Annotated in this window: 50 protein-coding genes and 1 other RNA gene (1 of these 51 cut by a window edge); 24 read left to right on the top strand and 27 right to left on the bottom strand. The window is 56.4% G+C overall.

Annotated elements, in window-relative coordinates; genetic code table 11:
- Positions 1–3,525: the 3' portion of an AsmA-like C-terminal region-containing protein gene (locus RBB44_RS23430; protein ID WP_371932638.1), read on the top strand. It extends 312 nt beyond the left edge of the window; the window shows 3,525 of its 3,837 coding nt (coding positions 313–3,837); its start codon lies beyond the left edge, outside the window; the stop codon is at positions 3,523–3,525.
- 21 nt (positions 3,526–3,546) lie between these two features.
- Here RBB44_RS23430 and RBB44_RS23435 read toward each other — a convergent pair whose 3' ends face one another.
- The 4 genes from RBB44_RS23435 to ssrA all read right to left on the bottom strand — a co-directional run bounded on the left by RBB44_RS23435 (position 3,547) and on the right by ssrA (position 5,105).
- Positions 3,547–3,774: a ribbon-helix-helix domain-containing protein gene (locus RBB44_RS23435; RefSeq protein ID WP_306150111.1), complete on the bottom strand. Its 228-nt coding sequence runs from the start codon at positions 3,772–3,774 to the stop codon at positions 3,547–3,549.
- A 5-nt stretch (positions 3,775–3,779) separates the two neighbouring features.
- The gene (locus RBB44_RS23440; RefSeq protein ID WP_306150110.1) at positions 3,780–3,986 is read right to left on the bottom strand and encodes a DUF4169 family protein; all 207 of its coding nucleotides are present in this window, start codon (positions 3,984–3,986) and stop codon (positions 3,780–3,782) included.
- Positions 3,987–4,002: 16 nt separating this feature from the next.
- Positions 4,003–4,578, bottom strand: coding sequence for an SspB family protein (locus RBB44_RS23445; RefSeq protein ID WP_306150109.1), 576 nt, complete (start codon positions 4,576–4,578; stop codon positions 4,003–4,005).
- A 156-nt stretch (positions 4,579–4,734) separates the two neighbouring features.
- Positions 4,735–5,105: a transfer-messenger RNA gene (gene ssrA, locus RBB44_RS23450) on the bottom strand.
- A 172-nt stretch (positions 5,106–5,277) separates the two neighbouring features.
- Here ssrA and RBB44_RS23455 point away from each other — a divergent pair.
- Together RBB44_RS23455 and RBB44_RS23460 are read left to right on the top strand one after the other, a co-directional pair.
- Positions 5,278–6,072, top strand: a complete 795-nt coding sequence (locus RBB44_RS23455) for a thymidylate synthase (RefSeq protein ID WP_306150108.1) — start codon at positions 5,278–5,280, stop codon at positions 6,070–6,072.
- Positions 6,073–6,221: 149 nt separating this feature from the next.
- Positions 6,222–6,650 carry a GFA family protein gene (locus tag RBB44_RS23460; protein ID WP_306150107.1) on the top strand — a complete coding sequence of 143 codons (429 nt, stop codon included), beginning with the start codon at positions 6,222–6,224 and terminating at the stop codon, positions 6,648–6,650.
- 24 nt (positions 6,651–6,674) lie between these two features.
- On the opposite strand, the gene RBB44_RS23465 is transcribed toward RBB44_RS23460, so the two are convergent.
- The 3 genes from RBB44_RS23465 to RBB44_RS23475 all read right to left on the bottom strand — a co-directional run bounded on the left by RBB44_RS23465 (position 6,675) and on the right by RBB44_RS23475 (position 10,901).
- Positions 6,675–8,246 carry a radical SAM protein gene (locus RBB44_RS23465; RefSeq protein WP_306150106.1) on the bottom strand — a complete coding sequence of 524 codons (1,572 nt, stop codon included), beginning with the start codon at positions 8,244–8,246 and terminating at the stop codon, positions 6,675–6,677.
- Between the two features lie 19 nt (positions 8,247–8,265).
- Positions 8,266–9,360: a type II CAAX prenyl endopeptidase Rce1 family protein gene (locus tag RBB44_RS23470; RefSeq protein ID WP_306150105.1), complete on the bottom strand. Its 1,095-nt coding sequence runs from the start codon at positions 9,358–9,360 to the stop codon at positions 8,266–8,268.
- A 209-nt stretch (positions 9,361–9,569) separates the two neighbouring features.
- On the bottom strand, positions 9,570–10,901 hold the full coding sequence (locus RBB44_RS23475; RefSeq protein ID WP_306150104.1) for a multicopper oxidase family protein: 1,332 nt from the start codon (positions 10,899–10,901) through the stop codon (positions 9,570–9,572).
- A 344-nt stretch (positions 10,902–11,245) separates the two neighbouring features.
- Between RBB44_RS23475 and RBB44_RS23480 the strand changes: the two genes are divergently transcribed.
- From RBB44_RS23480 to RBB44_RS23505, 6 genes are all read left to right on the top strand, one after another.
- Entirely contained in the window at positions 11,246–11,692 is a 447-nt protein-coding gene (locus RBB44_RS23480) for a dihydrofolate reductase (RefSeq protein WP_371932335.1), read from the top strand.
- A gap of 27 nt (positions 11,693–11,719) precedes the next feature.
- Positions 11,720–12,175, top strand: coding sequence for a GNAT family N-acetyltransferase (locus RBB44_RS23485; protein WP_306150102.1), 456 nt, complete (start codon positions 11,720–11,722; stop codon positions 12,173–12,175).
- Between the two features lie 229 nt (positions 12,176–12,404).
- Positions 12,405–13,604, top strand: coding sequence for an FtsH protease activity modulator HflK (hflK, locus tag RBB44_RS23490; RefSeq protein WP_209174029.1), 1,200 nt, complete (start codon positions 12,405–12,407; stop codon positions 13,602–13,604).
- Between the two features lie 2 nt (positions 13,605–13,606).
- Complete coding sequence (gene hflC, locus RBB44_RS23495) at positions 13,607–14,536, top strand: protease modulator HflC (protein ID WP_209174028.1); 930 nt, start codon at positions 13,607–13,609, stop codon at positions 14,534–14,536.
- Positions 14,533–14,718 (top strand): DUF2065 domain-containing protein, encoded by a 186-nt coding sequence (locus RBB44_RS23500; protein ID WP_008190419.1) that lies wholly within the window; start codon positions 14,533–14,535, stop codon positions 14,716–14,718. The genes hflC and RBB44_RS23500 overlap by 4 nt, the downstream gene beginning before the upstream one ends.
- 131 nt (positions 14,719–14,849) lie before the next feature.
- Positions 14,850–16,343 carry a Do family serine endopeptidase gene (locus RBB44_RS23505; RefSeq protein WP_371932331.1) on the top strand — a complete coding sequence of 498 codons (1,494 nt, stop codon included), beginning with the start codon at positions 14,850–14,852 and terminating at the stop codon, positions 16,341–16,343.
- 67 nt (positions 16,344–16,410) lie between these two features.
- Here RBB44_RS23505 and serB read toward each other — a convergent pair whose 3' ends face one another.
- Entirely contained in the window at positions 16,411–17,301 is an 891-nt protein-coding gene (gene serB, locus RBB44_RS23510) for a phosphoserine phosphatase SerB (RefSeq protein WP_306150101.1), read from the bottom strand.
- On the opposite strand from serB, the gene miaA reads away from it, so the two are divergent.
- Both miaA and RBB44_RS23520 read left to right on the top strand, forming a co-directional pair.
- Complete coding sequence (miaA, locus tag RBB44_RS23515) at positions 17,300–18,262, top strand: tRNA (adenosine(37)-N6)-dimethylallyltransferase MiaA (protein ID WP_306150100.1); 963 nt, start codon at positions 17,300–17,302, stop codon at positions 18,260–18,262. The two genes, serB and miaA, sit on opposite strands and share 2 nt — an antisense overlap.
- 198 nt (positions 18,263–18,460) lie before the next feature.
- Positions 18,461–18,997 (top strand): GNAT family N-acetyltransferase, encoded by a 537-nt coding sequence (locus RBB44_RS23520; protein WP_306150099.1) that lies wholly within the window; start codon positions 18,461–18,463, stop codon positions 18,995–18,997.
- 91 nt (positions 18,998–19,088) lie between these two features.
- Here the strand turns inward: RBB44_RS23520 and RBB44_RS23525 are convergent, their stop codons facing one another.
- Positions 19,089–20,645 carry a 2-isopropylmalate synthase gene (locus RBB44_RS23525; RefSeq protein ID WP_008193919.1) on the bottom strand — a complete coding sequence of 519 codons (1,557 nt, stop codon included), beginning with the start codon at positions 20,643–20,645 and terminating at the stop codon, positions 19,089–19,091.
- Between the two features lie 486 nt (positions 20,646–21,131).
- Here RBB44_RS23525 and RBB44_RS23530 point away from each other — a divergent pair, with 486 nt between their 5' ends.
- Entirely contained in the window at positions 21,132–22,148 is a 1,017-nt protein-coding gene (locus RBB44_RS23530) for a DUF3616 domain-containing protein (protein ID WP_306150098.1), read from the top strand.
- 110 nt (positions 22,149–22,258) lie between these two features.
- Here the strand turns inward: RBB44_RS23530 and RBB44_RS23535 are convergent, their stop codons facing one another.
- The 4 genes from RBB44_RS23535 to RBB44_RS23550 all read right to left on the bottom strand — a co-directional run bounded on the left by RBB44_RS23535 (position 22,259) and on the right by RBB44_RS23550 (position 26,551).
- Positions 22,259–23,170, bottom strand: coding sequence for a PhzF family phenazine biosynthesis protein (locus tag RBB44_RS23535; protein ID WP_209178553.1), 912 nt, complete (start codon positions 23,168–23,170; stop codon positions 22,259–22,261).
- A gap of 511 nt (positions 23,171–23,681) precedes the next feature.
- Complete coding sequence (locus RBB44_RS23540) at positions 23,682–24,119, bottom strand: hypothetical protein (RefSeq protein WP_306150097.1); 438 nt, start codon at positions 24,117–24,119, stop codon at positions 23,682–23,684.
- A 308-nt stretch (positions 24,120–24,427) separates the two neighbouring features.
- The gene (locus RBB44_RS23545; protein WP_306150096.1) at positions 24,428–25,579 is read right to left on the bottom strand and encodes a GNAT family N-acetyltransferase; all 1,152 of its coding nucleotides are present in this window, start codon (positions 25,577–25,579) and stop codon (positions 24,428–24,430) included.
- A 69-nt stretch (positions 25,580–25,648) separates the two neighbouring features.
- Positions 25,649–26,551, bottom strand: a complete 903-nt coding sequence (locus tag RBB44_RS23550; RefSeq protein ID WP_133946658.1) for a pirin family protein — start codon at positions 26,549–26,551, stop codon at positions 25,649–25,651.
- A gap of 245 nt (positions 26,552–26,796) precedes the next feature.
- Here RBB44_RS23550 and RBB44_RS23555 point away from each other — a divergent pair, with 245 nt between their 5' ends.
- Genes RBB44_RS23555 through RBB44_RS23565 form a run of 3 tightly spaced genes read left to right on the top strand, consistent with a single transcriptional unit; the run spans position 26,797 to position 29,460 of the window.
- Positions 26,797–27,723 carry an ABC transporter ATP-binding protein gene (locus RBB44_RS23555; RefSeq protein ID WP_306150095.1) on the top strand — a complete coding sequence of 309 codons (927 nt, stop codon included), beginning with the start codon at positions 26,797–26,799 and terminating at the stop codon, positions 27,721–27,723.
- Positions 27,724–27,769: 46 nt separating this feature from the next.
- Positions 27,770–28,531 carry an ABC transporter permease gene (locus RBB44_RS23560; protein ID WP_209178550.1) on the top strand — a complete coding sequence of 254 codons (762 nt, stop codon included), beginning with the start codon at positions 27,770–27,772 and terminating at the stop codon, positions 28,529–28,531.
- Positions 28,532–28,560: 29 nt separating this feature from the next.
- Positions 28,561–29,460 carry a D-alanyl-D-alanine carboxypeptidase family protein gene (locus tag RBB44_RS23565; protein ID WP_306150094.1) on the top strand — a complete coding sequence of 300 codons (900 nt, stop codon included), beginning with the start codon at positions 28,561–28,563 and terminating at the stop codon, positions 29,458–29,460.
- Here RBB44_RS23565 and RBB44_RS23570 read toward each other — a convergent pair.
- From RBB44_RS23570 to RBB44_RS23585, 4 genes are all read right to left on the bottom strand, one after another.
- The gene (locus RBB44_RS23570; protein WP_306150093.1) at positions 29,423–30,649 is read right to left on the bottom strand and encodes a GGDEF domain-containing protein; all 1,227 of its coding nucleotides are present in this window, start codon (positions 30,647–30,649) and stop codon (positions 29,423–29,425) included. The two genes, RBB44_RS23565 and RBB44_RS23570, sit on opposite strands and share 38 nt — an antisense overlap.
- Before the next feature lie 357 nt (positions 30,650–31,006).
- Positions 31,007–32,026 (bottom strand): ketol-acid reductoisomerase, encoded by a 1,020-nt coding sequence (gene ilvC, locus RBB44_RS23575; RefSeq protein ID WP_008194118.1) that lies wholly within the window; start codon positions 32,024–32,026, stop codon positions 31,007–31,009.
- Between the two features lie 85 nt (positions 32,027–32,111).
- Positions 32,112–32,762 carry a TetR/AcrR family transcriptional regulator gene (locus RBB44_RS23580; protein ID WP_133946663.1) on the bottom strand — a complete coding sequence of 217 codons (651 nt, stop codon included), beginning with the start codon at positions 32,760–32,762 and terminating at the stop codon, positions 32,112–32,114.
- Between the two features lie 345 nt (positions 32,763–33,107).
- Positions 33,108–33,335: a hypothetical protein gene (locus tag RBB44_RS23585; protein ID WP_306156173.1), complete on the bottom strand. Its 228-nt coding sequence runs from the start codon at positions 33,333–33,335 to the stop codon at positions 33,108–33,110.
- Between the two features lie 22 nt (positions 33,336–33,357).
- Here RBB44_RS23585 and RBB44_RS23590 point away from each other — a divergent pair, with 22 nt between their 5' ends.
- A complete protein-coding gene (locus RBB44_RS23590; protein ID WP_306156174.1) occupies positions 33,358–35,328 on the top strand; it encodes a bifunctional diguanylate cyclase/phosphodiesterase in 1,971 nt (656 codons plus the stop codon).
- Between the two features lie 30 nt (positions 35,329–35,358).
- On the opposite strand, the gene RBB44_RS23595 is transcribed toward RBB44_RS23590, so the two are convergent.
- From RBB44_RS23595 to RBB44_RS23610, 4 genes are all read right to left on the bottom strand, one after another.
- Positions 35,359–36,069, bottom strand: a complete 711-nt coding sequence (locus RBB44_RS23595; protein WP_306150091.1) for an HAD family hydrolase — start codon at positions 36,067–36,069, stop codon at positions 35,359–35,361.
- Positions 36,070–36,077: 8 nt separating this feature from the next.
- Positions 36,078–36,410, bottom strand: coding sequence for a PAS domain-containing protein (locus tag RBB44_RS23600; RefSeq protein WP_306150090.1), 333 nt, complete (start codon positions 36,408–36,410; stop codon positions 36,078–36,080).
- Between the two features lie 133 nt (positions 36,411–36,543).
- On the bottom strand, positions 36,544–38,769 hold the full coding sequence (locus RBB44_RS23605; protein WP_371932330.1) for an NADP-dependent isocitrate dehydrogenase: 2,226 nt from the start codon (positions 38,767–38,769) through the stop codon (positions 36,544–36,546).
- A gap of 233 nt (positions 38,770–39,002) precedes the next feature.
- A complete protein-coding gene (locus RBB44_RS23610) occupies positions 39,003–39,794 on the bottom strand; it encodes an ABC transporter substrate-binding protein (RefSeq protein WP_306150088.1) in 792 nt (263 codons plus the stop codon).
- A 308-nt stretch (positions 39,795–40,102) separates the two neighbouring features.
- Here RBB44_RS23610 and RBB44_RS23615 point away from each other — a divergent pair, with 308 nt between their 5' ends.
- Together RBB44_RS23615 and murI are read left to right on the top strand one after the other, a co-directional pair.
- The gene (locus RBB44_RS23615) at positions 40,103–40,915 is read left to right on the top strand and encodes an RNA methyltransferase (RefSeq protein WP_306150087.1); all 813 of its coding nucleotides are present in this window, start codon (positions 40,103–40,105) and stop codon (positions 40,913–40,915) included.
- A 10-nt stretch (positions 40,916–40,925) separates the two neighbouring features.
- Complete coding sequence (gene murI / locus RBB44_RS23620; protein WP_306150086.1) at positions 40,926–41,726, top strand: glutamate racemase; 801 nt, start codon at positions 40,926–40,928, stop codon at positions 41,724–41,726.
- 42 nt (positions 41,727–41,768) lie between these two features.
- Here the strand turns inward: murI and RBB44_RS23625 are convergent, their stop codons facing one another.
- Positions 41,769–43,565: an EAL domain-containing protein gene (locus RBB44_RS23625; protein ID WP_306150085.1), complete on the bottom strand. Its 1,797-nt coding sequence runs from the start codon at positions 43,563–43,565 to the stop codon at positions 41,769–41,771.
- Between the two features lie 477 nt (positions 43,566–44,042).
- Between RBB44_RS23625 and rpsD the strand changes: the two genes are divergently transcribed.
- Together rpsD and RBB44_RS23635 are read left to right on the top strand one after the other, a co-directional pair.
- Positions 44,043–44,660, top strand: coding sequence for a 30S ribosomal protein S4 (gene rpsD / locus RBB44_RS23630; RefSeq protein WP_306150084.1), 618 nt, complete (start codon positions 44,043–44,045; stop codon positions 44,658–44,660).
- 262 nt (positions 44,661–44,922) lie between these two features.
- Positions 44,923–45,669, top strand: coding sequence for an ABC transporter substrate-binding protein (locus RBB44_RS23635; RefSeq protein ID WP_306150083.1), 747 nt, complete (start codon positions 44,923–44,925; stop codon positions 45,667–45,669).
- Between the two features lie 85 nt (positions 45,670–45,754).
- Here the strand turns inward: RBB44_RS23635 and RBB44_RS23640 are convergent, their stop codons facing one another.
- Positions 45,755–46,444: a ZinT family metal-binding protein gene (locus RBB44_RS23640; protein WP_371932329.1), complete on the bottom strand. Its 690-nt coding sequence runs from the start codon at positions 46,442–46,444 to the stop codon at positions 45,755–45,757.
- Between the two features lie 211 nt (positions 46,445–46,655).
- Here RBB44_RS23640 and ttcA point away from each other — a divergent pair, with 211 nt between their 5' ends.
- Positions 46,656–47,597, top strand: coding sequence for a tRNA 2-thiocytidine(32) synthetase TtcA (gene ttcA / locus RBB44_RS23645; RefSeq protein ID WP_306150150.1), 942 nt, complete (start codon positions 46,656–46,658; stop codon positions 47,595–47,597).
- Positions 47,598–47,651: 54 nt separating this feature from the next.
- The gene (locus RBB44_RS23650; RefSeq protein WP_306150082.1) at positions 47,652–49,241 is read left to right on the top strand and encodes a DUF427 domain-containing protein; all 1,590 of its coding nucleotides are present in this window, start codon (positions 47,652–47,654) and stop codon (positions 49,239–49,241) included.
- 5 nt (positions 49,242–49,246) lie between these two features.
- Here RBB44_RS23650 and RBB44_RS23655 read toward each other — a convergent pair whose 3' ends face one another.
- The gene (locus RBB44_RS23655; RefSeq protein WP_306150081.1) at positions 49,247–49,528 is read right to left on the bottom strand and encodes an antitermination protein; all 282 of its coding nucleotides are present in this window, start codon (positions 49,526–49,528) and stop codon (positions 49,247–49,249) included.
- A gap of 229 nt (positions 49,529–49,757) precedes the next feature.
- Positions 49,758–52,139 (bottom strand): 1-deoxy-D-xylulose-5-phosphate synthase N-terminal domain-containing protein, encoded by a 2,382-nt coding sequence (locus RBB44_RS23660; protein WP_306150080.1) that lies wholly within the window; start codon positions 52,137–52,139, stop codon positions 49,758–49,760.
- Between the two features lie 127 nt (positions 52,140–52,266).
- Between RBB44_RS23660 and RBB44_RS23665 the strand changes: the two genes are divergently transcribed.
- Complete coding sequence (locus RBB44_RS23665; RefSeq protein WP_306150079.1) at positions 52,267–52,734, top strand: Lrp/AsnC family transcriptional regulator; 468 nt, start codon at positions 52,267–52,269, stop codon at positions 52,732–52,734.
- Positions 52,735–52,737: 3 nt separating this feature from the next.
- Here RBB44_RS23665 and RBB44_RS23670 read toward each other — a convergent pair whose 3' ends face one another.
- Positions 52,738–53,943: a methionine gamma-lyase gene (locus RBB44_RS23670; protein ID WP_306150078.1), complete on the bottom strand. Its 1,206-nt coding sequence runs from the start codon at positions 53,941–53,943 to the stop codon at positions 52,738–52,740.
- A 113-nt stretch (positions 53,944–54,056) separates the two neighbouring features.
- Here RBB44_RS23670 and RBB44_RS23675 point away from each other — a divergent pair, with 113 nt between their 5' ends.
- Complete coding sequence (locus RBB44_RS23675; protein WP_306150077.1) at positions 54,057–54,515, top strand: Lrp/AsnC family transcriptional regulator; 459 nt, start codon at positions 54,057–54,059, stop codon at positions 54,513–54,515.
- 91 nt (positions 54,516–54,606) lie between these two features.
- Here the strand turns inward: RBB44_RS23675 and RBB44_RS23680 are convergent, their stop codons facing one another.
- Positions 54,607–55,827 carry a 6-phosphofructokinase gene (locus RBB44_RS23680; RefSeq protein WP_306150076.1) on the bottom strand — a complete coding sequence of 407 codons (1,221 nt, stop codon included), beginning with the start codon at positions 55,825–55,827 and terminating at the stop codon, positions 54,607–54,609.
- Positions 55,828–55,895: the final 68 nt, after the last annotated feature.

The raw sequence follows: 55,895 nt of genomic DNA on the forward strand, positions 1-55,895 counted from the left end.
GATGAAGCGGGCCGGCTGGATTGGCTGACCGCGGTGACGGCGGACGGCGCCCTTGCAGACCTGCCTCCCGAAGACGTGGCCCTTGAGAAAGTAACGATCCGCGACGGGGCGATCTCAGTAATCGACGCCCGCACGGGCGAGACGCACAGTCTTGATAATGGAAATCTGTCTGTCAGCGCGCGCACACTGGCCGGCCCCTTCCGCGCCGATGGAAGTCTGACGTTGAACGGGAGCGCCTATACGGTCAGCCTTGCTTCAGGCCGCATCCGCGACAATGAAAGCCTGCGCCTCAAAGGAGATGTGATACCCACGGATCGACCGGTTACGTTCAGTTTTGATGGCGCCTTGAGCGAGACGGATGCCGCTCCCCGATTTGACGGAGCGTTCGACATAACCTCCGTGGCGCTGGACGAAGGCGATACGAACACTTGGTCGGTTGATGGCCAGTTCTCTGCTGATATTGCGGAAGTGGCTGTGCCCGAATTCGAATTCAGGTTCGGACCGGAAGACAAACGGCTCAGCATGACGGGCGAGGCGGATCTGGTTTATTCTGGTGACCGGCGTTTTGAAGTTCGTGCCCAGTCGAAACAGGTCGATCTGGATCGCCTCTTGGGTGGCGGTCCACAAGCACCAGTCGACATCAATGCTGCCGGGCAGCAGCTCGTCAGTGCTTTAAGGGCCGTGCCACTGCCGACAATAGACGGTGCCTTGTCGATGGATGTCCCGGCTGTTGTTGCCGGGGGCGGCATCATTCAAAATGTGCGTCTTGATCTTGAAACGATGCTGGGAGGCTGGCGGATTGCCCGGCTTGCTGGCCGTTTGCCAGGCCGCACCATGGTTGCAACACAAGGGGACCTCGGCCTTGAACCGGCGTTGACCTACCGGGGGGCCGTGTCGGTCCGTTCCGATCAGCCTGCGACTTTTTTCAGCTGGTGGCAGAGCCAGGAAAGTGGCGCTGCGGTTCTGGAGCCTGTTACGGTTGAAGGACGTTTGAACCTTATGCCGGCAGGTGCTGCACTTGATAACTTGCGTCTCACAGTTGCCGGCTCGGAAGCGCGCGGCGGGCTTGCGTACCGAGAACCGCGGGGCGGTGGCAATGCCGAGTTTTCCCTGTCTCTTGATGCAGATACATTGGATCTCGATCAGATGGAGACTTTGACGGCTTTGATGCGGCCGTTCCGCGGGGCGACGGCGCAAGCATCATCTGATGAGAGCCGATCTACCAATGTGTCGTTGCGCTTGCAGGCGCGTGAGGTGCGGGGCCGAGGCGTTGCCGGGGAAGGGCTGGCGTTTGAGGCCGAGTATGCGGATGGCAACATGCGTATCGATCGTTTGTTCGCTGCAGATCTTGCCGGTGCCCGGATTGATGTAACAGGCGATGTCCGCAATCTTCTGACAGCTCCGAGCGGAGCCGTTTCCGGGACGCTTGATGCCAGGGATCTGTCTGGCCTGATGGCTCTGGTCAAGGGAGTGATTCCAGACTCGGCGCTCATTGAGCGGCTGGAGAAAGCCGCTGATAGCCTTGTGCCTGCCCAGTTCGATGCGTCCCTGCAAGCTGCGGAACGCGCTAACGGCACTGATCTTTCCGTTGAATTAACTGGCACCGCCGGAGCGACGGAAGTTGCGGTCCGGTCCAATCTAGAGGGTCGGATTGATGCTTGGCACGACGCCGAAGTGGGCGTCTCGCTGTCCATGACCGGGGCGGATGGAAGCGCGGTTTTGCAGCAACTCGGCCTTGATGTTCTCCCGGTTGAGGCGATCGGCGAAGCGCGCATATTGGCGGAAGTCTCGGGCGTGCCCGCCAACGGTCTTGACGTCCGCAGCACTGTTGGGCTCGGCGACACCAAGATAGAGACCAACGGAACGCTGACCCTCAAGGCAGACGAGGAAGCCGCGTACGCCTTGATCGGGACGCTGGAAACGCCTGACCTGACACCTCTCGCGTTGCTTTCCGGCCGTATCCTGCCAGTCATGGCTGGTGACTTGCCTGCGACTATAACGGCGACCGTTGAAGGGGTTGGCACCAGTCTGGCAGTGCCGTCGTTCAGTGGCACCTTCCAGGACACCCGGTTCGATGGCAGGCTGGAAGGCGATCTAACACCGGTTCCAGGCGAGCGGAACCGCCGTTTCAATGGAGAGCTCAACGTCAGCCAGATGGATTTGCGCGCCTTGAGCGAATTGGTGCTGGGTCCGGACCAGTGGTACGCGCTCGGTGATGGATCAAGCGTTTGGCCAACGGCCTTCTTTGGTGCGCCGCTTCTGGATGATCTGGATGTAACGCTGGATCTTCGGGCTGACGATCTTTTTCTCGACGAAGACACGGCCCTTCAGTCGGCACGGGCCGAATTCCGATTAACGCCGCTGCTTCTGCGTCTTGATGGTCTGAATGGCACCTATGCAGGCGGCAAGTTTGACGGCAATCTGTCGCTCCGCCGCTCGGAGGCAGAAGGGGCCGCATCTGGCCGGGTGAAGCTGACCGGCGCGGATCTTCGCCAGCTGTCATGGCGCCCGGATGGACGGGCGGTTGTCTCCGGGACCGGCGACCTTTACCTCGAATTTGAGGGCATTGGCCGTTCGATCGCGGCAATCGTTGCAGGGTTGAATGGTGGGGGATCCTTTACGCTTCAAGACGGTACGGTTCAGCGGTTGAACCCGCAGGCCTTTCTTCAGGTAACTCGAGCGGTCGATGCCGGTCTCGACTTGCAGGACGACAAGATCGAAGAGGTTTTCCTCAGCCATATGTCTGCCGGAAGCTTGCCCTTTGAAAAGGTGGAAGGAACATTGACGCTGGTCGGCGGTCGGCTTTCCGCCCGCAACGTTGTGGTTGATGCGGAAAAGGCCGAAGTCTTTGGATCGGCGCAGCTCGATCTCAACACCTATGATCTCGATGCGGATTTCTCGCTCAAGGTCGATCCGGGCGAAAATGCCGTCACCGGCGCCGAGCCCCAGATCGGCTTGCTGTTCGAAGGGCCGGTCGAGGCACCGGCGCGCAGTGTCGACATCACACCGTTCACGGCATATCTGACGCTGCGCGCGTTTGAGCAGGAAGTGGAGCGGGTGGAACGCCTCCAGGCAGAAATTTTGGAGCGGGACCGCCTGACACGTGAACTCAAGCGCCAGTCCGAAGCAAAGGTTCGGCGTGAGCGGGAAGCGATTGAGGCCGCCGCTGCCGCAGAAGCAGCCGCACAGGCGGCAGAAGAAGAACGTCTTCGTTTGGAACAGGAGCGGCTTGAGCAGGAGAGCCAGGAGCAGGAGCAAACGCAGAACAGCGAGCAGGCCCCGGCTGTGCCTGACACTCAACCTGTAGCAACTGCCGCCAGCCCTGCCAATGGTCCAGCGGATGACCCGATCCCGCTGACCGACCGGATCCGGGCGGTGCTTGATGCGTCGAACGACAATCTGGATCTTACCGGCGCATCCGCGGCACCTGAAACCAAACCCGCTTCGGACCTCCCACCTCTCGATGGCCCGATCACCATCGAAGATCTTTTGAGCGGGCAGTTCGGTATCCCGGCTGGTCAGTGACGCCAGTTTTGCTGTGTTGATTTAAGCTTGTTTATTGGCGCGTGTTTGTGTCCGTTTGAGCACCCAAACGCGGATTGCAGAAGACAGCGGATCGTCCGGATCTCGTGTGTCGTCTATTTCTGCGATCAAGCTGGCAAGGGAGCGATGTTCGGCTCTTACGGCTGCGTCGATGACCGCCCAGAACTCCGCTTCCAGAGCCACACTGGTGCGGTGGCCGTGTAGGGAAACCGATCTTTTCTGGAGCGCCATAAGGTTTAGTCGTCGCCGGGCGGCGTTGGGGCCGGACCGCCAAGCTTATGGCCATCGACCTGCTTTTCAAGCATGTCCCGGCGCCGGCGGTCCGCATCGCGTTCGGCTTTGGTCCGGCCAAACTTCTGGCGGTTGCTTTCGGCGGTTTTTTCCTTGGTTTGCCGCTGCTTCTGCTTGCGCGCCTGGCGCAGATTGACAATCTCGGCGCTCATGGCCTTTTCCTGAAGGTCAGGTTTTTTTCCGGAATGCATCCAGCGAGACAACCTCACCGCCGCCGTCACTGTCTTCCGTGTCTTGATCCGGTTTTTTGGCTTTTTTCTCAGCCTCTACCGCAGGAACATCATCCTGCTTGTTGTCCGCTGTGATCAGCTTTTCGGTGGTTTCCTGTTCCGCCTTCGCAAGCTCTTCGACCGCTTCCAGCAAGTCTTCCGGGAGCTCCTCGGCTGTCTTGCCAGGATCGAATTCTAGCGCGAATTGAACCGAAGGATCAAAAAAGCCCTTGATTGCTGAGAAAGGCACCAGCAGCTTTTCCGGGACGCCGCCAAAGGACAGACCAACCTCGAAGGCATGCTCGCCGATCGCCAGATCCCAGAACTGGTGCTGCAGGACGATGGTCATTTCCTGCGGGTAGCGCTCTTTCAAACGCTGGGAGATTTTCACACCCGGTGCGGTCGTTTCAAACGCGATGTAGAAGTGGTGGTCGCCGGGCAGACCGGTGCGTCCAACCTCCGCAAGGATTTTCTTCACAGCACCACGCAGGGCATCCTGGATCAGGATATCGTATCGCAACAGGTCTTCAGACATCGTGTTCAGTCGAATCTCGCTTTGAATTTCATCTCAGAAAAGCACATTGACGGGCAAGGTTCAAAAAGGAAAGGCCCTTTTCCAAGGATAGCGCTTTATGGAGTGGGCGGCGATAGGCAGTGCCAATGTTTCACTTTGCTGGGGGGAAGAGTGTGAAGTGAAGGCTTCTGTTGCCAGGTGCCTTCGAACCCCGCCTGAAGGGGCTAACCAACAGGACTTAGTGGACTACCGGAACCGCATTACGCAGCTACAGCGTTGTCCATAGCAGTGTTGTCATTTGCAACTACTGAGATAGCCCGATAACGGTGGTACAATGCCGAGCAAAAGCACAGTCTTTACGCCCTCGTCGATCCTGTTTCGCCCCCGCCGAAACCCATATGGGTTCAAAGGTTTAAGCCTTATGGGCTTGGGTGGAGGCGCCGGGTACCGCCCCCGGGTCCGATAGGTTTATTACACTGACCATTTATTGCCATAGCTGGCGAACCAGCACCCCTGATATAGGCACTTTCGGTTTGAATTGAAAGGGCTTTGCCAAAGGGCCGGTGCTTGGTTGGCTTAGGTCATCCACAGATTGGCTCGCGTCCTGAGCTGGATTCCTTGTGGCCGGAGCTGGGGAAAGTCCGGGGCAGGGGGTGCGTTTTCGTCAGAATCTGCGAAGTTAGCGATACGTTTCCGGCAGTATGACGAAGGGCGCCCGCCGTGCAGCAATATCACGATCTCCTTTCTAAGATCCTTGAAGACGGCATCGACCGGGGCGACCGGACGGGAACCGGAACACGTTCGATTTTTGGACACCAGATGCGGTTTGACCTGTCGGAAGGGTTTCCGCTGGTCACGACTAAGAAGCTGCATTTGCGCTCGATCATTCACGAGCTGCTTTGGTTCGTCGCCGGTGATACGAACATTGCCTACCTGAAGGAAAACGGTGTCAAAATCTGGGACGATTGGGCCGATGAAAACGGTGATCTGGGCCCGGTCTATGGCTACCAGTGGCGCTCCTGGCCGGCTCCTGATGGACAGTCGATTGATCAGATCTCGAACGTTCTGGAGATGATCCGTAAAAGCCCGGAAAGCCGTCGGCTCATCGTCTCTGCCTGGAACCCGGCGCTGGTAGACGAGATGGCCCTCCCACCGTGCCACGCACTTTTTCAGTTCTATGTCGCCGATGGCAAGCTCTCCTGCCAGCTGTATCAACGTTCAGCCGATGTGTTTCTCGGGGTACCGTTCAACATCGCATCCTACGCCCTGCTGACGATGATGATCGCACAGGTCACGGGACTTAAGCCTGGCGACTTTGTGCACACACTTGGTGATGCGCACCTTTATTCCAACCATTTCGATCAGGCGCGCGAACAGCTCACGAGAACGCCGCGTGCACTGCCTGAAATGAAGATCAATCCCGCCGTTACAGATCTCTTTGCGTTCAAGTATGAAGACTTTGAACTGACCGGCTACAACCCGCATCCGCACATCGCCGCGCCGATTGCCGTATGAGATCGACGGCGAGATTCTGATCCGAATGCCCCAGATGCCGGATTGGCGAAAGCGCCTGTCTTTTCGTGGGCGCTAATTGCCTTCCATTCTGCGATAGACTTGATGAGCCTTGGCAGACCGAGCCAAGTTCTGAGAATGCGGGAGGGGACATGACGACGCGCGGGCACTGCTTTTGCAAGAAGACCAGTTGGGAATTCACCGGCGAAGTTACCTGGAGCTGCTATTGCCACTGTGATGATTGCCGCCGCAATTGCGCGGCACCGGTGGTTGCGTGGCTCGGCGTGCCATCAAAGAATTTCAGGTGGACCGGCGCGACACCCAGAACCCTGGAAAGTTCAAAAGGTGTCTACAGACACTTTTGCGACACTTGCGGAACGCCTATGGCCTTCGAGGCCGAACACTACAAAGGGGGCATGCATCTCTACGCAGCGACGTTGGAGCACCCTAAGACCTTCAAACCTGAATTTCATGTGAACTACGAAAGCAAGCTACCCTGGCTCCAGATGACGGACGATCTGCCGAAATATGACACCACGCTGCTGCATGCGCCTCAGGATCTGAGCGAGTACGACACCTGACGTTTGCGTCTGCCTATTTGCACTTTAGGCCACATCGCTTTTCAGCAATTCATGGGCTGTCGGTGGTAGCGGCGGGTGGGTCGCGTCGGCAATTGGCTGGGTGAGCTGCCCCTTCGCGTCGGTCAGGAACAGCGGTTGGAAATCCTTAGCGAATTTTGCGTCCATCCGGTGCGCCGGCTGGTAGGCGACACTCAGAGGATCTGTCATCGCATTGAAGGTGCGTTTGGGTTCGCGCAACGTCTGGCGCAATTGCCGGTGATCTCCAATGCGGACACCGCCCGCATACCGGACAATCGGGCCGAGCATGCTGATCAAGGTTTGCAGCGTGTCGAACGACTGCCGCCGTGACCACGCATGGCGCGCCGCATGGCGGGAAAATGCGAGCTTCCTGCCTTTGAATTGCAGAAGGTTTGCAAGATACGGAACAACCTCTTCCAGCGGTTCCTTCGGCCACTCCACCAGTTTTTGACCATCCATATCGGCCAAACGCACATTCGGCATCAAACGCCCTTCAGTGGCGGCAGTATTAAAATGCGGCGTGCCGAGGATCGGAATGGTCAAGGACATCAGCGCCGGCAGCGGTGTTTCCGGACTGGCCAGTAATCCGTCGATCTGCCCGTCGATCTCTGCAATCGTCTGATGGGAAAAGTCCAGCATCATGCCGTAGTCGAACAGGATCCCGTACTCGGCGCAGAGCCGCGCCAGCGATCTCGGGTCGGACGAGAGGCTGTGCTTTTTGTTGTAGGCTTTCAGGACCGCGGGATCGAGAGATTCAACGCCTGAAAACAAGGCTTTACAACCATTTTCAGCGAGGATGACCAGGTTTTCAGGATTTTTGAAAAAATCACCGGTGACCAATGCTCCCCATCCGCGGTATCTGCCACGCCGCCAGTGGTCGCCTAGGAGCTCCGTCCGGCGCACGAAATCCGCGCGGTTGTTGCCGTAAAAATTGTTGTCCAGCACCATCAGCATGGAAGTTTCGCCGCCTGCCTCGAGCTGGCTGGTGACCTCGGCCGATGAATAAGACTGATAAGCGCGTCCTTCGCCGGTGAGGGAGCAAAAGGCGCACTTGAAATTGCAGTTCTTCGTCGTCTCGACAAATCCAAGGCCATACGACCAGCCTGCAAGATCAAAGCGGGGGGCAGGGTTTTCTGCCCGGCAATCCGCCCCGAGTGTCTCGTCAATCAAATCATCGAAGGTCTCGACATCGCCCTGACAGACATAGTCAAAGACGTCGGCACACAAAGCGGGCAGGGCACGGGCAATCGGTCCGCCAATAGCGATCGTGACATCCGGCCGGGCATTTCTGAAATAGGCAGACAATTGCCGGGCCCGGTCGAAGGCAGCTGTCAATCCGGTCAGTATCACCATATCCGGCCAGTCAAACAGGCGGGGATTGAGCAGGGCCCCGTGATAGACCTCGTCGTAAACACGCACGTCCGCCCCGGATTTATCCAGCCGGCCGGCAAGATAATAGGGAGCCATCGCGCGCGGAATGAACAAGCGCATGGGGGCCGCAGACCGCCACGGATCGACATAGGCATTCACGATCAAAACCTTTGGCCGTTTTCCGGCCTTTACTGCGTTCTTGATCATGAAAAATCCCGATTGCGGCTCATACCTGGTCCAGACCAGCGAATATCCCCAAGATGAAGATCGCGTAAACACCGATCATGGCGTGGGAAATGATTGAAGGGACGACACTGCCGGAGCGCATGAACAACCAGCCCCAAAGAAGCGACGGGGCTATCACAGCGAGCGACACGAGCGGGTTTAGGTGGGCATGAAGAACCGCAAACAGAAGTGTCGATACCAGATTGGCCACCCAGGCCGCCGGGCCGATCACGCCGGTAAGAAAACTCTGGAGCGGTGCCTGGATGGCGCAGCGGATCGCAAATTGCTGAAACAGCACCGAAACCAGATAGATTGCCAAAGCGATGAGAAACAGCCCGGGCTCCCGGACCCGGGTTCCATCGTCCAGAACCAGGAAACTGAAGAGCTCAGGTGGCGTGGCACCATCCTCGCGGGCGAGTGAAATGAAGATCAGTTTGCCGAGCGTCATCAGGACACAGAAACTCAGCGACCAGACAATACTCTCAACCACGTAGCGCTTTTCCGGGCGCAGATTGAGCTTCAGGGTCCGGCTTTCCGGAGAGGACCAGCGGTCAAGGAAAAATGCGATGATAACGAGTGTCAGGAGCGCGATCACCGGGCCAAGATCGTAAAAATGGGCTCGTGCGAGTTTCTGGATTGGCTCCAGAAGCAAGGTGAACACACTGAAAATCGTCAGGATCGCAACGATGAAACGGCCCGTTGATGCGCGCTCGCGTTCGCGGTCGGCCGTTCGGGTCAAAAGCTCCACCCGCTCACTTTCATCGGCGAGCATGACCAGAACCCCAATGCGTTCATCGGAGCCTTTCCGGTGAAGCAAAACCGTCCGGACACTGAGATGGAGCACACCCTCCGGCCGTTCCAAGCTGATCGTTGCAACGTGTTCCTTGTCCGGCTGCCGGACGGCCTCAAGCACACAGTCTGTGAAAGCGTCGAGATCTTCGAGCGGCAGGAAGACCTCAGCAACCGTTAGTCCAACCACGTCGTTTGCCATGAGCCCAAAGATTGCTTCAGCACCGGGATTGAACGATGTCAGCACCCCATGGGGATCAATGGTGATGATGCCATCGCGAGACGAAGCGACAATATCGTCTGTCATCGCCGCCGGAAAAATCTGCGTTTGATCCGGGTCAGTCAAAAGGGCACCGAGCTAGAACTGAACCGCTGCGGGTTGCCGGGAATACTGAAATTGATGTGGTCACAGAAGCAGTCAATCTGGATGTGCAAGTATCGATATGCGGCCAACATAGCCGCATTTAGCCCACTCGCGCCACCCGTCTCGCACCGTGGTCCACTGCAGAGGCGGACTTACGCAACCTCGAACCAGTCCATCATGCCGGAGGCCGCATGGCCAAGCATGTGGCAGTGAACCAGCCATCTGCCGGGATTGTCGGCGACCAACGCAATCTTCACGGTTTCGCCGCGCTGGGTCGTAAACGTGTCGCGCCAGTCTGGGTGAGCCAGCTTCTCGCCGTTGCGCTCCAGAACCCGGAAATGATGGCCGTGCAGATGGATCGCGTGGGGAAAGGCGGTGTTGTTGGTGCTTTCCAAAACGATTGTCTCACCGCGTTTTGCTGAGAAAAGCGGTTTGTCGCCCATGCCCGCCTGGCCATTAAACGCCCAGAAGTTTCCAGCCTGTACCAACTCCCGCAGGGACATTTTCTGACCGTTCATTGTGGCCGATTGCATCCGGCCCATGGCCCCGCCCGCCATGACGAGCGGAAAAGACCGGGCGTTTGCAAGATCGGGTTCGGGAAGAGAGTTGGGCGCTGGAACTCTGAGTTCCTCCGGCTCTGCTGTCTGACCGGACACAACGAAATTGGCAAAGGTGAAAGGCTGGCCTGTCATCATTTCAAACGGGATCGGGCCTGCACTGTCTGGCTTCATCACAAGATCTATGCGCTGGGCGGGCGCGAGCTGTATCACGCCGTCAATGTCTCTGGCTGTGTCGAAGCCTTGACCGTCCAGTGCGATGACCTTGGCGCCAAAACGGGACGGGGCCAGATCAAGGACACGAGAGGCTGAAGTGTTGATCAGGCGGATACGATGCCAGCGGCCTTTTGTAACCGGGATGTCGGGCAGCGATGTGCCGTTGATGGTCAACCAGTTGCCAAGCCGTCCAGCATGAGAGAAATCATGCCGGGCACCGAAGCTTGCCGTATCAAGCAGGCCATTATCGTCCAATCGCCAATCGGACAGCGAAAGGATGATGTCGGCATCCGGCGCGAAGGGATTGTCGTCCTCTTCGATAATGAGAGGACCGGCCAACCCGCGTGGCACCTGGTTCCAGCTCATGTGATGGGCATGATACCAGTATGTTCCGGCATCCGGTGCGACAAAATCGTAGTCGAAGGTCTCACCTGGCTGGACAGCTGGCTGCGTGAGCCCGGAAACGCCATCCATGGCATTGTCGATCCGGATACCATGCCAATGGACTGATGTCGGTTCGTCAATGCTGTTCTTGAACCGAACCTTGACCCGCTCCCCGCGCTTTACACGGATTTCCGGTCCGGGGAGTTTCCCGTTGTAGAGCCAGAGATCGGACAGGCCGCCATCTTCGCCGTAAAGTCGGCCTTGCCCTTTGACGGCTTCCAGCTGAATGAAGCCATCATCAGTCGCCGCCATTGTAAATCGGGGCATGCTCAATAAAGCCGCAGCAGAAGATGCCGATTTGAGGAACTGTCTTCTATTCATGCTGTTTTCTCGATCATAGAGGTGCAAGCAAGGAAGCCGCGGGGCCTGTCTTGCGTCGGACGATGGACCGAACCTTTTAGAACAATAGAGAAAGATGATAGGGCTTCCAGTTGCAGGAAGGTCAAGCCCGTGCCGTGCTGAAGCGCCCTAGATTAGAAAGCGCTCGTTTTCTGGCCGTTACCCGTGTTACGAGCCGGTTGACCAAAAGAATCGAGTGGGAGCGCGTCTTGCCTGAAACTGTCGTTATTGCTGCTGTGGCCAAAAACGGGATTATAGGCGCCGACAATGATATGCCTTGGCGGTTATCGTCCGATCTCAAGCGCTTCAAGAGCATGACCTTGGGCAAACCGGTTATCATGGGCCGGAAGACATTTTTGTCTTTTGGCGGGAAACCTTTGCCCGGCCGTCCGCACATCGTGATATCGCGAGATCCTGAGTATAAGCCGGACGGCGCAGAAGCGGCGACCTCTCTTGAAAGCGCGATAGATCGTGCGCGTGAAATCGCCGCAGACACGTCTGTAGATGAGATTGCAATCATCGGCGGTGGTCAGATTTATGCGCAAGCGATGGACCTGGCCAATCGTCTGGAAATCACCGAAGTCGTTGCTGAACCCATCGGAGATACGCGGTTCCCTGAGATTGATACGGCTATCTGGTCGGAAACTGCCCGCGTATCCGGAGAGCAAACGGAAAAAGACAGTGCACCGTTCACATTTGTAACCTATCGGCGCAAATGAGCACTCACGCGATCTGTGGAGACAATTTTGAAGAATAAGCTTAACGGCGCCTGGAATTCATTTGACGCTTTGAGCCCGCGGGACGTGCATGACCTTTTGAAGCTTCGGCAGGATGTGTTCATGCTGGAACAGGACTGCCTTTTTCCGGAGATCGATGGCAAAGACCCGGACACAGAGCATTATTTCCTGCGGGATGCGGAAACCGGCGCTCTCGCGGGCGCAATCCGATTGTCATCGAGCGGCGATGGCGCGATCCGGATTGGCCGTGTCGTTGTGGCGCAGTCCCATCGCGGCCTTGGTCTTGGCCGCGACTTGATGCTGGCGGGCATGGAAAAGGCGCGGCAAATTGCGCCAACTGGAGAAGTGCACCTTTCCGCGCAGGCTCATCTTGAAAAATTCTATGCATCCCTTGGGTTTCGGACGGTTTCCGAAGTCTATTTGGAAGACGATATTCCCCACATCGACATGATCGCGGCGCTTTAGAATCGGCTGATGTCCTTTCAAGTCCGGTTCAATACCTAATGGGGCTTGAAAATCGACGGCAAATAGCCCACCTGCGGTCCGGGAAGATCACGTTGTTCATATGGTGGGAAGCCGGGTGCTGCGTTGAAAGCACAAGGTAACCTCCCTATAACCTACGTTGAGTCAGAACGGGCGAAAGCCCAAATCCAGCCGCGGGTATCGTGGCTGGAGTTCACAGAAGGAAGTCTTGATGCCTTGGAGCAATCAGTCAGGTGGCGGTGGTGGCCCCTGGGGTGGTGGAAACAACGGCGGCCCATGGGGCGGCGGTGGAGGAAACAACAACGGTCCGTGGGGCGGTGGTCCCAATCGGGGCGGTGGCGGCGGCGGTGGCAATCCGCCCGACCTTGAAGAACTCCTGAAACGCACCCAGGACCGCATGAAAAACGTCCTGCCAGGTGGCGGCGGTGGTCTTGGCATCCTGGGCATTCTGATTGTTATTGGCCTTGGTGTCCTTGGCTGGCTCGCAACCGGTGTCTACATCGTTGACGAAGGTCGCGGTGAGGTCGGTGTTGAGCTTGTGCTTGGTAAGGTCACAGACCAGACAGGCACCGGTTTCCACTACAATTGGCCTTATCCGATCGGTGAGGTTTACAAGCCGCAGGTCGAGCAGCAGCGCGAAACCACCGTTGGTGTTGAAGAGCTCTTCACGAACACTGGCGCAGTTCGCTCCCGCGATGTTCCGGAAGAGAGCCTCATGCTAACCGGTGACGAAAACATCGTTGATGTCGGCTTCAAGGTTCAGTGGCGTATCAAAAACACCCGTGATGGCATCACAAACTTCCTGTTCAACATTCAGAACCCGGAAGGCACTGTTAAGGCAGTTGCGGAAAGCGCGATGCGTGAGGTCGTTGGCGAATCCAACATTGACGCAATCCTGACGCAGAACCGCGTGACCATTCAGAACGACGTTGCAACCTTGATGCAAAGCACGCTGGACTCCTACCAGGCCGGTATCGAGATCACCGAAGTGCAGATGCAGAAGGTTGACCCGCCGCAGCAGGTTATTGATGCGTTCCGTGATGTTCAGGCCGCACGTGCTGACCAGGAGCGGATCCAGAACGAAGCGCAAGCCTACGCCAACCGGATGGTTCCGGAAGCGCGCGGTGAAGCTGCCCGTATTCTGGAACGTGCGAATGCCTACAAAGAGCAGGCAATCGCCGAAGCGACCGGTCAATCACAGCGTTTCACCAAAATTTATGAAGAGTACAGAAATGCGCCTGATGTGACGCGCGAACGTCTGTACCTGGAAACCCTGGAGAGAGTCTTGGGTGATAACAACAAGATCATCATCGACAGCAACTCCGCTGGATCTGGCGTCCTGCCATTCCTGCCGCTGAACGACCTCAACGGTCGCGGCGCCGGCCAGTCCACCCGTACGGGAGGTAACTGATCATGCGTAGCGGTATTCTTGGTATTGTTGTCGTTGTTATCGGCTTTCTGCTCTACACCTCGATCTTCGTCGTTAATCCGACGCAGCAGGCACTGGTTCTGCAGCTCGGACGTGTTGACCGGGTGATCCAGGAGCCGGGCCCGCAGTTGAAATACCCGTTCGTGCAGAACGTGGTTTATCTCGACAAGCGGATCCTCGATCTGAACATGAGCCCGCAGGAAGTGATTGCGGCTGACCTGAAGCGTCTCGTCGTGGATGCCTTCGCACGCTACCGGATTTCAAACCCGGTCCTGTTCTATCAGCGCGTGAACAACATCCCGACGGCGAACCAGCGTCTGTCAACGTTCCTTCAGTCTTCGCTCCGTTCCGAGTTGGGTAAAGCATCCTTCGAAGCCATCGTCCGGGATGACCGGTCTGGCCTTATGGAACAGATCCGTCAGGAAGTTTCCCAGGCGGCGTCTGAGCTTGGCATTGAAGTTGTCGACGTGAAGATCCGCCGTGCGGACCTTCCGGATGCGAACTCGCAGGCGATTTTCGCACGGATGCAGACCGAGCGTCAGCGGGAAGCAACAGAGATCCGCGCGCAGGGTGAAGAGCAATCCCGCCGTATCCGGTCTCGTGCCGACCGTGATGCAACCGTTCTTGTTGCAGAAGCCAACCGTGATTCAGAAATCATTCGCGGTGATGGCGATGCGGAGCGGAACCGGATCTTTGCTGAAGCCTTCGGTGCAGATCCTGAGTTTTTCGCGTTTTACCGGTCCATGCAGGCGTATGAAGCAGGACTGCAGTCGGGCGACACGAGCCTGGTCCTATCTCCGGATTCCAGCTTCTTCCGGTTCTTCAAGGATCCGACCGGTGTGAATGCTCCGGCCGGCGGTGGTGGATCTGACGATGTGGAAGATATCCGGTCACCCTCGCTCGCCGCGCAATGAATGAGCTTTTAACGGCGATCGGTTTGGTCCTGGTGTTGGAAGGAGTTCTGTACGCAATTGCGCCAGGTGGCATGAAAAATGTCATGCGCAGTGCTCTGGAAACGCCGGACCAAACGCTTCGCGCCGCGGGACTAGGCGCGGCCGTTATTGGCGTATTTCTTGTGTGGATCATCCGCGGATAGCGAAAAGTTTAAGGGCGGGAGGGGCCAAAACCTCCCGCCCGTTCTATATTGTCTGCTAAATCCTGGGCATCGCCCAGTCTCGTTCGCACTCTCACGACAGTCACGATGGCTGGTATGGAGGATAAAGCCCTATGGCTCTGAAACTATTACGCCAAGGCATGCCGCGCGTTGTCTGTGCAACGGCGGGCATTATGCTCGGCGGTTTGATTGCGGTAACCCCCTTCCAAGGCTCTCATGCGCATGACGGCCATGGACCTGAAAGTGTCGCAGATCTTGCCGAGAACCTTGCAGATGCCGTGGTGAACATTTCTACGGCTCAAACAGTCCAGGGACAGCGCTCTGTTCCGATGCCGCAGGTTCCCGAAGGCTCTCCTTTCCAGGAGTTTTTTGAAGAATTCTTCAACCGCCAGAACCGCGACGATGACCAGCCACGCCGTGTCCAGTCCCTCGGCTCTGGTTTTGTTCTGGACGGTGAAGCCGGGATCATCATCACAAACAACCACGTGATCGAAGGGGCCGACGAAGTTACGGCAAACTTCAACGACGGCAGCAAGCTGCGTGCCGAAGTGATTGGAACAGATGAGAAAACGGATATCGCCGTTCTCAAGGTGGAGCCGGAAACCCCGCTGAAAGAGGTCGGTTTCGGCGATTCTGACGGTATTCGTGTCGGCGACTGGGTGATGGCGATCGGCAACCCGTTCGGCCTTGGTGGTACGGTCACCGTTGGTATCGTGTCTGCCCGGAACCGCGATATCAATGCGGGCCCTTATGACAACTTCATTCAAACGGACGCCTCCATCAACCGCGGCAACTCCGGTGGCCCGCTGTTTGATATGGACGGCAACGTGATCGGCATCAACACGGCTATCATCTCGCCGTCCGGCGGATCCATTGGCATTGGCTTTGCGATTCCGGCGAAGACTGCCATCCGCGTTATCGATCAGCTGCGCGAGTTTGGTGAAACCCGCCGTGGCTGGCTTGGTGTCCGTATCCAGGAAGTGACGGACGAAATCGCTGAGAGCCTTGGTATGGACGATGCGATTGGGGCGCTTGTTGCCGGCGTGACCGATGATGGCCCGGCTGCCAAGGGCAACATCGAGGCGGGAGACGTCATCATTAAGTTTGACGGCAAGACCGTTGAATCCATGCGGGAACTGCCGCGGATGGTTGCTGAAACGGCGATTGGCAAAGAAGTCGATGTCGTTGTGCTTCGGAAAGGCGAGGAAGTCACGATCCGCGTGACCCTGGAGCGTCTTGAAGAAAACCAGGTCACCGAGGCAAGCACGCCTGCAGAGCAGGAGCCGGATCAGCCGGCTGAAACCAGCAAGGTGCTTGGCATGACCTTGGCGGAGCTGGACGACGCTTTGCGCCAGCAGTTCTCCATCGAAGAAGACGTGACCGGGGTTGTTGTGACCGAAGTCGAGGCCGGGTCTTCTGCAGAAGAAAAGCGGGTGATGGCAGGCGATGTCATCAAGGAGGTCGCCCAGGAGGCTGTGTCGACACCCGCCGACGTCGAAGCGGAAATCCAAAAGCTGAAGGATGACGGCCGCCGGTCAGCGCTTCTGCTTCTGTCCAACCCGACCGGCGATGTTCGTTTCGTTCCGGTTCGGATCGAGGACAATTAGGCTTTTCGATTCTGACGTAGAAGCGAAAGGGCGCCGATGGGCGCCCTTTTTTCTTTTGTGAAAGCTCTTAGCTCAGCACAAAGTCCTGATCCGCATATCCTTGGAAATAGAGGAGGGCGGTGAGGTCGCCGTGGTCGATGCGGAAGTCGGCGGCAGCAGCAACGGCCGGTTTTGCCCGATAGGCGACACCGGCTCCTGCGCGCTCAATCATCGCAAGATCATTTGCACCGTCCCCGACCGCAATCGTGTCATCGAACGACAGTCCCTTGTATGCGACCAGCGCTTCCAGACGCTCGCGCTTGGCATCGCGCCCAAGAATCGGCTCTGCGACAAGGCCAGACAGCTTTCCGTCATCCTCCAGAAGGATGTTGGCCTGGTTTTCATCAAAGCCGATCATGGCGGCGATCGTGCCTGTGAAGTGGGTAAAGCCCCCTGACACCAAGGCACAATAGGCCCCATTGGCTTTCATGGTTTGCACAAGCGTTCGGCCACCGGGCATGAGCGTGATGCGATTGCTCAGAACGCTATCGATGGCAGAAAGCGGCAAGCCCTTGAGGAGGGACACCCGTTCACGAAGGGCTGGTTCGAAATCGATCTCACCGCGCATGGCCCGCTCGGTGATCTCGGATATTTTCTCTTTCAAGCCGAGCTCGGCTGCCAGTTCATCGATGCATTCCTGGCGGATCATCGTGGAGTCCATATCCGCAATCAGCAGCTTCTTCTTGCGGCTTTCCACTGGCTGAACAAACACGTCAACTGGAGCGGCAGCTATGATTTCCCGCAGCTTTGTATCCGCAGCCCTTGCGTCGACCCCATCAAAGAAGATATCCGCAGCTACACCGGGATTAAGTGTGGTTGGCGGCGTGTCAGATTTTAACGCCTCCGCCGCCCTTTGAGCCAAATCTACGCCTACGGCAGGGGCAGTCGGCTTTGACACCAGGGTAGCGACGAGAGACATGGACAAATCCTTTGAAACAGGGCCGGGCAGTGCGCACAAGCGGCGCGCCATTCTGATAGCGGGCCCAACGGCCAGCGGCAAGTCAGCCTTGGCTATTGAATTGGCAAAACGGGTCAATGGGGTCGTTGTGAATGCCGATTCCATGCAGCTATACGAGGATCTGCGCCTTGTCAGTGCGCGCCCATCTGAAAACGAGGAGGCAGAGGTCACGCATCGCCTCTATGGGGTCCTGCCATCGTCGGAAGCTTTTTCGACAGGCGCGTGGTTGCGCCGGATGTCAGACGAACTGGAGCTGATCTGGTCTGCCGGGCAGATCCCGGTCCTTGTTGGCGGAACGGGGCTGTACTTCAAGGCATTAACCGAGGGCTTTGCCGAGCTCCCCGAGATCCCGGAAGACGTGCGCACAAAAGCCCGCTCTCTGGCGGACGACGGCGGCGTTCCAGCGCTTAAGGCTGCATTGGCCGAGGCGGGCGACCACAACGGCGCTGAAGGGCTCAATGATCCGCAGCGCTTGGCGCGGGCGCTCGAAGTGCTTTTGACCACCGGCCGGCCGCTTGCGGAGCTCCAGACCGAACAGCAGTCACCACCGCTTTTGGACATCAAACAGTGCCTGCGCCTTGTACTTGCGCCGCCGCGTCCATGGCTTCACGACAGGATTGAAAAACGGGCCGGCCTCATGCTGACCCCGGAGGGAATCAAAGAAGTCAAAACCCTGCTCGCGCGGGAGTTGTCATATAAATTGCCGGCCATGCGGGCCATTGGCGTAAAGGAAATCGCGGGGTTATTAACAGGCAGCCGCGATATTGGGGAAACAGAGTACCGGCTTGTTGTTGCAACGCGTCAGTACGCAAAACGTCAGGAAACCTGGTTTCGCAATCAGATGCCGGACTGGCAACGGCTTGACCCGTCAAAAGAAATTGACACTGCCCGAATTGCCGATGAATTTTTGCGCGCTGAGTAAAACCAGAAATTTGTGCAGTGCACTGTGAGTTTCACGTTAACTTGTTGTAAATACGAATATTTTCATCGATAATTACGCATTATACTTTGGTCTGTCATGCGAAAGGCACAATTCAGGGTTACATGAGCCCTGTAAAAAGGAACGAGGCAGCGAACCCTCGTCATGGATAACTCCAAAGCCGGTATCCGGGAGGATGATATGCAGACGATAATTCTCGAATGCGACACCATTCGCCTTGTTCCGCTGTCCCTGTCGGACACCGACCTCATCAAATCACTTCAGGTGAATTGCGGCGGTAACGGATGTCTGGAAGGCAGTGATGCCTGCAAAGCCATGGCTGCCGAAAAATTTGTTCAATCCGCGCTCCAGTCACAAGATGACTTTGGTGTCTCCCGTTGGAAGGTTGAGGCACAAGATGGGGAATTTCTGGGCTGGGCAGGGTTCACGCCCTTGTCGGAGACGTCTGAAATCAGTCTTGGTTATTGCCTGCCGTCCACGCACGGAAAGATATCGAATGTGCCCCGACGTTTGTGCAAAGCGCTGACGGACTGGTTCTTCCGAGAAACTTATTTCTCCCATCTTGTATCCGTCGTACGGGTTGATAACAGGGCCATGCGGCAGGTTATCCTGGACGCCGGTTTCACGCATCGTGAGAGCAAGGCCATTGGCGGCATGCAGGCCGATCTTTTTCAAATGCTCAGCCCGTCGATGCAGACCTACCTCATGAGCGCTTGAGGTCCACACAATCCAGTGCGTCACGAAAAAAGCGGCACCTTCCGGCGCCGCTTTTTTGGTTTCAGGGATATGACCCTGCTGTTCCTTCGGATCAGACGGCCTGCAGAGCGCCTGGATTGCTCGCCTGCCGACGCTGCGCCAACTTGTTCATGGCAGAGACATACGCCCTTGCAGACGCGACGAGCGTGTCTGTATCCGCGCCCTTACCCGTCGCGATCCGGCCATCTGCTTCCAGGCGGACTGACACTTCAGCCTGCGCATCTGTGCCTTCAGTCACCGCGTGCACCTGGTAGAGCGACAAGGTTGCCTCGTGCGGCGAGATCGCCTTGATTGCGTTGAACGTTGCATCGACCGGGCCGTCACCGGTCGCTTCTTTGGTGACATGCTGACCGTCGACATCCATGGTCAGGATCGCCTTCTGAGGTCCGCCCGTTCCGGCAATTACCGTCAAGGCGATAACCTTGGTGCTTTCGCCCAGGATGTTGATTTCGTCCTCGACCAGCGCCTCGATGTCTTCGTCGTAGACATGCTTCTTGCGGTCGGCCAAATCCTTGAAGCGGCGGAAGGCATCCTGCAGGGCATTGTCACCCAGCTCGAAGCCCAACTCACGCAGCTTGTCACGGAACGCATGACGGCCGGAGTGCTTGCCCATGACCAAAGACGTGGCTTTGACGCCGACATCTTCCGGACGCATGATTTCGTAGGTTTCTGCGTTTTTCAGCATGCCGTCCTGGTGAATGCCGCTCTCATGAGCAAACGCGTTCTTGCCAACGATGGCCTTGTTGTACTGAACGGCAAAGCCGGATGCGCCAGCCACCATTTTGGATGCGCGGACCAGGAATTGCGGATCGATTTGAGTCTCATAAGGCAGGATGTCGCCGCGGGTGCGGATCGCCATGACAATTTCTTCCAGGGACGCGTTGCCCGCACGTTCGCCCAAGCCGTTGATCGTGCACTCGATCTGCCGTGCGCCGCCGGCAACCCCAGCCAGGGAGTTGGCAACCGCCAGGCCCAGATCGTCGTGACAGTGTACGGAGAAGATGGCCTGATCGGAGTTCGGGACGCGCTCGATGATCTGCTCGAACATCGCCTTGTATTCATCCGGCGTCGCATAACCGACGGTATCCGGCAGATTGATCGTGGTCGCGCCGCATTTGATCGCGGCTTCCACACAACGGCACAGATAGTCGATCGGTGTGCGAGTCGCATCCATGGCCGACCATTCGACATCGTCGATCAGATTGCGTGAGCGGGTAACGGTGTCGGTGATGATTTCCAGAACCTCTTCCTGGTTCTTGTTCATTTGGAACTGCAAATGGATCGGGGAGGTGGAAACGAATGTATGGATCCGGCCCTTTCCCGCATATTTGACAGCTTCGCCACACCGGTCGATGTCGGCGTGAATAGCGCGGGCCAGACCGGCGATGGTTGAGTTCTGGGACCGTTTGGCGATTTCACGTACGGCTTCAAAGTCACCGTTGGAGGCGATCGGGAAACCGGCTTCGATAATGTCGACACCCATTTCATCGAGAATTTCTGCAATTTGCAGCTTTTCTTCCAATGTCATGGACGCACCAGGCGATTGTTCTCCATCGCGCAAGGTGGTGTCGAAGATGCGGATCTGATCCTTCTCGGAGGTGGCAGTCATGATGTTTCGTCCCTTAGCTGGATCGGGCCGTTTTGAGCTATCGGGTGGGGCGCGCGATCCGGATTTTCTGATGCGGTTCTAAGACTTCTCCCCTAAGTGCCCGTTCGCTTCAAAACATGCGAACAGCCGACGCTCAGGGGCATCTAAGAAGGAGGAGATCGCCAAGTAGGAGAAGGCCGCCGCGCTGCTGGATCTGCGCGTCGATAGAAGATGCTGCAATGTCGCGATGCGCGATCATGGGTCTTCTTATGGCCTTTGGTCGTTCCAAAATACGACACCAAGTCTGCTCTCAAAGAGTGACTGGTGCGTTAATCTTCGTAGTTCTTAGGGCAGGATTGTTTTTGATGCAACCAGCTTTTGCGGAGCTTACCCTGTTTGATCAAGATAGAAAGAATTCTGGAGTTCACATTTTGGTCGTTGGAACGGGCTGGCTTTGACGGATGTTTTGTTAAAACGGAAGTCCGAAACACTTTTGGGGGCAGAGCAATGATCGGGAAGACAGCAACATTGATGTATGCCTTGGCCGGAGCGGTCGCCTTGCTCTTTGTACCGAACGGTCTTGCGAGTGCAGATGAGGTCGGCTTTGTCGCAGAATGGTTAGTAAAACCGGAGTTCGACGGCAAAAAGAAGCTGCGCAAGAGCATCAGTGGTGCTGCCTGCGCCCCAGTCGCTCCACCAGTATGTGTGGTCGCTCTGGATGAAAAGCAGCGAACGCAGTTTTTCACCATAGACGGTAACCGGATCATTCCGGGCAAATCCATGCGTTTGTTGCCAAAGGAGCTGAATGGCGCAAAAACCGGCGAGATCGATGCAGAAGGCGCAGCTTACGGTGACGGGTATTTCTATATCGTCGGATCGCATGGGCTGAGCCGCAAGAAAGCAGAGTTCAATCCCTCCTCTTTCTTTCTATTCCGGTTTTCGGTTGATGAAGAGACCGGGTTTCCAGAGTTCGAGTTTTCCAAGAAGAAGGTTGCCCCGGACATCGAGCGGACCGATGCGCTCAGAGCGATCTTGAAAGGTGCACCGGATCCTATTGGCCAGTATGCCGAAAAGCCGCTCGGTGAGGGCGGCGGCGGTGTCAACATCGAAGGCCTCGCATACCATGATGGCCGGCTTTACATTGGCCTGCGCGGTCCTTCCGTCGAAGGCCGTGCATTTCTGCGCAGCGTCAATGTCGATGCGCTGTTTTCCAACTCAAAACCGGATTTGGACGTGATTGAGTTGGCCCTCGGAAGTGGAACCGGGGTCCGGGATCTCGCCGCCGTTTCTGACGGTCTGATCGTATTGTCCGGCCCTGTCCAATCGAAGGGGGACTATGCGCTTCACCATCTCCGGTTCCCAAGCCTCACCCTCTCGAAACTGGCAGATCTAAAGATGCCAGATAAGGACCACAAAGCAGAGACCGTCCTTGTTTTGGCGGAAAACGCGGCCTCGTTTGACCTGCTTGTCATGTACGACGGCGCGACGGATGGTGGGCCACGCGAATACAGGTTCGCCAGATAGGGCCGCATGTGGTGCTTAGGGTCGACAACGAAAAGCCCCGGACAGCGCCGGGGCTTTATTTGATTTATTAGATGAGAGCTATGGCCGGGCGGGTGGCCTTTGGCAACGGCCTAAAGAAACAGTTCGCCCCGGGCGACCAGCGTTGCTTGTCCGCCAACCCGGATGGCATGCATGTCGCCGTTTTCAATATCGATTTCCAGGTCGATCAGCGACGGGCGGCCCATCTCAAAGCCCTGTTCGATCCGGATGTGATGGGTTCCAGCTGTCAGTCCATCATAATGCCGGATCACGCCCGCAAAAGCGGCTGCGGCAGATCCGGTCGCCGGGTCTTCCATGATGCCCATGTCAGGTGCAAACAAGCGGGCGTGAAACGCACTGTCATGAGACCGGGTTTCCCGGCAATAGACGTAGGCATCGTTATGCTCGTCATTGCCAAAGCCCTTCTTCCACATTGCAGGGACCGGCTTTGCCTGCGCCAGGGCATTCAAATCCCGGACCGGGATGAAATTGAAGGCTGGACCGACCTTGAATCGGGAAGGAGCATGATTTTCAAAGCCGATGTCTGACGGCTCCAGATTGAGCGCGGCCGCGATGAGTTCAATATTCTGCGTCGGACCTGCCGGTTCCGGCAGCGCCGGCACATCAAACTCCGCGAATGCAGTTGCGTTTTCCCGCAAGATCACGGCACAGCGGACTGTACCGATCTTTTGCTTCAGAACGACCACTGCGTCCTGCTCTCCGGAGACGTCGCCAAAGCGCTCAACGGCCATCAAAATCGCCGTGCCGACAGTTGGGTGGCCTGCGAAGGGCAACTCGCATTTTGGTGTGAAAATCCGCATGGAAGCAGAGTGGCCAGGGTTCTCAGGCGGGAACACAAAAACAGTTTCGGACAGGTTGAACTCGCCGGCAATCTTTTGCATTTGCTCATCGCTCAAGTCCTCACTGTCCAGCACCACGGCCAGCGGATTTCCAGCCAATGCCTTGTTTGTAAAGACGTCCAAGATCGCGTAGCGGCGGCTCATGCAGTGTTCTCCCTGGAGATCGAACGCGTTTCTAGTTCGAAGGTGAGCGGACTTTTACATTTCTTCGCAAGTCCCGCCAGACCTTTGCCGCGATTGTTGGTGAACAAACTCTTGCGTGGCCGGGTGCTGATGGCTGTGATTGGCGGATAGCTGCGCTAATTGCGGAATGAGCGCTTTGCGGAGATCAGAGCTCTCCAAGGACGTAAGACATCTGGTCTGCAATGACATCTTCAGAAGGCTCGATTTTGGTGGGGCGGTACCTGTGGCAGAGCCGTTCAAGCAAAAAAAAGGACTGCTCTTGGAGAAGCAGTCCTTCGAAAGGTTTCTTTGCCAGTCTGCCAATAAGCGGTAGAAATCAACCCGCCCATCTTCATACTGATTCAAAAAGTCTCAAAGTGGCCCAAGCAGAAGATAGTATGCCCGAAACAAAAAATTGCTCCCCATCTCTGCTCTACTGAAATATCATCAGCAATGCGGTCATGCTACTGAGCGGCTGTTCGGTCTTCAAGCCTTATTCGTCTTCGTTCTCAAATTGATAACGTTCAAATGACCAGAAGACCGCGAGGAGCGCTGCCACACACCGATCTATTACAGAACGCTGAAAGTTTAACTTCGCGCGCTTTGAATCGGTCTTTGATTGGGCTGGTTCATAGTCAAAATTGAAGACGTATTTCTTTGGCGAAGTGTCTGAAATTGCAAGGATGTGCTGGGTATCAAGCAACCTGCGGATGATCCGGTTCATGGTCGGCCGGGTAATGTTTAATTGCTGTGCCAACTTGGCCTCAGAGACACCACCTTCGCCATCAGACGCAGCGGTTATTCGCATGACAACTGCAGTAGTATCATAACTGTCCAGATTAAGATGCGTCTTTACAGAATCTATATTGTCAAAAATGAGATCAGCGATCTCAACCGCTATAGTATTATCGCTGTTTTTACCATTTTTCATTGTTGGCGTCGCTTCTTCACAGATTGGCTGGATCTTCTCATTTTGAGAACCAATGAACAGCCATTTGAACCAAGAGTGTCGGGGTCTATATCAATTTGACCAACTGCGGCATTGATATAACCGGCATCGATGATTGGTCGGGGGCTTGCGATCATCTTTCACGGGCGTGGCGGCGATTTATTCAATTGAGCTCTTGCGTTGGTGTTTGCAAAGGGTAAGCCTCTTCTGTTGCTGAATGCTGAAAGTCATTCAATTGATACACTCGGATAAGCCCTTTTCGGGATCTCCCATGGCTCCAGCGTTAGTATCTAGCGCAGGATGTGGTTTCCAAGCGCCCTCGCATAGGAGGCGACCTTAGGACCAGTAAGGTCTCGTCCCGATCGGATGATGCGGATGTCAGCAAGCTCCTTTTCCTCTGAGGCCATCGAATGTGCGATGATGTCATGACGGAGCGCTTCGGCTGACCGGTCGCTGTCGAACACTTGCGCAACGCTGATACGAGCACCGTCGAAAACGATCAGCAAGTCGTCTGGCACAAGATCATTCAGGTGAAGCCCAGTCTCTTCCTCCAGTTCCCGCGCGATCGCCCCCTGGATGTCAATCAGCCCTGTCGGACCGACGTCAGACGGATCAAGGTTGCCACCAGGTGGGTAGATCTGACCTGCGGTTGCTGTATGGGCGGACATGACCCCGTAGAGGAGTGCGCCGTCCGATGAGCGTATGACTGCCGAGCCGAAGAGGTTGAATGTTGTTAGATCCGGAGCGCCCCAGTCCCGCCAAGTCAGGAACGCGGCATAAGAGCATTCCGTGCACACACCGGTGAGGGCTCCATTGTCAAATGAATGACTGGTAAGCTTGAGCGTTCTGCCGTTCCACAACTCCGGGATACGCCTTTGTTGCTCCGCAAAGTGTGCGGCTATTTCAGCGACATTTCCCGTTTCAAAATCCCAAGCGTTTGATGAGACCGAGAGCGTGATCTCTGAAATCGGCACTACATTGCCCACAAGTGTCTTTTCCATCAGGGGCATGAACCGGCCAGGTGCCATCTTGCTGGGTTCCTGGCCGACAGTCTTGTACTGTCTCCGCTCATAAAAACCGCCTGCATTCACCTCACTCCGCAGAGTGACCTTGTCACAACCAATTTGACGGGCACGATCTTCGCTGCGCTGGAGAAGCAGGGTGCCTATGCCTTGCTTTTGAGCGCCTGGCGAAACATAGAGATACTCGAGCTTGACGGATCGAGGCGTGTTTTGCCTTAGTCCGGAAAAAGCGATCGCATGACCGGCGTCTTCGGCAACAATCATCTCCTGCTCGGTGATCATCTGCGATGTGATTTGCCACTGCTCACGCCACTGGCACATCAGGTCTTCGGGATACCCCCATGAGGCCTTGGCATCGTGCATGATCTGAGTGAGAGCCGGTGCATCGTCTGCAGTCGCGGCACGGAGTTTCAACGGCATAGCTGTCCAATCAGTTATGATCAGAAAGCCGTAGTGATTGTATGTGAAAGTTGCAAGGCGGTTGATAACCTACCTGATGAACGTCCCGTTCTGGAGTTCCGTGATCGCCTGCATCAGTTCTTCACGGGTGTTCATGACGATCGGACCGTGCCACGCGACAGGTTCCTTGATGGGGGCGCCCGAGACCAGCAGAAAACGGATCCCGTTCTCACCGGCATGAACCACGATCTCGTCGCCTGTACCAAATATGACCAGCGTGCGGTCTCCGGTCTGGTCGCGGATCTTGAGCTCTTCGCCCCCGAACTCCTTTTCGGTCAGCACGCCAAATGGATCCGAAGCACCTTCAAACTTTCCTGAACCCTCGAAGATGTATGCGAAGGTCTGCTTGTAAGTGTCTACTTTGAAACGCTTTTTGCGTCCCGCAGGAACATGAATATCCAGATACTGCGGGTCGGCTGCGATTCCGTCGACAGGCCCCTTCTTGCCCCAGAACTCCCCAATGATCACACGTGCGGATGTGCCGTCATCATCCACGACGACGGGGACGTCCTTGCCTTCGATATCCTGGTAGCGCGGTTCCGTCATTTTCAGGGATGAGGGCAGGTTGGCCCAGAGTTGAAATCCGTGCATCTTGCCGGTCTCATCCCCCTTGGGCATCTCCTGGTGCATGATCCCGCGGCCCGCCGTCATCCATTGCACAGAGCCTGCGCCAAGTGTGCCTGTGTTTCCCAGACTGTCGCCATGCTCCACGGTGCCTTTCAGCACATATGTGATCGTTTCAATGCCCCGATGCGGGTGCCAGGGAAATCCGGCGAGATAGTCTTCAGGACGATTGTTGCGGAAATCGTCCATCATCAGAAACGGATCCAGCATCTCCGGATCTTGAAAACCGAACACCCGTTCCAGCTTGACGCCAGCACCTTCAAGTGTGGACTGGGTTGAACCAATATGGGTGACGGGGCGAACGGACATGGCGTGTTCCAGACGTTATTGGATGTTGTGCTGCAAGATAGAGGATTTGCCTTGAAAGCCCATAGGGGAGCGGTTGGACGCAGCGTTTCGACTTTTGAAACAATCAATTCCCATCTGCTGACAGGGGCTGTCAGGATGCAGCCAGCCTTGTATCTTGCAGTTGATTGGACCACATGCGAGTGTGCCCGCCCAAACGACCCGCAGTCTGCCGGTCTGATACATTTCAAAAAACTGGTTAGATTTTCATGGCGCCGATCCTTTCCGTCCACGATCTGGAAAAAACCTATGATGGCGGGTTTCAGGCGCTGAAGTCGGTGTCCCTTGAGATTGAGAAAGGTGAGGTTTTCGCGCTTCTCGGTCCCAACGGTGCCGGCAAGACAACCTTGATCAGCACAATCTGCGGTCTCGTCCGCCCGACGTCTGGGAGCATCACCGTTGGCGGGCACGATGCACTGAAGGACTACCGTGCGGCGCGGCGAATGATTGGTCTGGTGCCCCAAGAGATGCCGACAGCGCCCTTCGAAATTGTAGGTGATACCGTCGCCTTGAGCCGGGGTCTGTTTGGTTTGAAACCAAACCCGGACTTGGTTGAGAAAATACTTAAGGACCTGACGCTTTGGGATAAGCGCAAAAACCCGATCATGGCTCTTTCCGGCGGCATGAAACGACGGCTTTTGGTGGCCAAGGCTCTGGCTCATCAGCCGGAGATCCTGTTCTTGGATGAGCCGACAGCAGGGGTGGATGTGGAACTGCGTCACGACATGTGGCGCATCGTTGGCGAGTTAAAGGACAAGGGCGTCACGATCATTCTGACCACGCACTACATCGAAGAAGCTGAGGAAATGGCCGACCGGGTCGGCGTCATCAACAAGGGAGAAATCATCCTTGTTGAAGACAAGAACCGTCTCATGCAAAAGCTCGGCCGCAAGGAGTTGACCCTGTCTCTCAGCTGCGCCGTAACAGAGCTTCCCCCGGAGCTGCAGAAATACGATCTCAAACTGTCTGAGGACGGCGACAGTTTGACGTACACCTACGACACGCAGGGGGAGCGCACCGGGATTACCGCTTTGCTGACGGATCTCTCTAAAGCTGGTGTTTTCTTCCATGACCTTCAGACCGATCAGTCCTCGCTTGAGGACATTTTCGTCGACCTTGTGAAAAAGGGAGACTGAGGCGAATGGAACTCGATTTTTCTGCCGCTGAGCAAGGATTACACGGATGAATTTTGAAGCGGTCAAAGCGATCTACCTTGCCGAAATGGCGCGCACCAAACGCACGATCATGCAGTCGATCATCTCACCGGTGATCTCCACGGTTCTCTATTTTGTTGTCTTTGGTGCAGCAATCGGGTCCCGGATCAGCGAGGTGGATGGTGTCTCGTATGGCGCGTTTATCGTACCGGGCCTGATCATGCTGTCTTTGATGACGCAGAGCCTGTCGAACGCCTCCTTCGGCATTTATTTCCCGCAGTTTACAGGCACAATCTTCGAGGTGTTGTCGGCACCAATCTCATTTTTGGAAATAACGATCGCCTATGTCGGAGCCGCTGCAACAAAATCGATTGTTGTTGGTTTGATCATTCTGATCACGGCCAACTTTTTCGTCGACATTGAAATCCAGCATCCGTTCTGGATGGCGGCCTTCTTTTTATTGACGGCCATCACGTTTGCGCTGCTCGGTTTCATCATCGGCATTTGGGCCGACAATTTTGAGAAGCTGCAATTCGTCCCGCTTTTGATCGTGACGCCGCTCGCCTTTCTGGGGGGGAGCTTTTACTCGATCTCGATGCTGCCTGAGGTCTGGCAGAAGGTGACGTTGATCAACCCGGTCGTCTATTTGATTTCAGGATTCCGGTGGAGTTTTTACGGTCAGGCCGACGTCTCTCTTTGGCTCTCGCTTTTCATGACGCTTCTGTTTTTGGGCGTCTCCCTTGCGATTGTTCATTGGATCTTTAAAACGGGTTACAAGCTGAAACCCTAGGGGTCTCCGAGTTGAATTTGATAGGCGTTATGAGTTCTTCGCGCTTTTGGCGCAGTCTTCCGGCGGTTGTGCTGGCGGCATCTTTGGCCGCCTGTCAAACTGCGGGCGGGCCGTCTCAGTCTGGCGCACCTTCCGGTCAGGCTGCAGCGGTTCAAACTGCGTCTTTGCCCGTAGTCAGCTATGCGCCGGCAACCGCGCAGGAGCGGGGCTTTTCGGCCCTTGTGCTGAACGCCGCAACGGGCCAGGAACTCTATGCCGTTAACGCCGATGCCCCGCGTTTTCCAGCCTCGCTCACAAAAATGATGACGCTTTACATGCTGTTCGAGAGTGTCAGTTCCGGCGAAAACCGGTTGTCGAGCCCATTGAATGTGTCTGCAAAGGCGGCGTCCCAGCCGCCGGCCAAGATCGGCCTGAAGGCCGGCAGCACGATTACGGTCGAGCAGGCGGCCCGCGCACTGGCCGTTAAGTCGGCTAATGATGTCGGCGTGGCGGTTGCTGAAAACCTGGCTGGCAGTGAGGCGGCTTTTGCGCGAGAGATGACCCAAAAGGCCCGCGCGCTGGGCCTGTCGCGCACTCGTTTTGTCAATGCCACCGGCCTTCCAGATCCAGCTCAAGTAACCACAGCGCGGGACATGGCAAAGCTTGGCCTCGCACTCAAGCGTAGGTTTCCGCAATATGCGAGTTATTACCGGGCTCAGTCTTTTACCTACAACGGGCGGTCATTCCGGGCGACCAACAATCTCCTGGGCAAGGTCCAAGGCGTCGATGGTTTGAAAACCGGTTATATTCGCATGTCCGGCTACAATCTCGTCGCAACGGCGCGCCGCGGCGGCAAGCAGCTGATTGTTGTGGTTATGGGCGGTCAAAGCGAGGCTGCGCGCGATGCCGAGGTCACACGGCTGATCGAAGCTCATTTTCCGGCGGGCTAAGGCTGTCAAGTTGCGCCAATTCCTCAGCGAATTTCGGCGTTTCTGTCTCTTGAACGGCCATAGTGATCCGATTGCGGCCCTCATTCTTTGATGTGTACAAGCCGGTGTCGACAATTTTGAACAAATCTGTTGGTGTCAGGCCTTCACCGGTCCCGTGATACATGCCACCCGAGATAGTGATTTGAAATCCGTCCGGGGCAAACTCGTAAGACTGGGTTTCGACCAGTTTACGGATCCGCTCTGCGATCATAACTGCGTCCTCCTGGCCAACATTGGGAAGAAGGAGGCCGAACTCCTCTCCGCCGAGGCGGGCGAAACAATCGCTGCGGCGCAAATGATGTCGGATCGCCTGGCAGACCTTTACCAACGCTTCGTCGCCGGCCACATGGCCAAACCGGTCGTTGACCTGTTTGAAATGGTCCAAATCAAACTGTATCAGACCAAAATGTGTTCCCGTTGCAGGCTGGAGTTGGGTCTCCAGGCGCCGCAGGAACTCCCGGCGGTTAAAGGTGCCGGTCAATGGATCCCGCCGGGCGTCTTCATGATTGTTGCGCGCCAACTGCTCAAATGAAATCGCCATAGAAAACGCACCGGAAATGGCGATGAAAATCAGCGAAATCATCAAATGAATATTGACTGTCCCGTCTTCAATCATGCCGGGCCCGAATGGGCCATCAGCCAGGACACCAAGCAGAATTCGCAGAGCGGCCTCCAGGGCCAGCAACCCGAAGGCGATGATCAGTGCAAGGCTCGATACGAGCCCGCGAAACGCCGCTGAGCCATAGGTTGCCGCAACGCTGATACAGAGCGCTGCAAAAAGCAGGTTGGAAGCGATATAGGCGAGGGCATACACCTCAAAAACGTATGCCAGGGCGGCTATGATCACGTAGATGCCAACGGGCGCGATCATGAGACCGAACGGGGTGGCCGATTGTTTGAGACTGCGCGCAGCGTGCAGGTGAAATCCAAACCCGGTTAGCAGGAGAACATTGGGCAGCAAGTAAGTCGCAATCACCGGCAGGACTGAAAGACTTGCAAATGCTGCGAGGGCGCCGACCGACAATGCGTTGGCAGTCGCCCAGCTTCGCCAATGCGTGTTTGGACGCGCACTGAAGGAAATGGCCAAAAAAGAAATGGCGAAGACCGACAACAGGAGCATGTTTGCCGAAAACAGTGGCAATGGCGTCATAAAAAATCGGTCTCCGGGATTTTTATCCGAGGCGCTTGTTCTTACTCTAGGGCAGAGCGGGTTTCCGGCCAATTATCTCTGCCCGCTAAAATTTCATCAAAGTGTAATCGGTGAAAGCGTTTTCTTACGCCAACAGCTCAAAAATACGTCTGCAGCGCAGACCTCCGAAGTGTGCGTGTCTCCCGGGGGCTTAATGAAAAACCCCGCCGTTTCCAGCGGGGCTTTTGAATTCTCAGTCACGTAGACCTTGGTTTTTGGTCTTGTCGCCGAGCGCGTTGGACTTGCCCCCCCCGCGTTTCGCCTTTGGCGAACGCTGAGGTTTTTCCGATCATGGACAAATCCAACGCGGGCAGGGCCTTAGTTTTTGGTCTTATCCACGAGCGCGTTGGACTTGATCCAGGGCATCATGCCGCGGAGTTTTTCGCCAACTTCTTCGATCTGGTGTGCGTCGTTCAAACGGCGGGTCGCCTTGAACTTCGCAGCGCCAGCGCGGTACTCCTGCATCCAATCGGAGGTAAACTTGCCGTTTTGGATGTCTTCCAGAACGCGCTTCATCTCCGCCTTGGTTTCCGGCGTTACAATGCGCGGACCGGTGACATATTCGCCCCACTCAGCGGTGTTGGAGATGGAGTAGTTCATGTTGGCGATGCCGCCTTCATAGATCAGGTCGACGATTAGCTTCACTTCGTGCAAGCACTCGAAGTAAGCCATTTCCGGGGCGTAACCAGCTTCAACCAGAGTTTCGAAACCAGCGCGGATCAGTTCAACCAGACCACCACAGAGAACGGCCTGTTCGCCGAAGAGGTCGGTTTCACACTCTTCCTTGAAGGTTGTTTCGATGATGCCGGAGCGGCCGCCGCCAACACCGCAGGCGTAGGACAGGCCAAGGTCATGCGCGTTGCCGGATGCATCCTGGTGAACGGCGATCAGGCACGGGACACCGCCGCCTTTCTGGTATTCGCCGCGTACTGTGTGGCCTGGGCCCTTCGGCGCAACCATCAGGACATCGACCGTGGACTTCGGCTCAATCAGGCCGAAATGAACATTCAGGCCATGGGCGAAAGCGATCGCAGCACCGTCGCGGATGTTGTCGGCGATGTGGTCCTTGTAGATGTCGGCCTGCAGTTCATCCGGGGTCGCCATCATCATCAAGTCGGCCCATGCGGCAGCTTCTGCAACCGTCATGACCTTGAAGCCATCAGCTTCTGCTTTCAGTGCCGTGGTTGAACCGGCGCGCAGGGCAACAACGATTTCCTTCTGGCCGCTGTCCTTCAGGTTCATGGCATGGGCCCGGCCTTGGGAGCCGTAGCCGATGACGGCAACCTTCTTGGACTTGATGAGGTTTAGATCAGCATCACGATCGTAATAGACACGCATGGGAATTCCCTTTCCTTGAGATGATGATCAAGACCGGGTCTTATCTGATCCGGGCCTGATGTTCTTTGTTTCCTCCGTCCGGGGATCAGGCCCCGAACAGTTGATAAAATCGGGCCACGGCTGTTTTTGCCTGGCTTTTCAGATCCTTCTCGGCTGCACTTGCGGTCTCGCCGAGAAGAAGACGGATATGGACATCGCGGATCGCCAGACCGTAGAGAACCTGGTAGGCGTCCTCCGCATCGTCGAATTTCAAGAGCCCATGGCGGCGACCGGTCTCAAGCATGTTGCGCGCACGGGCTGAAATCATGTGTTTGCCGCGGACAAGCAAAAGTTGGCCGAGACGGTTGGAGTTGGTGTTCGATTGTCCGATCGAAAGCCGGTTCAGGGCCAATGAGCTTTCCGAAAACAGGACAGCGAGCAAGGCCTCGACAAAAGCTGTGACGTGGGCGCGGAACGTGTCCGGATCAGCTGTGGCACCGCTTTCGGAAGGAAACTGCACCTGGCTCGCCTGATAGGCGACGACGGCTGCGAGCAAGCCATCCCGGTCGCCGAACCATTTGTAAAGGCTCTCTTTAGAGCAGCTTGCCGTACGCGCAAGGCCGGCCGTTGTCAGGGCTTTTTCACCGCCTTCAACCAAAAGCGTCAGCGCATGTTGCAAGACCACTTGCTGGCGCGGCGAGAACTCTGGTGCAGCGTCCGGGCGGGAAGTGGCGATGTCAAAACTGGCGGCAGGCATTTGGCTTCAGTCAACTGTTGGGTACGGGCGGGGCTCTGTGATCTTTGTAAGAACCGTACGGTACGGTTCGGGTGATCGTTATGGCAAAGGGATCAGGCAGGGTCAAGGAGAAACTTCGATCAAATTCTTCTGAAAATTTCTCGGAGATTTTGTTTTTTAAAAGCGTGGAAGCGTGTGGGGGCAAGTGTAGTAGTTTTATCGCATTAAGTGCAGGTGTCAGAGCGTGCGCGCCATTTCCTCGTCCTAAAAAGAGATCTTAAGATTCTTCCGTAGCGTTGACATTGTCGAAACAACTAGTGTTGGGCGGTGTGTCGAACTTTTTCTAACCAGTGACATCGGCATACTTCATGACAAAGCGTAAAAGCGTGCATTCTGCTGCCGATATTCATTATTTGTTGAATTAATCCCGATGAGATCATCAAGAACGCGTAGATGCCAAAACGGCTGAGTTTTGTTGGGGGTGCGGATGCCGGTGAGTTTCATAGCGGCAGGCCAAAATGTGCTGAGGCGGGTGTTTGTCAGGTCAACACTGTATGCAGTGTGCGGAATCCTGGGATTTTCCTTCTTTTTCATAGGCATCAGCTATTACTCTCAAGTGTCGGGCATAACAGAACGACTTGAGCGAGACGCACGGCAAAAAGCGGAATTCGTTGCAAATATTTCCGCTCGTGAAATCGAAAACAAAAACTACGGTGAGATGGAGCGGCTGCTGAATGCAGTCGCCAAAGACGATCACGTGACCGCAGCAAAGGCCTACAGCCGGTTTGGGCAGGAATTCGCCAGCGATTTCATGTCGGCGGCGCCGACAAGCGAAGTCCAGTTCAACGAACTCGCGTTAAACGCGGCGCTGACAGGTGAGGCCAAACTGCAAGAAACAGATGGTTCGATCGACTACGTTCTTCCTGTTTTTCGGAACGGAACAGCTGTTGGCAGTGTACTCGTCCGCGTGTCCAAGGCTGAGATTGCTGGCATCTTCTACAACACGCTGTGGCAGGTGGTCGCTCTATTGGGCGTTGTTGCATTTGCGTTTATTCCGGCTCTTGGCTGGCTGATGTACAAAGCCACCGCCGGGATCAGCGAGGTTACCCAAGCGGCGAAAGAGGCAACCGAAGGCTATCTTGACTGCGATCTTGAGACTGACGCGCCGGGGGAAGTTGGAGATTTACAAGCTGCATTTCGCCATATGCTCCAGACCCAGCGATCCAACATCGTAGAGATCGAACGGCTTGCTTATACCGACACGATCACGGGACTGGCCAATCGCGCAAAGTTGGACAAGCTGGCCGCGACGATGATCGACCACAAACTGGGTGCGGAAGGCGCAGTTCTTTATGTTGGTTTTGATCGGTTCAAGCTTATCAACGATATGCATGGCCACCGTGTTGGTGATGAGGTCATGCGGCAGCTTGCGGCACGCCTGGGCAGGTTGCTCGACAAGGTCGCCCATCCGCACACCAAGAATGCACCTGCGTTGGCCCGTTTCTCCGGAGACGAGTTTGTCGCGATCCTTCCCGGTCTCACAGATCCGGACCAATTGACCGAGGTGTCAGAAACCGTGCTCCGGCTTCTGAGCAGGCCGGTCCAGATCGGGAGCATGTCTCTTTCAGTGAGTGCAAGTGCCGGTTTTGTGACGTACCCGGAGCAAGGCGATACTGCTGAAGAGGTAATGAAGAACGCCAATCTCGCGATGTATCAGGCAAAGTCGGCCAGCCGGGGCAGGGCGGTTTCCTACAGTGAAGCGCTCAGAACACAGGCCAATGAGCGCGAACTGATTGCCGATCGTCTGCGGCACGCGGTTGATACGGGTGGTCTTGACGTCTTTTACCAGCCAAAGGTCATCCCGGAAAATGGCAAGATCGTAGGATCGGAAGCCTTGCTCCGGTGGAATGATGAAGTCCTCGGTCATGTCTCACCGGCCAAGTTCATTCCGATCGCTGAAGAACGAGGGTTGATTGCACCCATTGGCCGGTTCGTCTTGCAAAGGGCGCTTAAAGATACCAAGCAACTCCACAATGAAGGGCTAGAAACCTCGGTGGCTGTGAACGTGTCCCCGGCGCAATTTCAGGAAGAAACCTTTATCGAAGAGACAATTGGAACCGTCAGCGAAAGTGGCGTTTCGACGGAAAAGGTCGAATTGGAAATCACCGAGTCCAGCCTCATGGATTACTCAGACACTGTTCTGGATCGCATTCGCCCCATCCGGGAACAAGGTGTCAAATTCGCAATTGATGATTTCGGGACGGGGTATTCCTGCCTCAGCAGTCTGGCAAACATGCCCTTCGACACTTTGAAGATCGACCGCTCCTTCATCATGGATATTGCGACATGTGCGGATCGCCGGACCATTGTGGAACTGATTTTCCTGATGGCCCACCAGCTTAATCTTGACACAGTGACGGAAGGCATCGAGACGCCGCTTCAAAAGGACTACCTGAAGGCTTGGGGCGGCACTTTGGGACAAGGGTATCTTTGGAGCCCGGCGGTCGCCTTTCCGGAATATCGCGCCATGATCCTGGCGCAGTCCGTCGGTGCCGTCAGAACTGAAGTTGCGTCCGTGCTGCACTAGGCAACGGGCTCACCATCGGCCCGTATGAGATCACGGGCGGACAAGCACCTGCGCGGAGAGGTCCGCACAGCTTTCGAGGATGAGATCGGCGAGGGGACTGAGGTCGGCTGAGGTTCCCGTGCCGGATAGGACACCGATCTTCAAGCCAGCCCCGGCGTTTTCCGCCATTTCCAGATCGTGCGTGTTGTCGCCGGCGACCGCGATCTGGTTGACTGGGATGCCGGTTGTTCCGGAAAACGCTTCGACCATGCCGGGGCCGGGCTTGTGCCCATGACCGCTGTCATAACCGGCGATGAATGAAAACAGGTCTATAACACCGGTGGCGCGCAGAAAGGTGGCGATAGACGCCTCACTGTCGCTGCTTGCAACCCCCAGGATATATCCAGCGTTGTGCAGTTCGCGGAGCGATGTTTCGAGCTCCGGCAGCAGTTTGGCCTTTTGCATCCCTTCCAGAAATATCCGGTCCAACACCGATGTCAGATGCTCAAGGGTGTGCGGGGCGCCTTCGTTTATGAAAGCTTCTGCAATCTCCAGAGCGTTGCCGGCAGCAAACAGGCTGCCAGCCGCAGTTTTCCGTGTCCCCTGATCCATCCCACCGGCAACCAGCAGACGCTTCGACAAGAGCTCGTCGCCGTTTGCCGCTAATGAAGCTGCCTGTTCCTGTGGTGTTGCCCAGGTCGCATCAAAGTCCAGCAATGTGCCGTCCTTGTCAAAGAGGATCGCCTTGACTGTACAGTTCATGATGCAGGTTAGTCCTCGATGATGAAGGAAATACCGAAGGTGCAGCGAACGCCGTCAAGTTCACCTGGCCATTTGCATACGTTGAGGGTCGCTTCACCTTTGGAGGACTTATGAACGAATTCATGCATATAGCCAGGTTTTCCCGCTGCAAGCACCTTTTTGTCATGGGCTACGAGCTCATCCGCGGTGTCTGCCCACGGGAGTTCATGATCGGTCTTGCCAACAACGCCGCCGCCGAATTGGTTGATGGTGTCATTGCCGAAAATGTAGACCCCATCTTCGTTTTTTGCCCAAAAGATCACTGGCATCGCGTTCATGATCTTCAGATCTGCAGCATTCATTTTATCCTCCCTGCGGTTTTCTTTCGGCGCTATCGAAAAGGCGCTGTCAGAAGGTGATACGGGATCCTTTGAACGCAAAGAAAAAGGCAGCCACTTCGACCGCCTTTTGTATCTTAAATTTGGCTTATTCGCTTCAGCCGATGATGCCGTTCAGCGTCGCGCTTGGGCGCATCACCGCGTCGACTTTCGCCTGCGGGGCATGGTAGTAGCCGCCGGTGTCGGCAGGAGAGCCCTGGACGCCGTTGAGTTCCCCTACGATCTTGTCTTCGTTCGAGGACAAGGCTTCGGCGATCGGAGCGAACTGGGCCTTCAGGTCTGCATCCTGATCCTGAGCGGCCAGAGCCTGTGCCCAATAGAGCGCGATGTAGAAGTGGCTGCCGCGGTTGTCGAGGCCGCCAACCTTCCGGGCCGGTGACTTGTCGTTGTCGAGCAAGCCTTCGATTGCCTTGTCGAGCGCATCAGCCAGAACCTGGGCCTTGGCGTTGCCTTTGACGTTTGCAAGGTGCTCCAGAGAGGCGCCAAGCGCACAGAACTCACCCAGAGAATCCCAGCGCAGGTAGTTTTCTTCCTGCAGCTGCTGAACGTGTTTCGGCGCAGAGCCACCAGCACCTGTCTCAAACAGGCCGCCGCCGTTCATGAGCGGAACGATGGAGAGCATCTTTGCAGACGTGCCGACTTCCAGGATCGGGTAAAGATCGGTCAGGTAGTCCCGCAGTACGTTGCCGGTGATGGAGATCGTGTCTTCACCGCGGGCAATACGTTCGGTGGAGTATTTTGCAGCCTCAGTCGGGGCCAGGATGCGGTAGTCGAGACCCGACGTGTCGTGATCCGGCAGATAGGCTTCCACCTTCTTGATCAGCTCCGCATCGTGGGCGCGTTCTGAGTTCAGCCAGAAGACGCCCGGCATACCGGACAGGCGCATGCGATTGACGCCGAGCTTGACCCAGTCGCGGATCGGCGCGTCTTTGGTTCTGCACGCGCGCCAGATGTCACCACCTTCAACAGCATGTTCGAGCAAGGTCTCGCCAGATGCACTGACCACCTTGATGGTACCGTCGCTTGGTGCCTTGAAGGTTTGCGGGTGAGAGCCGTACTCCTCGGCCTTTTGTGCCATCAGGCCGACATTTGGCACCGTGCCCATCTTGGCCGGGTCGAGGGCACCGTTTTCCTTACAGAAGTCGATCACTGCGGAGTAGACACCCGCGTAGGAGCTGTCCGGGATCACGCACTTGGCGTCGCCTTCGTTGCCGTCCGGGCCCCAGCCCTTGCCGCCTGCGCGGATGAGAGCCGGCATGGAAGCATCAATGATGACGTCCGAAGAAACGTGCAGGTTGGTGATGCCCTTGTCGGAGTTCACCATGTACATCGCCGGGCCGTTGTCGAGCGCAGCCTTGATATCGGCCTGGATTTCAGCGGCATTGTCAGCCGGAAGCGTGGCAACCTTGGCTTCCAGGTCGCCGATGCCGAGATCCGGGTTGACGCCGAGCTCAGTGAACGTTGCCGCATGCTTCTCGAAAACGTCTTTCAGGAATGCCTTCACGCAGACACCGAAGATGATCGGGTCGGAGACCTTCATCATGGTCGCCTTCATGTGCAGCGAGAACAGGATGCCCTGATCCTTTGCGTCCTGGATTTCCTTTTCCAGGAATGCGCTGAGCGCCTTGACGCTCATGTAGGTGCCGTCGATGACATCGCCATCTTCCAGCGGCCAGTCGCCTTTGAGAACGGTCTCGGAACCATCCTTACCGGCAAAAACGATCTTGGCGGTGCCAGCTTGAGCTGCGGAAACAGTGATGGACTTCTCGTTGGTGCGGAAGTCGTTCTCGCCCATTGTCGCAACATGGGTCTTGGAAGAAGAGGCCCAGGCGCCCATGCGGTGCGGGTTCTTCTTGGCGTATTCCTTGACTGCTTTCGGTGCGCGGCGGTCTGAGTTACCCTCGCGCAGCACCGGGTTCACGGCAGAGCCCTTGATGCCGTCGTATCGGGCCTTGATGTCTTTTTCTGCATCATTTGCCGGATCAGATGGGTAATCCGGAAGCTTGTAGCCCTGGTCTTGCAGTTCCTTGATAGCTGCATTCAGCTGTGGCTGCGAGGCGGAGATGTTCGGCAGCTTGATGACGTTAGCATCCGGCTGCTTCACCATATCGCCAAGGAGCGCGAGATCGTCCGACTGCTTCTGTTCATCGGTTAGAAAATCCGGAAACGTTGCCAGGATCCGGCCGGCAAGGGAGATGTCCTTGGTGCCGATGGTCAGGCCGGCGGCCTTGGTGAAGGAGCGGATGATCGGAAGGAAGGAAGCTGATGCCAGTTCCGGCGCTTCGTCGACCTTGGTGTAGATAATATCGGCCATGTTGCTCACGTTTCCTGATGGTCCAACGGGATCTGCCGGGGCAGGGAGGCGCCTCCGGGCGGAGTTCGAAGAGCGTATACAATTGTACGCAATCAATTGCCAGCCCTCATAAAGGCGAAGGCCGCAAAAGCCGTGGGTGTTCTAGCAAACGAGGCAAAAAACGCAATTAAGGTGGTTTACGGAAAGAGGTATAAAACCTGCCGCCGACGCAGGTGGTCAGTTCGGCTCCACACCCGATCTGATCAGTTTATTGCGCCGTCACCGTCCTTGTAGCGGGCAGTGATACGATGGAACTCACCGCTCTCCTGCATGATTTCCAGTTCTTTGGAAAACGCGGCGACGAAGTCCGTTGGTACGCTTTTCTTGCTGAACATGATGTAGTTCGGCTCGGAAGCGACAATCGCGTTCGTTGCTTTAATCACCTCTGAAAGCCCGAGCGACTGGATCTCCGAGGTTACGACATAGGTTTCCCCCAAAATCGCATCGACCCGGCCGAGCTCAAGCTGTTTGAGGTTCAGTTCCAGACTGTCCGTCATCTCAATCAGATGCGGATAGGCTTCCGACAGTGCTGGGAACGAACCGCCATAAGCATAGTCTCTAACCACACCCAACCGTTTATCGTTTTGGAAGAAGTCGCCGAGGCTTTCATAGGTATCAACGTTTTCTGCCCGCACGAACAGCACTTCGTCGGCTTGAATGTAGGGCGCTGAGAAATGTGCAAATGCCTCACGTTCAGGTGTCTTTGTAACGGGTGTGGCAATGTCTACCGTGCCGTTGCGCAGCGCATTTAGGTGGCGTGTCCAGGGCAGGGGTACTTTCACAAGATCACAGCCGAGCTTGCCGAGGATTGTCTCAATGACCTCGAAGTCCATGCCCCGGACTTCTCCGTCTTCGACGATGTTGTAAGGCCGGTAATCACCTGCGCCAGCGATCAGTGTGCCGCCGCGGGGGCACTCTTGAGAAGCTGCCGGTATTGGCACAAGTCCAATCGCAAACCCCATTACTATAGCTGGAATGATTGCCGCACGGTGCATGGCATCCTTCTTTGATGGCTAATAGAACCAGATCGTACTCTCTCAGAGGAAGAATAAGAGAGTGTTGAGCTAAAGCAAAAAACACGAGGTTTTGTTTTATTGCCTGTTTGTTTGTTTCCGCTTTTGGTTGGAAGATTTGCCAAGGCTCCCGTATCAGGTGTCTTGATTTGGGTGTGTCGGAGTTGATTGTTTGGAGTTTGTTTTCCAGAGATCTCAAGACATCGTTCAATGCGGCCCCGATTGACTCCGGTGCGGGTTGGGAATGCAGGGGCTTTAAAAGTTTCCGCCGTTCGGCTAAATCCCGCTTCATGAGCAAAAACGCAAAAATCAGAGATGAAGCGCGGGCAATTACTGCGCGGCCGCCTGCTGTGATCCTATGTGAGCCACAGCTGGGCGAAAACATTGGAACAGCCGCCCGGGCGATGGCCAATTTCGGCCTGGTTGACCTTCGGATCGTCAATCCGCGCGATGGCTGGCCAAGTGAAAAAGCGCGCGCTGCAGCCAGCCGGGCAGACCATGTGATCGACAAGGTTCAGGTCTTCGAAACCACGGAAGCTGCGATTGCCGATCTGAATTTCGTTTATGCAACAACAGCCCGTTCGCGCGAGGTGCCAAAACCTGTCCGCGGCCCGGATGAAGCAGCAGTCAAGGCTGTGGATCTTGGTGAGCGCCAGCATGGTGTCGGCTACTTGTTCGGTCGTGAACGCTGGGGGCTGAACAACGAGGAAGTCGCGCTTGCCGACGAAATCGTTACCTTGCCAGTCGACCCGGATTTTGCATCGTTGAACATTGCTCAGGCTGTTCTCGTCTGCGCCTATGAGTGGCGGAAAACAGCGAGCAAGGGTGAATTGCCATTCTTGTTGTCAGAGAAAGAGCATCCGCCGGCGTCCAAGGACGACATTTTGCGGATGTTCGAACACCTGGAAGGCTCTCTTGACGAAGTGAGTTTCTTCCGTCCGCCGGAGCGCCGCCCGCATATGGTGCGGAACTTGCGCAATATCTTCCAAAAAGCTGAGCTCAGCGAACAGGAAGTCCGCACCTTGCGGGGCGTGATAGCTGCTCTGGAGCGTCGGGAAACACGTCCGCGTAAAACCCGTGACGTCGACGAGACAGAAGCCTGAGGAAGTGCCCGTGGGTGATGTCCGGCCAGTGCTCTTTTATGATTCAGGGTTAGGCGGGCTCACGGTTCTTCGTGAGGCACGTTACCTGCTTCCCTATGAGCGCCTTCTTTATGTGGCGGACGATGCGGCTTTTCCAATTGGTCGCTGGCCGGAAGCAGAACTTCTTGTCAGATTACAGGACCAATTTGCCAGGCTGATCGAGGAATATGATCCAAAGGCGGTCGTGATCGCGTGCAACACCGCCTTCACGCTTGGTGGAGAGGCATTGCGTATAGCTTTTCCAAATGTGCCGTTTATCGGAACGGTCCCGGCGATCAAACCGGCAGCAGAGCGGACGGCCTCGGGTCTGATTTCGGTGCTGGCGACACCTGGCACGGTTCGGCGGGCTTATACCCGCTCGTTGATTGAGAGTTTTGCCGCGCAGTGCCATGTCAGGCTCGTGGGCTCTGATAATCTGGCAGAACTCGCCGAACAGCATCTGCGCGGTGAACCGGTGTCTGACGAGGCACTGCGACAGGAGATTTCGGACTGTTTTCTGGAGCAAAATGGCCAGCGGACAGATATTGTTGTTCTGGCCTGTACCCATTATCCGTTTCTGGCGAACCGGTTCCGGAAAGTCGCACCCTGGCCCGTCGACTGGCTGGACCCGGCAGAGGCGATCGCGCGCCAGTTGGTACGCGTTCTGGGATCGGATCTGGCATCAGCCCCATCTAAAACCGCCGACCTTGCCATTTTGACATCAGGGGCCCGGAAACCTGCAATCGAGCGGCTTCTCGCCGGTTTTGGTCTGGCGCTTATGCCGGGCGAATGATCATGCGCAAGACCGCGCGTAATCAATGCCGTGGTTGCGGTTTCAGGCTGCCAGGGTTTTAAGTGCGATGCCATCATCCGTGGATTTGGCCGCACCCTTCAGCTGACCGATTTCTTCTGTGATCAATCCGGTGCTTGCCGGGACTCCCTTTGGCAGGGTGAGGATCGAGATCGAGCATTGCAGAAGCGGGAAGTCCCGCATTGTCCCATAGCGGTCCTGCGCGCGCATGAAGCCCTGCTCGCGGTGTTCCGGCTGATAGAAGCTTTCAACGTCGGTTCGGAACGCGCGTCGCAGAGCCCGCATTCTCGTTGCGATTTCCATCTGATCGCCGGTCAGGAACCCAGCCATGAAATCGTCGCCGCCGATATGCCCATGGAACGAATTGTTGCCGGTTACGTGTTTTTGCAGAAGTTCACTGAACAGAATGATTGCGCGGTCGCCCTGACGGTATCCGTACGTATCGTTGAACGGCTTGAAGTTGTCGAAATCGATGTAACAAATGTGCCGGTCCGATGCCGTCGTGCAGGCAGATTTCGATATGAACCGGCTCACCGCGCCATTTCCGGGAAGGCCAGTAAGAGGATTTTGATCTTGCGCCTCCTGCAGACGCTTCTCGTGAATGATCTTTAAAAGGGAGGTTGCCGAGAGGAACCCGGTGTAACGGAAATTCTGCGTGATGATGATGCCATCGGAGTTGATCGAGGAGGCAAACGTCACCAGCAGCATGTCCGCATTGGAATCGATATCCGCGATCGGGCAGGCCCGCACGAATGACCGCAATGGAAAGTCGAGCGCCGCCTTGGCGTCTTCGTCATCCGGCCCTCCGGCGTAAAGATAAGCTTTCAAATCGCGTTCATGGATAATGCCGCGCGGTTCCTGGTTGGGATCCAGAACAGGAATGATGCTGGCATCCTGATTGTGAACAAAAAGATCCAGAAGATCGTTCATGGACGAATCGAATTGAACGGTTGGCAACTCCAACAGCTCATTGCGTATCCGGCATTGCTCTTCCTTGCGTTTTCCATTCGGCGTGTCGGCGCGGATGTGATCGTAGAAAAGCTTTGCTGATCCGGGGGCGGCCGAGGGCTTTGCAATAAAATACCCCTGAACCAGGTCACAACCGGCATCCCGGCAGGCGCGGAACTCGCGTTCCGTTTCAATGCATTCTGCGATGACGCGGGCGCCTAAAACGTGGGCAAGATTTGCGACTGTTGTGACGAAGAGCTTCTTGCGTGGATCGCTGTCGATACCGCTCAGGAAAAACCGGTCGATCCGGACATATTCCGGAGACATATCGTGAAGAAGACGGAGTTCTGATGACCCGCGGCCAAAATCATCCAGGGCAATCATGAAGCCTGATTGGCGCAGGTCGCTCAGCGCATGGTGGGAGACATCACTCAGGGTTTCCTGATGGCGGCCAGAAAACTCAAGGCATATCTGGCTTTTCTGCAATCCGTATTCGACCAGGATTGCGTCCATGTTCATGCGCGGGTCTTCGTTTTCACCGAGACCGCGGCCGTCCAGTTTAAAAAAGAGTTTGGTGCCCTTGGCGGTCCGTAGCGCCATGAATTTGGTCGCGGCTTTGCGCAAGAGGGCGGTTTCCAGGTGCGGAAGAAAACCTTGTGCGTGGGCCTGGTTGAGAAGATCATCTGGAGAACTGGCGCCAGCGCGGCTGCAATTGCGGATCTGCGCCTCGTAGCCGTAAACAACACCGGTCCCGACATCAACAATCGGCTGAAGGGCATAATCCAGGCTGTCTAATATGTGCTTGATGGCCGGCTGGCCGGGAACCGGCTCAGGGCCATCATCCTCTGGTTCGGAATGCGAGGGCGAGAACATGTCTACCTACTAATGTCTTCACAATACGAAAAATCGATGAGGCCCTGAAAGGGGCCGAGTTGCAGATTTCACTGGCAATTATTCTTATGGTTGTGATTGGCGGGCATAGTGAAAAACTGCAATTAAAATTTTCTAAATGTATTCATTAATTTTGACATGAAAATTACGTATGGGCATCACTGATTGGTGAGCAAGCCGATTGAAGCCCGTTTTTGCCGGTTTTGTCCGGCGGCAAATTCTAGAAACTGAAAGAAATCCGCCGCGAACAGGCAGGTGGCATTGACTTTTGATAGCCGAACCGGTAACTCCGCGCGATCTGGCTGGATTTGATCTGGCCGGTTTACGCACCCGTGGGTTTTCAGCCGGCGCCGTCTGTTGAAACCCTGTCGATCTGATCGCTCGCTGCTGCGCATGATCAGAAGAAGGAGGGCGCGTTTCCTTGTTAGAAAAACAACGCGAAGTTTAAAGGAAACCGCGATGTCAAAGCGCCATAGCGTTAAATACAAAATCGACCGCCGGATGGGCGAGAACATCTGGGGCCGTCCGAAGAGCCCGGTCAACCGTCGTGAGTACGGCCCAGGCCAGCACGGTCAGCGCCGTAAAGGCAAGCTGTCCGACTTCGGTGTTCAGCTGCGCGCAAAGCAGAAGCTGAAAGGCTACTACGGCAACATCTCCGAGAAACAGTTCCGCAAGGTATATGCAGAAGCGTCCCGTCTGAAGGGCGATACCTCTGAGAACCTGATCGGTCTGCTGGAGCGCCGTCTCGACGCAGTCGTTTACCGTGCGAAGTTCGTACCGACCGTTTTCGCTGCCCGTCAGTTCATCAACCACGGTCACGTCAAGGTCAACGGCAAGCGCGTCAACATCCCGAGCTACCAGCTGCGTCCGGGCGACGTGATTGAAGTTCGTGAACGGTCCAAGCAACTCGCTATCCTTCTGGAAGCTGTCCAGTCCGCTGAGCGTGACGTGCCGGACTATGTCGATGCAGACCATGCAAAAATGACTGCAACTTACTCCCGCGTTCCGGCTTTCTCAGATGTACCGTACCCGGTGCAGATGGAGCCGAACCTGGTGGTCGAGTTCTATTCGCGCTAAACCTAGCGCCGAATACAAAACACCTAAGGGCTGCTTTCGGGCAGCCCTTTTTCTTTGTGGCGGATAATTGTTTTCCAAAGCATGGCGGTTCGATAGATTTGTACCGATCGGTAGGGCCGTGTTTTGCGAAAACTTATTCGTTCGATTACGGACCTTGACGGCTCTCCTTGAAAAAGAAAATCTGATGCCCGAATTGAGCGGCCTAATCCCCAATGGCAGCAGGCCGCGAATTTTCATTCGGTTTCACCGGACGAGGCATTGAATGGTATTTCGCTTCTTTCTTTTCATCGCAGTTGTCTTGTGGTCAGGGCAATTGTCAGCACGAACCATTGTCAATGTTGGTTTGACATCGATTCAACCCCCACTGGTCTTCAGCGGGAGCGAAGAACGTGGTCTGATCTACGATGTTTTGGCCGCTCTCAACGATCATCAGGACGACTTCACTTTCACCCCGAGCCTCGTTCCAGCCAAGCGATTGCTTGCCACTCATCAGACAGATGATTTTCATCTTATCGCCTACAATGACGTCCTTTGGGGATGGGCGCAGCGTGGTGGTAAGCCAAGTGTCAATCTCACCAATGGCAAGGATCTGTTTTTTCAGCTGAAAGGCACTAACCAAACAAACGGGATCACTGCGCAGATCGGTGCGGTGATGGGGTTTCACTATGCATTTTCAGACTTTGATGCTGAAAAACTCGGATCGATGCCGAATGTAAGCCTTGTCAGTAATGAAAGTGGTGTGCTCAAGCTCGTCGAATATGGCCGCGTTGACAAAGGCATTGCGAGCGAAACGTTTCTCAATTGGGTTTCGGTATCCGAGCCAGAAGTCTACGCCAAACTGCAGATATTCGCTGACCAGCCGGACCACACCTACAATCGGCAATTCGTCGTTTTTCCCTACGCGCCGATCTCCGTTGCGCAACTGAATATCTATTTGCGTGGGTTGAAGGCTTCCGGTGTTCTCGGCGAAATTTATGCCAAATACGGGATTGAGATTCCGGACTTTTGACCTTCTTTTGGCGCTGGGCCTTATGCAGTTACATCCCCGCCACGGTGGCGGGGATGTATTTTCGAGAGCGCCGTGGAACGGCGGTTTAGTGGGCCACCATTTCTTCCACGATCTGCTGACCTGTCATCTCAGCCGGATAGTAGGTTGGCCAGTTGGTCACTTCGTTCAAAAGGGCCGCCCGATCGTTTCCCCAGTAAAGGTGGTAGTGATCTGCTGCTGCCGGTGAAATTTTGTGGTCGCTGAACTGGATGTACTCCGGCGCACTTTCATCGCCTGACACTTTTTGGAAGATGTAGCGAACACCACGATTGCCCTTTTTGTAGGTCAGGATTTCGTAGCCGTCATAGGTATAGGCGCCGCTAGCGGTTCCGCTGTCTTTGACAAAGCGGACGATATCCCCGTCAATCTCTATGGAATCGACGTCGGTCTTGTAGCCGATCAGGTAATAGTCCTTGTACTCACCGGCAGTTTTTGTGCCGTGTGCGGCCTTGTGTTCCATGACCGGATCCAGTGTCCCTTCAGTCAGATACGGATAGACCGATTGCCAGTTTCCCGCCCAATCGGAGAGGGACCGGTTCTCAATCTGATCATCCTCAAAGTAGCCTTTGTAGATTTCTGAATTCTTGGAATGGGACCCGTGAGAGTGACTGTGAGTGTGGTCTTTTGATTGCGCCTTTTCGCTAGCTGCGACAGGGGAAGCAGCGAAAAGAGCCAGAGCCAAAACCAACTTGAGAGCAGTTGCTTGGAGAAGACCTGCAGACGAATGAAACTTCACGATAAACCTCTTTTTACAAGATATGTAATGTTATTACATAACATATAAGTCATTAGCCATTTATGACAGGTCTGGCAACCGAGAAATTGGTTCAGGACTGGGGTGGTCGATGATGGAGGGGAATAATCCGCCCAGAGTTCTTGGCCTTGAGACCGCAATCCGGTATGTCAGCCGTCAATTGTTTCCGGACAGGGTCCCAGGGCATCAGATCATGAACGACATTGCCGCCAGCACGAACATCGACGTTCCAGCGCTCTTGCGCAAAGCGCCGTCGAGTGTTGAGTTCAAGAAACTGCGCAAGCGGCTTCTGCGTCAGGCCCGCGAAGCCATCAGCGATTTCGGGATGGTGCCGGAGGGGGCATCGGATACCAGCCGGCCAAAGTGGCTGGTCTGTCTGTCTGGTGGCAAGGACAGCTACACGCTCCTGGCGGTTTTGATCGAGCTGAAGTGGCGCGGGCTGCTACCGGTAGATCTGGTCGCCTGCAATCTCGACCAGGCCCAGCCGGGTTTTCCGCCAGAGGTCCTGCCGAAGTTCTTTGAAGACAACGGCATCGAGCACATCATCGTGCGCGAGGACACCTATTCCATTGTCACCGACAAGATCCCGGAACACCGGACCTATTGTTCGCTGTGCTCGCGTTTGCGCAGGGGAATCCTTTACCGAGTGGCACGGGAGCAGGGATGCGAGGCCATCGTCCTCGGTCACCACCGCGACGATATTCTCGAAACGTTTTTCATGAACCTGTTTCATGGAGGGCGGCTGGCTTCGATGCCGCCTAAACTGATCAACGACGAGGGCGATCTCCTGGTTTTGCGCCCGCTTGCCTATGCGGCGGAGCGCGACATCCAGAAGTTTTCCGACGGCATGGAATTTCCGATCATCCCATGCAACTTATGTGGCTCCCAAGACGGTCTGCAGCGTGAGGAAGTTAAACGCATGCTCCAAGCCTGGGAAAGAGAAACTCCGGGCCGTCTGGGCGTTATGGCCCGCGCGCTCGGCCACACCCGGCCATCGCATCTGCTTGATCGTAAGCTCTATGATTTTGTGAATTTGCGCCCACAGGAAGGCGCCGGGGAAGAGAGCAGCGGTGAAGCGGAAGAGCCGTGCGGGGCGAGCCTTGCCATGACTGCGAAGCTCTTTGCAGCTGAGTAACCGAAACAAACCTGCCTGCGGACCCGCGTCGCTGGATTGCTGGACATTGCTCTGGTGCGTTTCTATCTTTCCGGCATGACAGCGCGCCCGCAATTAACGTCGAACGACTACACCATAGTGGTGGAGCCACTTGCTGGGGAAACCGTTGCGTCACTTGGTGGTGAAGTTCTAGCGCGCTCCACTCGTGCCCGGGTGATGTATGAAACGCGTTTGCCGCCGGTGGTCTATTTTCCAGAAGAAGACATTGTCGCCAAACTTGAGCCGGCCTCAGAGCACAGGACATTCTGCCCGTTCAAGGGTACGGCGTCTTACAGTCATGTCCATGTGGGCGCGCGCGTTCTGGAAAACGGGGCTTGGCGGTATCCCAATGCCCTGCCTGAAGGTCAGGCCGTGGACGGATGTCTTGCTTTCATGCCGGCAGATGGGCTGCACGTGACTCATAACGGATCGGCGATTGATACGATCCTTGGAGGCAATATTTCCGGCCCAACGGTAGACTGGCTTTTGCGCGAGGCCTGGACAGCCAAGTCTCCTGAGGAACTGTTGGCTGCGCTGGGCAAGCGGTTGGTCGCTGATGGCGTTGCAGTCTGGCGAATGAGTGTTCTCGTTTGGTCGCTTCATCCCATGATAGCCGGCCGTCACATCATCTGGAACCGGGAAGGGGACACGATCGAGAGCCGGCAGCCTTCCTATGAGCTCATGGAAAGCCCGATTTTTCAGGAAAGCCCGCTCCGGCATGTGGCTGATGGGCTGGGAGGGATCCGGCAAAAGCTCGACACCAACCCAGATGAGTTCAGCTTCCCGGTGATGGAGGATTTTCGCAAACAAGGTGTGACGGATTATGTCGCCATGCCGTTGCCGTTTTCCGACGGACGCGTCAATGTTTTGACCCTTGCCAGCGATCACCCGAACGGCTTTACGACAGCCAATCTCGGGCTGGTTTTCGAATGCTCCGCGCTGATCAGCCGCTTGTTTGAGGTCTTTGCGCTCACATCCAATGCGACCTCTCTGCTTGAGACTTATCTGGGCAAAAGAACCGGGGCCCGCGTTCTTGGCGGGGAGATCCGGCGCGGAGACGGCGATGTCATTGATGCGGCGATCCTGTTTTGCGACTTGCGGCATTCCACCCGGCTTGAAACAGAGCTTGGCCGGGAAGCTTATGTGCAGGAGCTCAACCGGTTTTTTGAAGTCGCCACCGACATGGTGAATGCTCATGAAGGTGAGGTCCTGAAATTTATCGGGGATGCGGTGCTGGCGATCTTTCCGGCCAGTCAGGGCAATCAGAAGGCTTGCGCTCAAGCGGTCGCAAGCGCGGAACAGATTGTCGAGAAACTGGCCGATGTCGCAGGAACCGACCATCATCCGCTCACCTCTGCGATCGGCATTGCGTATGGTGAGGTGACTTACGGCAACGTCGGGTCGCGGGAGCGGCTCGACTTCACTGTCATCGGTAGCGCTGCCAATATCGCTGCCCGGCTCGGAGAGTATGGCAAGACCCGCGGCCATGCCGTTGTTATGTCACGAGAAGTGGCTGAAGCGACGGCTAAACCGATGGAACGGCTGGGGGCGCTCGCCCTTCATAATGTCCAGGAAGACGTCGAAGCCTTTGCACAATCCGTTTCTGGAGCGCTAGCTGCGTCTTAAATTCGTTATTGGACCTTCGGATTACCCGCGAACCCCCCAACCGGCTGGTTGCGCACCAGAATCACGAGCCCTTCTTTGCTTGGCTTTGCATCTTTCAGGGCAACGCCACCATAGTTCTCGCAAAGTTCATCGGCGCTTTTGCTGCGGGAAGGTGTGAACATGGTGAGGGCCTGGCATTCCACCCGGCGCAATTCACTTTCCTGCGGAGTTGGCATCACCAATTCGAAGGTCAATCCGGCGCCGAGCACTGCGGCCACTGCGATGGTTGCGTAAGCAAACTTGTTCATAGTCCCCGTTCCCATGTCCTGGCCCCGGTCCGGTTTTGGGGCGCTGCGGTATGGACGGAGAATGGCGGAACGCACCTATACTCACCCTGAATCCGGCATTCACCTTGCGTTCATGTTAGGCGATTCGGCAATTTTTGCCGAATAACGCCAGCGTTTCAGGGGATATCTGAAACGCTAAACGTGGGATAAACGAAAACTAAGAGCCTTTGTGGTGGCAGAACGACTGCGGCTATTCCGCAGCCAATCCGTAGCCGGGTGCCGGTCTTCCTTCTGTCAGGCCTTGCACTTTTTCGACAATGGCTGCCGCGTCCAGACCGTGGTGCCGGTAGAGATCGCCTATGGTGCCGGTCTGGCCGAAGTGCTCCACGCCCAACGGGATCGTCTGGTGACCGCCCACCGCCCCGATCCAGGACAGCGTCGCCGGATGTCCGTCGATCACGGTGATGACCTTGCAGTGCCGGGGCAGGCCGGACATAAGGGTTTCGATGTGCGATGTGGCCGATTTGTTGCCGCGGGACCGGGCGCGCTGGGCTGCAGTCCAACCGGCATTGAGCCGGTCGGCTGACGTGATTGCGAGAACGCCGACGTCCCGGCGCGCTTCACCGATCATTCCGGCCGCACGGATCGCTTCGGGCGCCACAGCACCCTGATAGGCAATGACGACATCGCAGTTCGGCCCGGGCTTGCGCAGCCAGTAGGCCCCATCAATGGCTCCTTGCCGGAAGTCTTCATCGACCCGCTTGCCCGGTTGCTCGATCGGGTTGGTGGTCAAACGCAGATAGACAGATCCTCCGGTCTCATCGCGCAGCCATGTGCGCTCGTCCAGTTGGCCATCGCCATCGCGCTGAACGTATTCGAAGGCCCATTGCATGATAACGGCGAGCTCATCGGCAAAGGCCGGTTCAAAGGCCGCCAGACCATCCTGGCTCATGCCGATGAGGGGCGTGCCGACCGACTGGTGCGCGCCGCCTTCCGGTGCCAGGGTAACGCCGGAGGGGGTGCCAACCAGAATGAAGCGGGCGTCCTGATAGCAGGCGTAGTTCAAGGCATCGAGACCGCGGCAGACGAAGGGGTCGTAGACGGTCCCAATCGGAATGAGACGTTTGCCGAACAAGGAATGGGATAGACCTGCTGCGCCCAGGAGCAGCATCAGGTTCATCTCGGCAATGCCAAGCTCAATGTGCTGGCCGTCCGGCGTAAATTCCCATTTGGCCGTTGACGGGATCCGGTGCTCAATGAACGCATCAGCCTGCGCGGCGCGTGCAAAGAGCTTGCGCCGGTTGACCCAGGCGCCGAGGCTTGTGGTCCCGGTGACATCCGGCGATGTGGTCACGATCCGCTCTGCCAGCGCGCTGTCACCTTTGGAAAGATCATCGAGGATCTTGCCGAACGCTGCCTGCGTTGATGTCGACTTCGCCGTGTCGAGGGAGATGTCCGGCACATTCAGCTTGGCGTCTGAAAACCGGCGCGTGCCGCGGGCAAAGAACGGCACGTCTTGCAGAAAAGCCTGCAGATCTTCTGGATGATCAACGGCTGCGAAGGGCTCCCACTCAGCGCCTGTCGGAACGCCCATATGAGCCTGCCAATCGGCGAATTGGGCCTTGTTCATCAGGCCGCCATGATTGTCCTTGTGCCCGGCAATCGGAGTGCCCCACCCCTTGATCGTGTAGGCGAGGAAGCAGGTCGGACGGTCGTGGGTGATCGACGCGAAGATTTCAGCCATCGTCTCTACGCAATTGCCGCCGAGGTTTTCCATCAACGCTGCCAGTTCGGCATCGCTGCGGCGGTCGATCAAGGCACTGACATCGCCTTGGTCGCCGAGGTCGTCCATCAGGCGTTTGCGCCAAACCGCACCGCCCATGAAGGTGAGGGCGGCATACTCCTGGTTCGGACAGGCATCGATCCAGTCTCTGAGTTTGTCGCCGCCCGGTTCCTCAAAAGCTGCACGCTGCAAAGCTCCGTATTTGACCCGCACGACGTCCCAGCCGAAGGCATCAAAGATCTTTTCAACGCGCTCGAACAGGCCTTCGCGGACGATCCCGTCGAGCGATTGCCGGTTGTAGTCGATCACCCACCAGGTGTTGCGCAGATCGTTCTTCCAGCCTTCCTGAAGCGCTTCGTAGACATTGCCCTCGTCGAGTTCGGCATCCCCCACGAGCGCAACCATGCGGCCGAGTGGCTGATCGCCGGCCCAATCTTTGGCAGCGATATAATCCTGAACCAGAGAGGCAAAGGAGGTAATGGCAACGCCAAGGCCGACGGAACCGGTTGAAAAGTCGACATCGTCGACATCCTTGGTGCGGGATGGGTAACTCTGCACGCCGCCGTAGCCCCGGAAATTCTCCATGTTCTCGCGGGTCTGGTTGCCCATCAGATATTGGATCGCATGAAACACGGGCGAGGCATGCGGTTTGACCGCGACCCGGTCTTCCGGGCGGAGCGCGGAGAAGTAGAGGGCCGTCATGATCGAGACCATCGACGCTGATGAGGCCTGGTGTCCGCCGATCTTGATGCCATCGACCTTTGGTCGGATGTGGTTTGCGTGATGGATCATCCAGTGCGACAACCACAAAAGGCGTTGTTCAATGGTCTTCAGATGGGTGGTTTTCATTCTGCCAAACTCCCGCAAAGGCATGCCGTAGCGCAAATATAGCGCGATACCTCAGTTGGTTTCTTGCGATCTCTCGCCACATCAGGCTATCTGTTGCCGGTTATCACTATGGATTGGGGCAAATTTGGTGACTTCCGGCGCGCTTGATGCATTTGATATTCAGATCCTGCGCGAATTGCGCAGGGATGGCCGTATTTCGATACAGGACCTTTCAGAGCGGATCGGGCTGAGTGCAACACCCGTTGCCCGCCGGCTGCGACAGCTCGAAGATCAGGGCATCATCACCGGATATTGCGCGCTGATCGACGAGATGAAACTCGGCTATGAAGTGTCTGTCTTCGTATCCGTGCAGCTGGACAAACAAGTCGATGCTGCACTGGATCAGTTCGAAGCCGCCATTCAGGCTTTCCCGGAGGTGGTCGATTGCTGGCTGATGACCGGCAACCGGGACTACCTCCTGCGGGTGGCGACCACTGGACTGGCCGCCTTTGAAGCGTTTTTAACCGGCAAGCTCACGAAGGTGCCCGGAGTTGCCAATATCGAAAGCTCCATCCCGCTCAGAAGGGTCAAATCCGGCGTCGCCCGAACACCCTAAGCCTTAAGCGGCCATGGATGCAGGGACATCTGACAGCGCCTGGTCAAGATCCGCCAGGATGTCCTCAATGTCTTCCAGACCCACGGACAGACGAATAAGACCATCCGTAATGCCATGTTCGGCCCGCTCTTCGGGCGTATAGGTCGAGTGCGTCATGGTCGCCGGATGCTGGATCAGCGTTTCCGCATCGCCCAGGGACACGGCGCGTCCGATCATCTGCAAGCGGTTCATCATGGACCGCCCGGCTTCCAGCCCGCCTTTCAGCTCAAACGCGATCATGGCGCCCGGTTTGGCCATCTGCTGCTTGGCAAGATCATGCTGTGCAAAGCTTGTCAGTCCCGGGAAATAGACCTCGCCAACTGACGGATGGGCTTCCAGCCACTCGGCGACCGGCTGGGCCGAGGCGCAGTGGCGGTCCATGCGCAGGGCCAACGTTTTCAGGCCGCGCAGGATCAGCATGGCATTGAACGGGGCCATGACGGCGCCGGTCATGTCTTTCATACCGACGAGGCGGATTTCCTGAACCTGTTCGGCACGGCCGGCGATCAACCCGGCGACGACATCGCCGTGCCCGCCGAGATATTTGGTGGCGGAATGCAGCACAAGATCCGCGCCAAGCTCGATTGGGCGTGTGAGGTAGGGGGTCGCATAGGTGTTGTCGACAACCACGGTGGCGCCGGCCTCATGGGCGATCTTGGAAACGGCCGCAATATCGACGAGGCGCATGTTTGGATTGGCCGGGGTTTCGAAATAGACGACCCGCGTCTTGCCGCTGATCGCCGGGATCAGGTTTTCCGGCTCGGTCAGGTCCACATGGGTCACCGTGATGCCGAATTTCGACAGGCCATGATGCATGTAGGCGAAGGTGCAGCCATAGAGCGTCTTGTCGACGATGATCTCGTCGCCCGGTGACAGCAGCGTCCACAGGGCCGCGGTGATCGCGCCCATGCCCGACGACAGCGCCAGCCCGGCTTCTGCGCCTTCCAGCAATGCAATCCGGCGTTCCAGAAGGTCCAGCGTCGGGTTGGAAATGCGCGAATAGATATGACCGGCGCGCTCGCCTGCAAACATTTCACCGCCCGCTTCCGCGCTCTCGAACGCGAAGGTCGAGGTCAGGTGCAGCGGCGGGGTCAATGCACCCTCGTTCTGCAGCGGATCATAGGCGTGGTGGATGGCGCGGGTGGCAAAGCCCTTGAGATAATCGGTCATGGAAGTCCCCTCGTTGAATTGAAGACATGATGTGCCGAGGGCGATGGCAATAGATTTCAAATTATGCCATCAAAGGATTAGCTATTGGCATAATCTGCTAACAGGGCTTCGAAATGGACGCGAAAGACCGTCAAATCATCCGTGCACTGCAACAAAATGGCCGTATGACCAACCAGGAACTGGCCGCCAAGGTGAACCTGTCGCCGTCGCCGTGTTTGCGCCGGGTGAAGATCCTGGAGGCGAGCGGGGCGATCAAGAGCTATACGGCCGAGGTTGACCCGAAGGCCTACGGCCTGCCGGTGACCGTCTTCGTGCGTATCCGGCTGGAGCGGCACAATGCCGATGACGTCCAGCATTTTGAAAGCCGGGTGCAAGCGATGGACGAGGTTCTGGAATGTGTCGTGATGACCGGGGCCACCGACTACCAGCTGCGCGTCGTCGTCTCCGGGCTTGATGCTTATGAGGACTTCATCCGCCACCGCATCCACCCCATCGGCTGCATCGCCTCGATCGATTCCAGCTTCGTCTATGGCTTTGTGAAGAAAACGGGCGTCTTTCCGCGGGTGGATTGATTTCAGAATACTTAAAACAAAAATCGCCGCTTGTTCCCGTCTCCCCCTCAAGTGGGGAGAGGGGCCAACCGGTTCGGTGCTTTGCTGTCCCTTAAGACCCGGCCGCCAGGATTTTTGGCACCTTGTTGGGGCGCAGGCGGTGGGCGTCGGGCATGCCGGAGCCGAGAAGCGGGCGCAGGTACATGCGGAATTCATCGGTGACATCATTGCCGGCGGCGGAGATGAACGCATCGGGCATGGTGCGGGTTTTTCCGGCAACCGCTTCCAGCGGCACCAGCTCATAATCGACCGAATAGTGACCGGTGCGCTTGATGGTCACCGAGCCGTCGCGGTCGCCGAACATGCCGTATTGCACCGCCTTTTCACCGACTTCGCGGGCCTCATGCTGGTCCACATCGGAGACACAGCCGACAAAACTGCGCTGGATATAGCCCAGCGTGTCGCCCCGGACCCGCGTCACATTCAGCGCGTCCTTGACCTTTTGCGTCAAAAGATCGGCGAGCGCGCCGCTGCCCGAAAGTTGCACATTGCCGTGCGCGTCCCGTTCGATCTCCTGTGAAAGCTTGGAGATGATCGGCTCGCCGGACGCATCATGAATGCCTTCGCTGACCGCAACGACGCAGCGGCCAAGGCGGTTGTAGACCTCGCGCACGTCCTGGATGAACTGATCGATGTCGAAGGTGCGCTCGGGCATATAGATGAGATGCGGCCCATCGTCGGAGAATTTCTTGCCCAAGGCCGAGGCGGCGGTCAAAAAACCGGCATGGCGGCCCATGACAACCCCGATATAGATGCCGGGCAGGGCGGCGTTGTCGAGATTGATGCCCATGAACGCCTGGGACACATAGCGCGCAGCGGACGGAAAGCCCGGCGTGTGATCGTTCTCGACCAGGTCGTTGTCGATGGTTTTCGGGATGTGGATGCAGCGCAGATCGTAGCCGGCCTTGCGCGCTTCATCGTTGACAATGCGCACGGTGTCGGAGGAATCGTTGCCGCCGGTATAAAAGAAATAGCCGATCCCATGGGCGCGCAGGACCTTGAAAATCTCCTGGCAGTATTTCAGGTCCGGCTTGTCGCGCGTCGAGCCGAGCGCGGAGGACGGGGTGTTGGCGACCATCTCCAGATTGTGGGTGGTCTCCTGGGTGAGATCATAAAAATCCTCGTCCAGGATGCCGCGCACGCCGTGAACCGCGCCATAGATCAGCTCCACGCTGCGGAACTTGCGGCTTTCCAGCACCGCCCCGACCATGGATTGATTGATAACCGCGGTCGGCCCGCCCCCTTGCGCGACCAGCACCTTGCCGTGAAACATCGAGATGTCCTTTTTCTTCTTTTCAGGGCCCTAATTGGCATTTTTGGTGGGGGCCGGACAAGCGATTT

It is taken from the genome of Roseibium sp. MMSF_3247 (assembly GCF_030733765.1).
GTDB lineage: Bacteria > Pseudomonadota > Alphaproteobacteria > Rhizobiales > Stappiaceae > Roseibium.

Excerpts from the sequence above, each read along its gene's own strand:
- RBB44_RS23480 (WP_371932335.1), top strand. The coding sequence starts at position 11,246 with ATGCCTTGGCGGTTATCGTCCGATCTCAAGCGCTTCAAGAGCATGACC.
- RBB44_RS23580 (WP_133946663.1), bottom strand. The coding sequence starts at position 32,762 with ATGCCTGCCGCCAGTTTTGACATCGCCACTTCCCGCCCGGACGCTGCA.
- RBB44_RS23675 (WP_306150077.1), top strand. The coding sequence starts at position 54,057 with ATGGACGCGAAAGACCGTCAAATCATCCGTGCACTGCAACAAAATGGC.
- RBB44_RS23615 (WP_306150087.1), top strand. The coding sequence starts at position 40,103 with ATGAGCAAAAACGCAAAAATCAGAGATGAAGCGCGGGCAATTACTGCG.
- ttcA (WP_306150150.1), top strand. The coding sequence starts at position 46,656 with ATGAACGACATTGCCGCCAGCACGAACATCGACGTTCCAGCGCTCTTG.
- ilvC (WP_008194118.1), bottom strand. The coding sequence starts at position 32,026 with ATGCGTGTCTATTACGATCGTGATGCTGATCTAAACCTCATCAAGTCC.
- RBB44_RS23460 (WP_306150107.1), top strand. The coding sequence starts at position 6,222 with ATGACGACGCGCGGGCACTGCTTTTGCAAGAAGACCAGTTGGGAATTC.
- RBB44_RS23610 (WP_306150088.1), bottom strand. The coding sequence starts at position 39,794 with ATGCACCGTGCGGCAATCATTCCAGCTATAGTAATGGGGTTTGCGATT.
- RBB44_RS23530 (WP_306150098.1), top strand. The coding sequence starts at position 21,132 with ATGATCGGGAAGACAGCAACATTGATGTATGCCTTGGCCGGAGCGGTC.
- RBB44_RS23440 (WP_306150110.1), bottom strand. The coding sequence starts at position 3,986 with ATGAGCGCCGAGATTGTCAATCTGCGCCAGGCGCGCAAGCAGAAGCAG.
- RBB44_RS23595 (WP_306150091.1), bottom strand. The coding sequence starts at position 36,069 with ATGAACTGTACAGTCAAGGCGATCCTCTTTGACAAGGACGGCACATTG.
- RBB44_RS23445 (WP_306150109.1), bottom strand. The coding sequence starts at position 4,578 with ATGTCTGAAGACCTGTTGCGATACGATATCCTGATCCAGGATGCCCTG.
- RBB44_RS23655 (WP_306150081.1), bottom strand. The coding sequence starts at position 49,528 with ATGAACAAGTTTGCTTACGCAACCATCGCAGTGGCCGCAGTGCTCGGC.
- miaA (WP_306150100.1), top strand. The coding sequence starts at position 17,300 with ATGGACAAATCCTTTGAAACAGGGCCGGGCAGTGCGCACAAGCGGCGC.
- RBB44_RS23660 (WP_306150080.1), bottom strand. The coding sequence starts at position 52,139 with ATGAAAACCACCCATCTGAAGACCATTGAACAACGCCTTTTGTGGTTG.
- RBB44_RS23635 (WP_306150083.1), top strand. The coding sequence starts at position 44,923 with ATGGTATTTCGCTTCTTTCTTTTCATCGCAGTTGTCTTGTGGTCAGGG.
- RBB44_RS23550 (WP_133946658.1), bottom strand. The coding sequence starts at position 26,551 with ATGTCCGTTCGCCCCGTCACCCATATTGGTTCAACCCAGTCCACACTT.
- RBB44_RS23585 (WP_306156173.1), bottom strand. The coding sequence starts at position 33,335 with ATGAAAAAGAAGGAAAATCCCAGGATTCCGCACACTGCATACAGTGTT.
- RBB44_RS23520 (WP_306150099.1), top strand. The coding sequence starts at position 18,461 with ATGCAGACGATAATTCTCGAATGCGACACCATTCGCCTTGTTCCGCTG.
- RBB44_RS23625 (WP_306150085.1), bottom strand. The coding sequence starts at position 43,565 with ATGTTCTCGCCCTCGCATTCCGAACCAGAGGATGATGGCCCTGAGCCG.
- RBB44_RS23465 (WP_306150106.1), bottom strand. The coding sequence starts at position 8,246 with ATGATCAAGAACGCAGTAAAGGCCGGAAAACGGCCAAAGGTTTTGATC.
- RBB44_RS23435 (WP_306150111.1), bottom strand. The coding sequence starts at position 3,774 with ATGGCGCTCCAGAAAAGATCGGTTTCCCTACACGGCCACCGCACCAGT.
- RBB44_RS23680 (WP_306150076.1), bottom strand. The coding sequence starts at position 55,827 with ATGTTTCACGGCAAGGTGCTGGTCGCGCAAGGGGGCGGGCCGACCGCG.
- RBB44_RS23475 (WP_306150104.1), bottom strand. The coding sequence starts at position 10,901 with ATGCCCCGATTTACAATGGCGGCGACTGATGATGGCTTCATTCAGCTG.
- RBB44_RS23470 (WP_306150105.1), bottom strand. The coding sequence starts at position 9,360 with ATGACAGACGATATTGTCGCTTCGTCTCGCGATGGCATCATCACCATT.
- rpsD (WP_306150084.1), top strand. The coding sequence starts at position 44,043 with ATGTCAAAGCGCCATAGCGTTAAATACAAAATCGACCGCCGGATGGGC.
- RBB44_RS23545 (WP_306150096.1), bottom strand. The coding sequence starts at position 25,579 with ATGCCGTTGAAACTCCGTGCCGCGACTGCAGACGATGCACCGGCTCTC.
- hflK (WP_209174029.1), top strand. The coding sequence starts at position 12,405 with ATGCCTTGGAGCAATCAGTCAGGTGGCGGTGGTGGCCCCTGGGGTGGT.
- RBB44_RS23600 (WP_306150090.1), bottom strand. The coding sequence starts at position 36,410 with ATGAATGCTGCAGATCTGAAGATCATGAACGCGATGCCAGTGATCTTT.
- RBB44_RS23570 (WP_306150093.1), bottom strand. The coding sequence starts at position 30,649 with ATGACGCCATTGCCACTGTTTTCGGCAAACATGCTCCTGTTGTCGGTC.
- RBB44_RS23560 (WP_209178550.1), top strand. The coding sequence starts at position 27,770 with ATGAATTTTGAAGCGGTCAAAGCGATCTACCTTGCCGAAATGGCGCGC.
- RBB44_RS23535 (WP_209178553.1), bottom strand. The coding sequence starts at position 23,170 with ATGAGCCGCCGCTACGCGATCTTGGACGTCTTTACAAACAAGGCATTG.
- RBB44_RS23540 (WP_306150097.1), bottom strand. The coding sequence starts at position 24,119 with ATGAAAAATGGTAAAAACAGCGATAATACTATAGCGGTTGAGATCGCT.
- serB (WP_306150101.1), bottom strand. The coding sequence starts at position 17,301 with ATGTCTCTCGTCGCTACCCTGGTGTCAAAGCCGACTGCCCCTGCCGTA.
- RBB44_RS23670 (WP_306150078.1), bottom strand. The coding sequence starts at position 53,943 with ATGACCGATTATCTCAAGGGCTTTGCCACCCGCGCCATCCACCACGCC.
- RBB44_RS23500 (WP_008190419.1), top strand. The coding sequence starts at position 14,533 with ATGAATGAGCTTTTAACGGCGATCGGTTTGGTCCTGGTGTTGGAAGGA.
- hflC (WP_209174028.1), top strand. The coding sequence starts at position 13,607 with ATGCGTAGCGGTATTCTTGGTATTGTTGTCGTTGTTATCGGCTTTCTG.
- RBB44_RS23565 (WP_306150094.1), top strand. The coding sequence starts at position 28,561 with ATGAGTTCTTCGCGCTTTTGGCGCAGTCTTCCGGCGGTTGTGCTGGCG.
- RBB44_RS23505 (WP_371932331.1), top strand. The coding sequence starts at position 14,850 with ATGGCTCTGAAACTATTACGCCAAGGCATGCCGCGCGTTGTCTGTGCA.
- RBB44_RS23525 (WP_008193919.1), bottom strand. The coding sequence starts at position 20,645 with ATGACTGCCACCTCCGAGAAGGATCAGATCCGCATCTTCGACACCACC.
- RBB44_RS23555 (WP_306150095.1), top strand. The coding sequence starts at position 26,797 with ATGGCGCCGATCCTTTCCGTCCACGATCTGGAAAAAACCTATGATGGC.